This is a genomic window from Litorilinea aerophila, from assembly GCF_006569185.2.
Taxonomy (GTDB): domain Bacteria; phylum Chloroflexota; class Anaerolineae; order Caldilineales; family Caldilineaceae; genus Litorilinea; species Litorilinea aerophila.
The window spans coordinates 1-57,671 of record NZ_VIGC02000005.1 but is presented as its reverse complement, the minus strand read 5'-3'; the positions used below and the strand labels follow the sequence as shown (position 1 = coordinate 57,671).

General features: G+C 64.5%; 46 protein-coding genes, 1 pseudogene and 2 riboswitches (1 of these 49 running past the window's edge). Of the genes and pseudogenes, 21 read left to right on the top strand and 26 right to left on the bottom strand.

The features are described 5' to 3' along the window. From FKZ61_RS04745 to FKZ61_RS04725, 5 genes are all read right to left on the bottom strand, one after another. On the bottom strand, positions 1-391 hold the beginning of the coding sequence (locus FKZ61_RS04745) for a mannonate dehydratase (RefSeq protein WP_141608930.1). The gene continues 593 nt to the left of window position 1, outside the view; 391 of the gene's 984 nt are visible here — the first part of the coding sequence; its start codon is at positions 389-391; its stop codon lies off the left edge, out of view. Between the two features lie 90 nt (positions 392-481). Then, positions 482-1,414 (bottom strand): SAM-dependent methyltransferase, encoded by a 933-nt coding sequence (locus FKZ61_RS04740; RefSeq protein ID WP_141608929.1) that lies wholly within the window; start codon positions 1,412-1,414, stop codon positions 482-484. 9 nt (positions 1,415-1,423) lie between these two features. Continuing rightward, positions 1,424-2,197 carry a sugar phosphate isomerase/epimerase family protein gene (locus FKZ61_RS04735; RefSeq protein WP_141608928.1) on the bottom strand — a complete coding sequence of 258 codons (774 nt, stop codon included), beginning with the start codon at positions 2,195-2,197 and terminating at the stop codon, positions 1,424-1,426. Positions 2,198-2,248: 51 nt separating this feature from the next. Beyond that, positions 2,249-3,433: a mandelate racemase/muconate lactonizing enzyme family protein gene (locus FKZ61_RS04730; protein ID WP_141608927.1), complete on the bottom strand. Its 1,185-nt coding sequence runs from the start codon at positions 3,431-3,433 to the stop codon at positions 2,249-2,251. Between the two features lie 10 nt (positions 3,434-3,443). Beyond that, the gene (locus tag FKZ61_RS04725) at positions 3,444-4,220 is read right to left on the bottom strand and encodes a sugar phosphate isomerase/epimerase family protein (RefSeq protein WP_141608926.1); all 777 of its coding nucleotides are present in this window, start codon (positions 4,218-4,220) and stop codon (positions 3,444-3,446) included. Between the two features lie 321 nt (positions 4,221-4,541). Here FKZ61_RS04725 and FKZ61_RS04720 point away from each other — a divergent pair, with 321 nt between their 5' ends. Together FKZ61_RS04720 and FKZ61_RS04715 are read left to right on the top strand one after the other, a co-directional pair. After that, on the top strand, positions 4,542-5,699 hold the full coding sequence (locus FKZ61_RS04720; protein ID WP_141608925.1) for a mandelate racemase/muconate lactonizing enzyme family protein: 1,158 nt from the start codon (positions 4,542-4,544) through the stop codon (positions 5,697-5,699). Between the two features lie 26 nt (positions 5,700-5,725). Further along, entirely contained in the window at positions 5,726-6,679 is a 954-nt protein-coding gene (locus FKZ61_RS04715; protein WP_141608924.1) for a YihY/virulence factor BrkB family protein, read from the top strand. On the opposite strand, the gene FKZ61_RS04710 is transcribed toward FKZ61_RS04715, so the two are convergent. The 4 genes from FKZ61_RS04710 to FKZ61_RS04695 all read right to left on the bottom strand — a co-directional run bounded on the left by FKZ61_RS04710 (position 6,597) and on the right by FKZ61_RS04695 (position 10,138). Next, positions 6,597-7,451 carry an amino acid ABC transporter permease gene (locus FKZ61_RS04710; RefSeq protein ID WP_229964142.1) on the bottom strand — a complete coding sequence of 285 codons (855 nt, stop codon included), beginning with the start codon at positions 7,449-7,451 and terminating at the stop codon, positions 6,597-6,599. The genes FKZ61_RS04715 and FKZ61_RS04710 overlap by 83 nt on opposite strands. 197 nt (positions 7,452-7,648) lie before the next feature. Further along, positions 7,649-8,503, bottom strand: coding sequence for a substrate-binding periplasmic protein (locus FKZ61_RS04705; protein WP_141608922.1), 855 nt, complete (start codon positions 8,501-8,503; stop codon positions 7,649-7,651). Positions 8,504-8,726: 223 nt separating this feature from the next. Beyond that, complete coding sequence (locus tag FKZ61_RS04700; protein ID WP_229964153.1) at positions 8,727-9,527, bottom strand: copper chaperone PCu(A)C; 801 nt, start codon at positions 9,525-9,527, stop codon at positions 8,727-8,729. Positions 9,528-9,712: 185 nt separating this feature from the next. Then, positions 9,713-10,138: a hypothetical protein gene (locus FKZ61_RS04695; RefSeq protein WP_141608920.1), complete on the bottom strand. Its 426-nt coding sequence runs from the start codon at positions 10,136-10,138 to the stop codon at positions 9,713-9,715. 277 nt (positions 10,139-10,415) lie between these two features. Between FKZ61_RS04695 and FKZ61_RS04690 the strand changes: the two genes are divergently transcribed. Beyond that, the gene (locus tag FKZ61_RS04690; RefSeq protein ID WP_141608919.1) at positions 10,416-11,864 is read left to right on the top strand and encodes a cobyrinate a,c-diamide synthase; all 1,449 of its coding nucleotides are present in this window, start codon (positions 10,416-10,418) and stop codon (positions 11,862-11,864) included. 13 nt (positions 11,865-11,877) lie between these two features. Here FKZ61_RS04690 and FKZ61_RS04685 read toward each other — a convergent pair whose 3' ends face one another. Both FKZ61_RS04685 and crcB read right to left on the bottom strand, forming a co-directional pair. Beyond that, entirely contained in the window at positions 11,878-13,149 is a 1,272-nt protein-coding gene (locus FKZ61_RS04685; protein WP_141608918.1) for a DUF190 domain-containing protein, read from the bottom strand. A gap of 10 nt (positions 13,150-13,159) precedes the next feature. Then, on the bottom strand, positions 13,160-13,537 hold the full coding sequence (gene crcB, locus FKZ61_RS04680) for a fluoride efflux transporter CrcB (RefSeq protein WP_141608917.1): 378 nt from the start codon (positions 13,535-13,537) through the stop codon (positions 13,160-13,162). Between the two features lie 68 nt (positions 13,538-13,605). Then, positions 13,606-13,666, bottom strand: a riboswitch (Fluoride riboswitch). A 216-nt stretch (positions 13,667-13,882) separates the two neighbouring features. Here crcB and FKZ61_RS04675 point away from each other — a divergent pair. Next, positions 13,883-15,220 (top strand): cytochrome ubiquinol oxidase subunit I, encoded by a 1,338-nt coding sequence (locus FKZ61_RS04675; RefSeq protein WP_141608916.1) that lies wholly within the window; start codon positions 13,883-13,885, stop codon positions 15,218-15,220. Then, positions 15,207-16,226, top strand: coding sequence for a cytochrome d ubiquinol oxidase subunit II (locus tag FKZ61_RS04670; protein ID WP_141608915.1), 1,020 nt, complete (start codon positions 15,207-15,209; stop codon positions 16,224-16,226). Before FKZ61_RS04675 ends, FKZ61_RS04670 begins: the two co-directional genes overlap by 14 nt. Before the next feature lie 128 nt (positions 16,227-16,354). On the opposite strand, the gene FKZ61_RS04665 is transcribed toward FKZ61_RS04670, so the two are convergent. Then, positions 16,355-18,016, bottom strand: a complete 1,662-nt coding sequence (locus FKZ61_RS04665; RefSeq protein ID WP_141608914.1) for a sulfatase-like hydrolase/transferase — start codon at positions 18,014-18,016, stop codon at positions 16,355-16,357. A gap of 305 nt (positions 18,017-18,321) precedes the next feature. On the opposite strand from FKZ61_RS04665, the gene FKZ61_RS04660 reads away from it, so the two are divergent. The 15 genes and pseudogenes from FKZ61_RS04660 (at position 18,322) to FKZ61_RS04585 (ending at position 38,611) form a co-directional block, all read left to right on the top strand. After that, complete coding sequence (locus FKZ61_RS04660; RefSeq protein WP_141608913.1) at positions 18,322-18,714, top strand: ArsR/SmtB family transcription factor; 393 nt, start codon at positions 18,322-18,324, stop codon at positions 18,712-18,714. Between the two features lie 16 nt (positions 18,715-18,730). Beyond that, the gene (locus FKZ61_RS04655) at positions 18,731-19,903 is read left to right on the top strand and encodes a cation diffusion facilitator family transporter (protein WP_141608912.1); all 1,173 of its coding nucleotides are present in this window, start codon (positions 18,731-18,733) and stop codon (positions 19,901-19,903) included. Positions 19,904-20,063: 160 nt separating this feature from the next. Next, positions 20,064-20,237, top strand: a riboswitch (cobalamin riboswitch). A 331-nt stretch (positions 20,238-20,568) separates the two neighbouring features. Then, entirely contained in the window at positions 20,569-21,831 is a 1,263-nt protein-coding gene (locus FKZ61_RS04650) for an ABC transporter substrate-binding protein (RefSeq protein WP_141608911.1), read from the top strand. Positions 21,832-22,323: 492 nt separating this feature from the next. Then, a complete protein-coding gene (locus FKZ61_RS04645) occupies positions 22,324-23,427 on the top strand; it encodes an iron ABC transporter permease (protein WP_141608910.1) in 1,104 nt (367 codons plus the stop codon). A 15-nt stretch (positions 23,428-23,442) separates the two neighbouring features. Further along, positions 23,443-24,513, top strand: a complete 1,071-nt coding sequence (locus FKZ61_RS04640; RefSeq protein WP_141608909.1) for an ABC transporter ATP-binding protein — start codon at positions 23,443-23,445, stop codon at positions 24,511-24,513. Positions 24,514-24,515: 2 nt separating this feature from the next. Continuing rightward, on the top strand, positions 24,516-26,030 hold the full coding sequence (locus FKZ61_RS04635) for a cobyric acid synthase (RefSeq protein WP_211358416.1): 1,515 nt from the start codon (positions 24,516-24,518) through the stop codon (positions 26,028-26,030). 31 nt (positions 26,031-26,061) lie between these two features. Beyond that, the gene (gene cobT, locus FKZ61_RS04630; protein WP_141608908.1) at positions 26,062-27,126 is read left to right on the top strand and encodes a nicotinate-nucleotide--dimethylbenzimidazole phosphoribosyltransferase; all 1,065 of its coding nucleotides are present in this window, start codon (positions 26,062-26,064) and stop codon (positions 27,124-27,126) included. Continuing rightward, positions 27,126-27,890, top strand: coding sequence for an adenosylcobinamide-GDP ribazoletransferase (cobS, locus tag FKZ61_RS04625; RefSeq protein WP_141608907.1), 765 nt, complete (start codon positions 27,126-27,128; stop codon positions 27,888-27,890). The genes cobT and cobS overlap by 1 nt, the downstream gene beginning before the upstream one ends. After that, positions 27,887-28,843 (top strand): adenosylcobinamide-phosphate synthase CbiB, encoded by a 957-nt coding sequence (gene cbiB / locus FKZ61_RS04620; RefSeq protein ID WP_211358415.1) that lies wholly within the window; start codon positions 27,887-27,889, stop codon positions 28,841-28,843. Before cobS ends, cbiB begins: the two co-directional genes overlap by 4 nt. Before the next feature lie 9 nt (positions 28,844-28,852). Further along, positions 28,853-29,398, top strand: a complete 546-nt coding sequence (gene cobU / locus FKZ61_RS04615) for a bifunctional adenosylcobinamide kinase/adenosylcobinamide-phosphate guanylyltransferase (protein WP_141608906.1) — start codon at positions 28,853-28,855, stop codon at positions 29,396-29,398. After that, positions 29,398-30,456, top strand: a complete 1,059-nt coding sequence (gene cobO / locus FKZ61_RS04610; protein ID WP_229964141.1) for a cob(I)yrinic acid a,c-diamide adenosyltransferase — start codon at positions 29,398-29,400, stop codon at positions 30,454-30,456. The genes cobU and cobO overlap by 1 nt, the downstream gene beginning before the upstream one ends. 7 nt (positions 30,457-30,463) lie before the next feature. Then, positions 30,464-34,888 carry a cobaltochelatase subunit CobN gene (cobN, locus tag FKZ61_RS04605; RefSeq protein ID WP_141608905.1) on the top strand — a complete coding sequence of 1,475 codons (4,425 nt, stop codon included), beginning with the start codon at positions 30,464-30,466 and terminating at the stop codon, positions 34,886-34,888. 6 nt (positions 34,889-34,894) lie between these two features. Further along, positions 34,895-36,884 (top strand): annotated as a pseudogene (locus FKZ61_RS24415) (magnesium chelatase subunit D family protein). A gap of 109 nt (positions 36,885-36,993) precedes the next feature. After that, the gene (locus FKZ61_RS04590) at positions 36,994-37,932 is read left to right on the top strand and encodes a phosphatidate cytidylyltransferase (protein ID WP_170199263.1); all 939 of its coding nucleotides are present in this window, start codon (positions 36,994-36,996) and stop codon (positions 37,930-37,932) included. A gap of 40 nt (positions 37,933-37,972) precedes the next feature. Next, entirely contained in the window at positions 37,973-38,611 is a 639-nt protein-coding gene (locus FKZ61_RS04585; protein WP_211358412.1) for a lysophospholipid acyltransferase family protein, read from the top strand. A gap of 4 nt (positions 38,612-38,615) precedes the next feature. Here the strand turns inward: FKZ61_RS04585 and argH are convergent, their stop codons facing one another. From argH to FKZ61_RS04550, 7 genes are all read right to left on the bottom strand, one after another. Next, positions 38,616-40,094 carry an argininosuccinate lyase gene (gene argH, locus FKZ61_RS04580; protein ID WP_141608903.1) on the bottom strand — a complete coding sequence of 493 codons (1,479 nt, stop codon included), beginning with the start codon at positions 40,092-40,094 and terminating at the stop codon, positions 38,616-38,618. Between the two features lies 1 nt (position 40,095). Beyond that, positions 40,096-40,902 carry a carbohydrate ABC transporter permease gene (locus FKZ61_RS04575; protein ID WP_141609060.1) on the bottom strand — a complete coding sequence of 269 codons (807 nt, stop codon included), beginning with the start codon at positions 40,900-40,902 and terminating at the stop codon, positions 40,096-40,098. Between the two features lie 145 nt (positions 40,903-41,047). Further along, positions 41,048-41,953 (bottom strand): carbohydrate ABC transporter permease, encoded by a 906-nt coding sequence (locus FKZ61_RS04570; protein ID WP_141608902.1) that lies wholly within the window; start codon positions 41,951-41,953, stop codon positions 41,048-41,050. Between the two features lie 108 nt (positions 41,954-42,061). Further along, positions 42,062-43,426, bottom strand: coding sequence for an extracellular solute-binding protein (locus tag FKZ61_RS04565; protein ID WP_141608901.1), 1,365 nt, complete (start codon positions 43,424-43,426; stop codon positions 42,062-42,064). An 84-nt stretch (positions 43,427-43,510) separates the two neighbouring features. Further along, positions 43,511-44,476 carry an amidohydrolase family protein gene (locus tag FKZ61_RS04560; RefSeq protein ID WP_141608900.1) on the bottom strand — a complete coding sequence of 322 codons (966 nt, stop codon included), beginning with the start codon at positions 44,474-44,476 and terminating at the stop codon, positions 43,511-43,513. A gap of 262 nt (positions 44,477-44,738) precedes the next feature. Next, positions 44,739-45,677, bottom strand: coding sequence for a ribokinase (rbsK, locus tag FKZ61_RS04555; RefSeq protein ID WP_141608899.1), 939 nt, complete (start codon positions 45,675-45,677; stop codon positions 44,739-44,741). A 314-nt stretch (positions 45,678-45,991) separates the two neighbouring features. Continuing rightward, positions 45,992-46,909, bottom strand: a complete 918-nt coding sequence (locus FKZ61_RS04550) for a dihydrodipicolinate synthase family protein (protein ID WP_141608898.1) — start codon at positions 46,907-46,909, stop codon at positions 45,992-45,994. 486 nt (positions 46,910-47,395) lie between these two features. On the opposite strand from FKZ61_RS04550, the gene FKZ61_RS04545 reads away from it, so the two are divergent. After that, positions 47,396-50,134, top strand: coding sequence for a hybrid sensor histidine kinase/response regulator (locus tag FKZ61_RS04545; RefSeq protein WP_141608897.1), 2,739 nt, complete (start codon positions 47,396-47,398; stop codon positions 50,132-50,134). A gap of 154 nt (positions 50,135-50,288) precedes the next feature. Here the strand turns inward: FKZ61_RS04545 and FKZ61_RS04540 are convergent, their stop codons facing one another. The 7 genes from FKZ61_RS04540 to FKZ61_RS04510 all read right to left on the bottom strand — a co-directional run bounded on the left by FKZ61_RS04540 (position 50,289) and on the right by FKZ61_RS04510 (position 57,462). Then, positions 50,289-50,939, bottom strand: coding sequence for an HAD family hydrolase (locus FKZ61_RS04540; protein WP_141608896.1), 651 nt, complete (start codon positions 50,937-50,939; stop codon positions 50,289-50,291). Beyond that, a complete protein-coding gene (locus tag FKZ61_RS04535) occupies positions 50,932-51,828 on the bottom strand; it encodes a hypothetical protein (RefSeq protein ID WP_141608895.1) in 897 nt (298 codons plus the stop codon). Before FKZ61_RS04535 ends, FKZ61_RS04540 begins: the two co-directional genes overlap by 8 nt. Further along, entirely contained in the window at positions 51,819-53,378 is a 1,560-nt protein-coding gene (locus FKZ61_RS04530; RefSeq protein WP_141608894.1) for a prenyltransferase/squalene oxidase repeat-containing protein, read from the bottom strand. The genes FKZ61_RS04535 and FKZ61_RS04530 overlap by 10 nt, the downstream gene beginning before the upstream one ends. A 66-nt stretch (positions 53,379-53,444) precedes the next feature. Next, positions 53,445-54,650: a nucleoside hydrolase gene (locus tag FKZ61_RS04525; RefSeq protein WP_268251884.1), complete on the bottom strand. Its 1,206-nt coding sequence runs from the start codon at positions 54,648-54,650 to the stop codon at positions 53,445-53,447. 559 nt (positions 54,651-55,209) lie between these two features. Next, positions 55,210-55,860: a sensor histidine kinase gene (locus FKZ61_RS04520; RefSeq protein WP_229964140.1), complete on the bottom strand. Its 651-nt coding sequence runs from the start codon at positions 55,858-55,860 to the stop codon at positions 55,210-55,212. A 453-nt stretch (positions 55,861-56,313) separates the two neighbouring features. Next, on the bottom strand, positions 56,314-56,679 hold the full coding sequence (locus FKZ61_RS04515) for a hypothetical protein (RefSeq protein WP_141608891.1): 366 nt from the start codon (positions 56,677-56,679) through the stop codon (positions 56,314-56,316). A 162-nt stretch (positions 56,680-56,841) separates the two neighbouring features. Further along, the gene (locus tag FKZ61_RS04510) at positions 56,842-57,462 is read right to left on the bottom strand and encodes a DUF5317 domain-containing protein (RefSeq protein WP_211358410.1); all 621 of its coding nucleotides are present in this window, start codon (positions 57,460-57,462) and stop codon (positions 56,842-56,844) included. Between the last annotated feature and the right edge of the window lie 209 nt (positions 57,463-57,671).

Genomic DNA, 57,671 nt, shown 5'->3' with positions numbered 1-57,671 from the left:
CGCCCCGCCCGATTTCAGACGTGGTACGGAAGTTGCCCATGGGCTTGAAGTTCCAGCCCAGGTGGGGGATCCCGGCCCGCCCCAGGGACTCCAACATCCGGCACCAGGCCTCGATCTTCTCGTCCATGTCTGGCCTGCCCAGGGTGATCTCCGGCCAGCAGGACATCACCACCGCGTTGAGCTGCATACCGTGGGCCTCGACCCGCTCCCGGGCCTGCTCGAAATCGGCCGTGCAGTCCCGGCCCGCACGCAAGGCCTGGCCCAACGGCGAGTCCACGGTGCTTACGCCGCTGCGGATGTCCAGCTGGATCATGTCCACGCTGAGGGCCCGATAGAAACGGAGCCGGTCATCGTCCAAATCGGTCCAACGCATGGTGTCCTGGATGTACATGGTGCACCTCCCTGGGCAGGTTAAAGATTGAAGATTGAAGATTAGGGGATTGGGGGATTGGGTGAAAGGATCGCCCAATCCCCCAGCCACCTATCCCCCCACCGTAGCCACGTACACGATCCACTCTTCTGCATCGTACAGGGGCAGACCAGCCCAGTCCAGATAATAGCGGACGTGGTCGAAGCCGGCCTGCTGCATCATCGCCACCATGGTCTCGACGGCGTAGGTCTGGTCGCAAAGGTGGATCTCGTTGAGCTCGCCACTTTCCAGGTGGAGGATGTAGTAGCGCTCCATGGAGAGTTCAGCCTGGGCATCCCAGAAGCGCTCGCCCAGGTGCAGGAACGGACCATCCCCCCACAGGCCGGTGTTGTCGGTAAACCACCAGTTGCTGTCGGTTTTGTCCACCCGCTCCTGGTTGAGCAGTTCCACACAGAGGGAAGCGCCCGGCTTGAGGGAGTGGGCGATCTGGGCCAGGAGGTGACGGGCTTCCTCCCGGGGGAAGACAGCCAGCTGGCCGTAGAGAAAGAGGGCCGCGTCGAAGTGTTGGGCCGGCCATGCCACCTGCCGCACGTCCTGTTCAACGAACGTACAGCGGTCGGCCACGCCCTCCCGCTCGGCCAGCTCCCGGGCATAGGCGATGGCCGCGGGACTGAAGTCGTAGCCGGTGACCCGGCAGCCTCGCCGGGCCAACTCCACCGCGTAGAGGCCCGGCCCACAGGTGACGTCGCAGAGGTGCATGCCGGGCTGCAGTCCCAGCGCCTGCCAGAGCCAGTCGATCTGGCGCATACGCTCTGCCGTGACGCGGGATGCCGCGCCGTGGGATTCATCCAGGTGCTCCCGCAGCATTCGCTCCGAAAAGGCCAGGTCATTCCAGGGCAGGTTGCCGCCCTGGGTCCACGGGGACGGGCGTTCGGGCCGCCGGTAGATCTTCCACAGGGCCCGGGCGATTTTGCGCGAAATGATGTCGTCCATCACGGTAGAGGAGGGGGCGCCCCCGTAGTAACGCGCGGGGGCGTCCGTCATGGATATCGGTCAACCAGCCACCCGCCGCCGCTCCAGCGCATCCCGCAGCAGGGCCAGCAACAGGGCTGGCTCGCTGTAGCCGGTGCTGGGATGCTCGATGCTCCAGCAGCCCTGGTAGCCCGCGCCCTCCAGGAGGTCCAGCTTGGCGTCCAGTCGGCTTTCCAGGACACCGCGACCGAAGTGGGTGTGCATGGTCCACGGCGCCACCAGCTCATCGCCCCGCTCCGCCTCCTGGCCCTGCCACCGTTCGCTGTGGAGCAACACGCCGAAGGCTGGATGATCCACGGCCTCACACAGCTGTTTGAGGACCACCGGGTTGGTGGTGGGGCCCCAGTGGTTTTCCGGCCCGATCCGATAGCCGTGATCATGGGCCCGCTGCGCGTACTCCCGGTAGCGCTGGACGATGAAGTCAAACTCCTCGTCGGTGAAGGTCTGGGCGTCCCGGCTGCCGCCGGCGTCGATGCGCAGGGTCTGCGCGCCCAGGGCCTCGGCCACCCGCATGTGGGCCAGGGCATTCTGGTAGTGCTTCTCCCGCACATCGGGGTCCGGATCCCAGATGTGGGCACCGTCCACGGCCAGGTTGGCCACAGTCAATTCCCGCTCGGCCAACCCATCTTTGACCTTGGCCACGTACTCGTCTTCGATACTGGCGAACATGTGGTTCCAGAGGTCGGCATACTGGAGGCCGTAGCGATATCGGCAGCTTTCCAGATAGCCGAAGAGATCCAGGCGGCCATCCCGCCAGAGGGGGTTGAAGGTGTAGGCCATGATGGCAACGTTCATGGGAGATCCTTTCTTGGGTGCCAACAGCACGATGTTGGTAGATGGATTAAATCAGCGCACGCCCGGATAGTGCCCTGGCGGATGCTTGCGCAGCTCCGCCTCGATCAGGTCCGAGCCCAGGCCGGGCCGGTCGCTTAGCTTCAAGAAGCCATCTTCAATCTCCAGGGGGTGGGTCATGATCTCGTCCCGCCAGGGCGGGTCATCCACGTCGAATTCCAGGATGTAAAAGTTGGGGATGGTGGCGCACAGGGCGGCGGAGACCAGGGTGGTGAGGGGACTGTGGCAGTTGTGGGGCGCCACCAGGGTGTCGTAGGCGTGGGCCATGTCCGCGATCTTCTTGCCCATGGTCAACCCGTTCCAGGCCAGGTCGGGCATGATGATGTCCTGGGCGTGGAGCTGCAGATAGGGCTTGTACTGGTGGGTGCCGAAGAGGCTCTCGCCGGTACAGATGGGCGTGCGGGTGGATTCCCGCACCAGCCGCAGCGCCTCCGGGTCCAGGGTCTCGGTCTCCAGCCACATCAGCTCATAGGGCTCCAGGGCCCGGGCCAGCTTGATGGCGCCCCCCAGCCGGTAGGTGAAGGCCACGTCCAGGGCGATGCCCACGTCCGGCCCCAAGGCCTCCCGGAAGGTGCCCACAATGGCCTGAGCATTGCGGATGACCTCCGGCGGCGCGTCGCCCCCGTGGTGGGTCATGCGGCTCATGAGCGCCTGGGTCTCCGGCCGGTCCCGCAAGGGAAAGAGGTTGGTCTTGATGGCGGTGAAGCCCCGGGCCAACACCTCCTCGGCCAGGGCGCGCAGGTCGTCGGTGGTCTCGACCCGGGGCAGGCCCAGCCGGTCGGCGAAACGGGCGCGCACCGTGCCGCAGTGGGACCAGTAGAGGCGCAGTCGATCCCGCATCTTGCCGCCCAGGAGCTGCCAGACGGGCGCACCCAGCGCCTTGCCCCGGATGTCCCACAGGGCGGAGTCGATGCCGGCCATGGCCTTCCAGGCGATGCCGCCCACATGGCGCATGGTGGCTGCGGTGAGGTCCCACCAGATGGCCTCCACCTGCATGGGATCCCGACCGATGACCAGCTCGCTGAGCCGCTCCACGGTGGCGGCCACCGGCCCGGGCGAGCCCCAGTCGGTGCAGTCGCCCCAGCCGATGAGCCCCGGTTCGTCGGTCTCCATCTTGACGAAGGTCCACGGCCGGAAGCCCCCGTCCACGATGAAGGTCTGAATGGCGGTGACCTTCACGGCACCCTCCTCACTTGCCCATGGCCCGTAGCGCCTGGAGGCAACGCTTCACCGCTTCCAGGGGTGGATAGGCGTCGCTCTCGTACTCCACGATGTACCACTGGGTGCCCCCCACGCTCTCGCAGGCCTGGAAGAAAGCTTCCCACGGAATTTCATCTTCGCCGATGAGGGGACGGAAGCCGTGCACCGGGTTGTCCGCGCCCGCGGCCCGGGAGTAGGGTTTGAGATGGACGGTCACCGCGCGGCCGGGGTAACGGCGGATGATCTCCACCACGTCCGCGCCGCCGTAGAGGGCGTTGCCGTTGTCCAGCTGCATGATCACCGCGGGGTCGGTGTGGCTGAAGAAGGTATCCCAGGGCGCCTCCCCTTCCAGGGGCTGGAACTCCACGTGGTGGTTGTGGTAGCCTGTGCGCAGGCCGTGGGGGGCCAGCTTGTCCGCCAGCCGGTTGAAAAAGTCGGCCAGCCGGAGCCAGTCGTCCCGGGTCTGGCGCAGTTCGGCGGGGATGCCCGGCACAATCACCTTGTCGTTGCCCAGGGCCTGGTGAAAGGCGACCGTCTCCGCCAGGCGGTCGTCCTGGACCAGGGCGAAGGGCGTGTGCCAGCCGCAACAGGCCAGGCCGAACTCGTCCAGGAGGGCCCGAAGGTCCCGGGCGTCGTGTTGGGGCGGGCCGGCGAACTCCACACCGGCGTAGCCCATCTCTGCCACGGCCTGGAGGGTGCCGCGCAGATCCTGGGCCAGCTCATGGCGGACGGAGTAGAGCTGGAGAGCAATGGGAATGGATGACATGTGGAAACCCCTTTTGGTGGTGTCTGGGTGGAGATTTGGGCATGGGTGGACAGCGTTCGCGTGCTACTTCAGTCTGGCGTAAATAGCACGGCAGAAATTCCGGGTGCCCTCTGGGCGCGCTACCTCTGGTGGAACCTATCGGCGAATTTCTGTCGGGATTTACTACGTCTATTTTGCGTCAATTGGGCCGATCTGTAAATTCCTGGCGGGGAACGTTGACAACTCCGGGAGAAAGGGGGACAATCTGCCCAAAAACCGCGTCGCCCCGCCGTTTTCCATTTCGGACCGGTTGGGAGCGGCCCATCACAAGGAGACCCCATCATGCGCATCACCGCCATGGAGACCTTTTTGTTGCAAAGCCCCCTGGAGCGCCCCTTCGGCTGGTCCCAGGGGTGGACAGACCATCGCGCCACCGGGCTGCTCAAAATCACGACGGACGCCGGCCTGGTAGGATGGGGCGAGGGCATCAGCGGGCCGGCCGCCGCGATCTTACGGGATTACTTCGCGCCCCACTTGCTGGGCCAGGATCCCATGCAGCGCAACGCCCTCTGGCACCGGATGTACCATACCCTGTACAATGCCAACCTGGCTGGCGGCTTTGGCGGCAGTGCCCTCAGCGCCGTGGACATTGCCCTGTGGGACATCGCGGGCCAGGCCCTGGGGCGCCCCATCTACGAACTGTTGGGCGGCCAGGTGCGGGATCGGGTCGCAGTCTACGCCACGGGCCTTTACTACACCGAAGGCGAGTTCCCCCACCGCCTGCTGGAGGAAGCCCGGGGCTACGTGGCGGCCGGTTTCCGAGGCATGAAGACCAAAGTGGGCGGCCTCAGCCTGGCCGAGGATGTGCGCCGGGTGGCCGCCATCCGGGAGGCCATCGGCCCCGATGTCCATCTGATGGTGGATGCCAACCAGGCCTACAACCCGGCCACGGCCATCCGCATCGGTCAGATGCTGGCGCCCTACGACATCCTCTGGTTCGAGGAGCCGGTGGCCGCGCAGGATGTGGACGGCTACCTGCAGGTCAAGGCGGCGGTCCCCATGGCCATTGCCGGCGGCGAAGGGCTGCGCACCCGCTTCGATTTTCGGGACTTTTTGGCTCGCCGGGCCCTGGACATTGCCCAGCCGGATGTGATCAACGTGGGCGGCATTACGGAACTCCGCAATGTGGCCCTGATGGCCAACGCCTTCGGCGTCCAGGTCAACGCGCATGTGTGGGGCTCGCCGGTGATGATCGCCGCCACCCTCCACGTCATGGCCACCGTGCCACCCTGCCCCACGGCACGCCAGCCCCTTCCCTACCAGCAGGAGCCAGTCATGGAGTTCGACCGCACCCCCAGCATCATCCGGGAGACTGTCTGCCGGGAGCCCATCCAGCAGCAGGACGGTTTTGTGCCAGTGCCGGACGGGCCGGGCCTGGGGATTCAGGTGGACGAGGAAGCGGTGCGGCGCCTCTGTGTGGCCCACCAGCGCATCCCGTAGACCGGCGGGTTGACAGCACCTCAGCCATGCCACGCCGACCGATTCTGGCCAGCGCCGCGGCCGCCTTCCGGGAAGCCCTGGACGGCTGGCGCCGCCACCATGGCGGCATCCTGGCCGCGGCCCTGGCCTATCAGACGGTCCTTTCCCTGGCGCCCCTGGTGCTGGTGGCCCTGGCCCTCGGCAGCCTGCTCCTGGGGACGGCCGGGGCGGAAGGGCAGTTGGTCAGCCGGCTGGGGCCCCTGTTGGGCCCCGAAGGCGCTTCCCTGGTCCAGGGTATCCTCCGCCAGATGCACGCCAGGGGAGGCGCGCCTCTGGCCACGGGGACCGGGCTGCTCTTGCTCTTGTTGGGCGCGTCGGCGGTCTTTCGCCAGCTCCAGACCGCCATGGATATCATCTGGGAAGTGCCCCAGGCCCAGCAGGAAAGCTTCCGGCAGGGGCTACGCCAGCGGCTGATCTCGTTCCTGTCGTCGTTGCTGATGGTGCTGGGTATGGGGCTGATCCTGCCCATCACCCTGGGCCTGGAGGGGCTGGTGGCGGTGGCGGTGCGCTATCTGCCCGGCTGGGTGCCGCTCCTCACCTGGATTCAGGCCATTCTCCAGTTTGCCGTCCTGCCCATCACCATGATGGCCCTGTTCGCGCTGATCTACCGCTTCCTGCCCCGCATCCGGCTGAGCTGGCGCCAGGTCTGGGGTGGCGCGGTGGTGACGGCGCTGCTTTTCACGGTGGGCGAATATGGGGTCCACCTCTACCTGGCCCGCAACACCCTGGCCTCCTACTACGGCGCTGCGGGCTCGCTGGTGGTCTTCCTGCTGTGGGTCAACTACACCGCGTCCATCTTCCTGTGGGGAGCGGAGCTGGTGCGGGCCTACGTGTGGCTGGAGAGGCTGGACGACTCGTCTAGCGGGCGTATCCCCGGTGGAGGCGGTGTTCCATCCAACGCACCAGGCGATTCAAAAAGACCACCAGGCTCAGGTAAATGAAGGCCAGCATGGTCAGCGACTGCATGTAGAGGAAATTGCCGCTGTAGTAGAGGCGGGTCAACTGGGTGATGTCCTGGACGCCCAGGATGGCCACCAGGGAGGAATCCTTGACCATGGAGACAAAATCGTTGCCCAAAGCCGGCAGGATGCGCCGGATGGCCTGGGGCAGCACAATGTAGCGCATGGTCTGGTAGTAATTCATGCCCAGGGCCCGGGCCGCCTCGTATTGGCCCTTTTCGATGGACTGAATGCCGGCCCGGAAGATCTCGGCGGAAAAGGCGCCATAGCCCAGCCCCAGGGCGATGATGGCCCGCATCTCGTTGGGAATGTCCCGGGTGGTGATGGGAATGCCCAGCAGGTTGAGGGCGCTGACCGCCAGCGGCGTGAGCGCGAAGGCCACGTAGAGCAACAGCACCAACATGGGCACGCCCCGCACCAGCTCTACGTAGAACGAGGCCACATTGTAGAGGATGGGGTTGGTGGAGGTGCGCATCAGGCCCAGGGTCAGGCCGATGGCCAGGGACAGGGAATAGGCCACCAGGGTCACGGTCAGGGTGATGGTGATGCCCTTGAACAGAATCTGACCGTTCAGGAGCCCTTCCGGCGTCTGGCCGATGATAAACCAGAAGGTCTTCTGGGTCTGCTGATCGGTCAGGATCAGAAAAACAATGTACAGCCCCAGGAAAATGGCCACCAGCAGCCACCAGGGCCATTCGGCCATCCGATCCAGCGAACCCAGCAGGCGAGACCGGCCAGCAGTCGGCGTCGACACCCTTGATTCAGCTTCCATCGTCTATTCCCTTCACGCTGTTTGAAAAACCGTGCCTGTTGCCCCTTTTTGAATCCCCGGCGTTCACAGCCACCCCAGATGGAAAAGGATCGGGTGGAAAAAGCGACCCTAAAGGTCAACCAGCACCTTTAGGGTCGCTTGTCCGGTCATGTCCAGATGAAACACTGCCCTCCAGGGAGTTACTCTTCCGTCTGGAACCACTTCTGGAACAGGGTGTCCAGGGTGCCATCTTCCTTCATCGATTCCAAAGCCTGGTTGATGGGCTCCACCAGGGGGCTGCCCTTGCTGAAGATGAAGCCCAGCTCTTCGCTCTCCACCGCCTTACCGGTGATCTTGAGCTTGTCGGCGTTGACGCCCACGTAGCCCAGGCCGGCCACGTTGTCGATCATCACCGCGTCCACGTCGCCGTTGATGAGGGCCTGGACCGCGGTGCCGAACTGGTCATAGGCCCGGATGCGATCCTCGCCCACCAGATTTTTGGCCGCCTCGTAGTTGGTGGTGCCCAACTGGGTGCCGATGATCAAGGACGGATCCGCGGCGAATTCCTCAGGCTCGGTGAAGCGATCCTCATCGATGCGGACCAGCAACACCTGCTGGGAGGTGATGTAGGGGATGGAGAAGTCCACGTGCTGGGCCCGCTCCTCGGTGATGGTGATGCCGTCGGCCCCCACGTCGAAGGTGTCGAAACTGCCCTCACCGCCCATGATGGCCACCATGGCTTCCCAACTGGTCTCGATGAAGTTGGGCGTGCAGTTGATGCGGCTGCAGATTTCGTTGAAGATGTCGTAATCGTAGCCGACGGCCTCGCCAGTCTCCGGATCGATGTAGTTGAAGGGCTGGTAGGCGTTCTCCACGGCGATGCGCAGCTCACAGCCGTTGAGATCGGGCAGGCCGTTCTCCTGTTGCGTGATCTGGGCTTCGCTGCACGGCACGGGCTCGTCAGCCGTGGCGCCCGGGCTCTGGACGGGGGCACAGGCAGCCAGGGCCAGCCCCAGCAGCAGGGCCAGGGCAAACAACAGTCGATGGGTTTTCATAAGCTCAGACTCCTCTGGTGCGAAGTAGTACGAAAAAAGGCGCTAGAAATCGCTGCCAGTATGCAATAGATCTTGGAAACGGTCAAACCCCTTTTGAACCTCGTCGGGACGGTTTCCATCCCGCACGGGCGGATGCCAACTTTGAACACGGGGCAACGGTCCCGCTGGGGCCGCCTACCGCGGTGGCCTCCATGGGGCGGGCACGGCGGCCCGCCCCGACAAGCTAGTGCGCCATCCCATCTGAACCGTCCGCCATGTCCCGCACAGGCACCTCCAGGGTCTGAGCGGGCGCAGTGGCGAACTCCAGGGTGATCTCCACCGTGTCTCCGGCCTCCAGCGGCTCGGGCACGTTCAGCAGCATAATGTGTTTGCCGCCGGGCTGCAACACCAGCCCGCCCTCGGCGGGGATGTCAAAACCCTCGGGCCGGGGCTCCATCCGCATGACGTCCCCCTCGTGGATGGATTCATGGAGCTCGGCCACGGCCAGGGGGCTGGAGACCGCCACCAGGCGATCCGCCACCCCGGTGCCGTTGAGAAGGGTCAGGTAGATCGCGGTGTTGCCGTCGGCCACCAACACCGGCCGGGCCCAGGCGTTCATCACCGCCATCTGACCCGCGGCTACCACGTCCCCGGAGACGCCGGCGTCGTTCACCTGGAGGTTCAGTTGCCGCTCCAGGCGGGTGCCGTCGGCCCGCTCCACAACGACGGTCAGGATCCAGTCGCCCATCATGGTGAACTGGAAGGGGATGTGGTAGAAGCCGTCGGCGGCGCCATCGGCCTCGTCTGCCACCGGCTCCCCGATCACCGGTACCATCCCCGCATGGTTCATGTCGCCTTCCACCTGCACCGTGGCGTCGGTGACGGGCATCCCCGCGGCGTCAGCCACGTAGACGGTCAGCCCGGTGCCGTCCATGCCGGCCGCCGGCGGGATGACGTGCAGCTGCAAGGCGTCCTGATGCCCGCCTTCACCCGCGGGTGCAGGTAGCGGCGCACAGGCGCCCAGCAGCCAGGTGGCCAGCAACATCAACACGAGCCCGGCCCTTGCCGTTCCCGGCCGGCTTTCCCCCCGCAGCCCAGAAGTTTTCTGCCATAGGTTCCAATGCCACAAGTTCATAACAGGATGCATAGATTTTCCTCCTACCCCTATGAAAGTTGCAAAATCAAGCTGGCGTCCGACCGGCCACCCCGGGGCAGCCGGGACGCCCCCCTTCAGCGAACGGGAACAGCGATGTCGCCCATGCGGGGTGGAGGTAGAGGAACAGCCGGCACAAATTGGGGACCAGCCAGGGGCTGCCAGTGGCGACACCGCTGGCGGGCATAGGGCGCCGGCAAAACGCTGGCCGCGGCAACCAGGAAAGGCAGCAGTTGCAGGAGCAGGGTGCTGGGCCGGGCCTGTCCGGCCGGCCGCGCCGGATCCCCATCGGCAGGGTCATCGATCTCGTGTGGATGCCCGTGATCGTGCAAGCCTGGGGGCGAGGCGAAGACGAAGTGGGGGCCGCTGTGGGGATGGCCCGGTTCGGCCCAGCTTCCCCAGCAGATGAAAGGAAAGACCAGGCCCAGCAGGGTCGCGTAGCTACCCAGCAGGAGCTGCTTCCAGTGTGACTGCCGGATGAGTGTCTGGAGCCGCAGTGCCATGGCCCCAGTCTAGCATGGGGGCCCCCGGTTGCGAAAACAGCGGCGGGCGAAAATCGAACGCCCCCCTGCCAGATTCGGCGCGAACAGGGCCTCGCGGGTATCCTATCCACCGCCCGGCCGGTTTACGCCGAACCCGGGCACAGATTGAAATCTGCGCCCGGCGGAGACCAAATCGGCTGGAAGCCGGTTCGGCCGGCGCGTGCCAACCTGCTGAAGCAGGTTGGCTGACACGGAGCCTGGGGATCCATCCCCAGGACTGGAAAGAGGGAAACCGGATATGTCGGTGCATCCGTTGCATCCGTTCGACCAGACCCGTGGCGATGGCTGGCCGCCGCGCCTGGTCATCGCAGGTCAATCCTCGGGCGTGGGCAAGACCACCATCACCCTGGGCCTGATCGCGGCCCTGGCTCGCCGGGGAATCCAGGTGCAGCCCTTCAAGTGCGGCCCGGACTACATCGACCCCACCTACCACAGCCTGGCCGCAGGCCGGCCCTGTCGCAACCTGGATACCTGGATGCTCAGCCCAACCCAGATGCAGGAAAGTTTCCGGCGGGCCATGGCCGGGGCCCACCTGGCCGTCATCGAAGGGGTGATGGGGCTCTACGATGGCAGCAGTTACACGTCGGAGGAGGGCGCCACCGCCCACATCGCCAAACTGCTGGACGCGCCCACCCTCCTGATCCTGGATATCGGCAAGCTGGCCCGCAGCGCCGGCGCCCTGGCCCTGGGCTACCAGCGCTTTGACCCGGCCCTGCGCCTGGCCGGCTTCATCCTGAACCGGGCCGGCTCCGCTTCCCACGCCCAGGGCTGTGCCCGGGCCGTGGAAGCGGCCACCGGGCTCCCCTGCCTGGGCTGGCTGCCCAAGGAAAGTGGCCTTCACATCCCGGAGCGCCACCTGGGCCTGATCCCCACCCAGGAACGCGCCAGCCTTCAACCCCTGGTGGAGGCGGCAGCCCAGGCGGTGGAGGCCACCTGCGACCTGGATCGGATCCTGGAGATCGCCGGATTGGCCAGCCGATGGACGCCGTCGGTCGGGCCGTCCACCATGGCCGGGGAAGAGGCCACCACGCTGGCCCCAGGCGACGCCGGTCCGGTGCTGGCCGTGGCCCAGGACGAGGCCTTCTCCTTCTACTATCCGGACAACCTGGAACTGCTGGCCGCGGCCGGGGCCTGCATCCGCTTCTTCAGCCCGTTGCGGGACAGCGAACTGCCCCCCGGCAGCGCCGGCCTCTACCTGGGCGGCGGCTTCCCCGAGCTCTATGCCAGCCAGCTCAGCAGCAACCACAGGCTGCTGGCAGCCATCCGCCATCTCCACGCGCAGGATCGGCCCATCTACGCGGAGTGCGGCGGCTTCATGGTTCTGACTGAAGCCCTGGTGGACCTGGAGGGACGGCGCTGGCCCATGGCCGGCCTGGTGCCGGGCACGGTCCACATGACCCCGCGCCTGGCCGGGCTGGGCTACCGGGTGGCCGAGGCGTCCACGGACAACCTGCTCCTTCGGCGGGGCCAGCGGGTGCGGGGCCACGAATTTCACTACAGCCGCTGGGAGCCGGGCAGCGCTGCCAGCCCCGGCTACCCCGCCTGGCATCTGCGCCGCCGGGAAGAGGATCCGGAGAGCCGGCCCGACGGTTTCGCCCGGGGCAACCTGCTGGCCAGCTATCTCCACGTCCACTTCGGGCAGGATCCTGCCCTGGCGGCACGGCTGGTGGACCGGCTGCGCCAGTGAGCGGGCCTGGGACTCAACCTGTCAGCAGGCCCCGCAGCACACTGGCCCGCCCCAATAGCCCCACCAGCCGCCCTTCTGCATCCACCACGGGGAGCCGCTTGACCCCATACTGCACCATCAGGCGCAGGGCTTCGGCCAGGGGCGTCTCCGGGGTGATGGTGATGACGGGCGCAGTCATGAGCATGGCCGCGGTCTCGTCCCGGCCGGGCAGGGGCGGGGCCGCCCCCTTCTCCCCCGTGACCAGGCGGCGCAGGCGGTCGATCAGCGCCGGATGGGCCGCCTGACGGCTGCGCCGCAGCAGATCGCCGTCGCTGATGATCCCCAACACCCGGCGCTCTTCATCCACCACCACAACCCGCCGGCGCCGGCTGGCCTCCAGGGCGCGCACGATCTCCTCCAGGGTGGCCTGGGGACCGACGGTGGGCACGTCGGTGTACATGAGCTCGGCCACCGTTTTGCCCGCGGGCAGCGGCTCTTCCCCTGGCTCCTGGCCCACCTGGTGATACTCCATCGCCCGCAGCACGTCGATGCGGCTGATGAGCCCCACCAGGCGCGCCTGGTCGTCCACCACCGGCAGCCGCTTCAGCCCCTGCTGGGCCATCAACGCCACGGCCTGGCGCAGGGGATCCTGGGGGTGGACCGTATGCACCGGCCGGGTCATGAGCTGGCCCACCGGTTCGTTGCGTTCTCGCAGCGCGGCCAGCTGGCGCTGTACCTGCTCGGCCGACAGCTCTGGCTGCAGGTCCAGCCGGGCCAGCAGGCCGGCCCGCCGCAGCAGGTCACCGTCGGTGAGGATTCCCACCAGACGCCCCTCCGTGTCCACCACGGGCAGGCTGCGGTAGCCCCGCTGGAGCAACAGGGAGACCACATCCGCGACGGGCGTCTCCGGGCGGACCGTCACCACCTCCCGGCGCATGACGTTCTGCACCGGCTGCTCCAGGGGATCCGGCACCCGGCCGGGGGCGTACTGGATCACCTCCACCTCTTCCACGGTGATGAGGCCGTCGTCCACCATCTGGCGCACCCGGGGCAGCAGCCGGGCCACCGTTTCGGGCGCATCCACCCACTCCACCACGATGGGCAGGTCAACGGAGAGGGTGAGGATGGTGGCGGTGTGGATGCGACTGTGGGCGCCAAAGCCGGCCAGGCCTCGGGTCACCGTCGCGCCGGATGCGCCCTCCTGTTTCAGGAACTCCAGGAGGGCCATGTAGAGGGGTTTGCCCCGATGGCGGTTGCCTTCTCCGATGTAGATACGGACTCGCTTCGCTTTGCCCTGGATCTGCATGCTGCCTCCTTTAGCCCAATGCCCGGGCCAGGTAGACCCCCAGCAGGGCGCCCATCAGCCCGATCAGGTTGTTGCCCAGAATGTTGAAGATGCCGCGCCCCAGGCCGCCGTCCTGAAACAGAAAGATGCTTTCCACCGCAAAAGAGGAGAAGGTGGTATAGGAGCCGAAAAAGCCCACGGCCAGGAACAGGCGCAACTCGGGCGAGAGCTGAAGCCGCCCGGCCGACAGGGTGACCAGAAAGCCCAACAGCAGGCTGCCGGTGATGTTGACCAGCAGCGTGCCGTAGGGAAAGTCGGCGCCAAAGCGGCTGCCGGCCCAGACGCCCACCAGGTAGCGGGCATTGGCGCCCAGGATAGCGCCCAACCCGATCCAGATAAAACGATTCATCGATGATATTCCTTTTCGCTGCGAGATACAACCACAAAAAAAGCCTCTATACGCAGGTTCCTGGGAACCATCGCATAGAGGCTATCAGTCCCGATCTGGACGTAGGCGAGCCTCATCGCCGGTTGGTTCGGACCTCAGGGTCCCGCCAACCTGTTGTAGATAACATTACTCCTTCCATTGTATGCCATCAGAAATGGCTGGCACAAACCGGGCATCGGCGCGAAAACGACTCTCTGGCCCTCGCCCAATTGTTACGCGCTTCACGATCTGCGCCTGAGCGTTGTGGTATGATGAGGGCGCTGTGCCAAAACAATCCTGGAACGATTGCATTTGTGGGAGTGAAGCATGAGTGATTTTCTCTTCGCCCGTTCCCAGATGGCCATGTCCCTGGCCTTCCACATCATCTTCGCCGCGGTGGGCATCGGCATGCCCCTGCTCATGGCCGTGGCCGAGGCCCTCTACCTGCGCACCGGCGACGCCGGCTACCTGGACCTGGCCAAACGCTGGGCCAAGGGGACGGCCATCCTCTTCGCCGTGGGCGCGGTGTCGGGCACGGTGCTCTCCTTCGAGCTGGGCCTGCTCTGGCCCACTTTCATGGCCCACGCCGGCCCCATCATCGGCATGCCCTTCTCCCTGGAGGGCTTCGCCTTCTTCACCGAGGCCATCTTCCTGGGCATCTACCTCTACGGCTGGAAGCGCATCCCGCCCTTCATCCACTGGCTGTCTGGCGTGCTGGTGGCCATCAGCGGTGCCGTCTCCGGCATCTTCGTGGTTACGGCCAACGCCTGGATGAACACCCCCACCGGCTTCGACTTTGTGGATGGCCAGTTCGTGAACATTGACCCCATCGCGGCCATGTTCAACCCGGCCGCGTTCCACCAGGTCCTCCACATGACCCTGGCGGCCTACGTGGCCACGGGCTTCGCGGTCAGCGCGGTCCATGCCTACTTCCTGCGCAAAGATCTGCGCAACATCTTTCACCGCCGGGCCCTGGGCATTGCCCTGGCCGTGGCCTGCATCAGCATTCCTCTCCAGATTCTGAGCGGCGACTTCAGCGCCAAACAGGTGGCCAGGCTCCAGCCCATCAAATTTGCCGCCATGGAAGCCCACTATCGGACCGAAGCCGGGGCGCCCCTGATCGTGGGCGGCATCCCGGACGACCAGGCCATGGTCACCCGTTACGCCCTGGAGATCCCCTACGGCTTGAGCATCCTGGCCTATGGCGATTCCCAGGCCGAGGTAACCGGCCTGGAGGCCTTCCCCCGTTCGGACTGGCCCAACACCCTGCTGGTCCATCTCTCCTTCGACATCATGGTGGCCTCGGGCATGGCCATGCTGGCGGTGGCCCTGTGGGCCGGTTGGCTCTGGTGGCGGCGACGCCGTCTGCCCGACCATCCCCTCCTGCTGCGTGCCCTGGTGGCGGCGGGCCCGCTGGGCTTCGTGGCTATCGAGACGGGCTGGATGGTCACCGAGCTGGGGCGCCAGCCCTGGGTCATCTACGGCTACATGCGCACGGCCGAGGCGGTCACGCCCATGACGGGCCTGGTGGTCCCCTTTGTCACCTTCACCGGCCTCTACCTGGCCCTCTCGGTCATCCTGGTTTTTCTGCTACGACGCCAGTTTTTAGAATCGCCCGAGAGCCCGGCAGAGGAGCGGCAGGAGGAAGGCTATGCTGGCGCTTGAGACCCTGATTGTAGCAGCTCTGTTTTTCTCGTTGTTGCTCTACGCCGTCCTGGGCGGGGCGGACTTTGGCGGCGGCATGTGGGATCTGTTGGCGTGGGGCCCCCGGGCTCGGCTGCAGCGGGAGGCCATCGCCGCGGCCATCGGCCCTGTGTGGGAGGCCAACCATGTCTGGCTGATCCTGGCGGTGGTGATCCTGTTCACCGCCTTTCCGGTGGCCTTTGCCGCCATCATGACCGCGCTCCACATCCCCATCACCCTGATTTTGATCGGCATTGTGCTGCGGGGCTCGGCCTTTGTCTTCCGCAAGTACGACGCCCAGAACGACGCCATCCACCGGCGCTGGAGCACCGTCTTCGGCGTTGCCAGTTTTCTCACCCCTTTCTTCATGGGGTTGACCCTGGGGGGGCTGGCTTCCGGGGAGATCCGGGTGGAGGGCGGGATCGTCACTACGGGCTTCTTTCGGGGCTGGCTGGGTCCCTTCGCCCTAAGTTGTGGCCTCTTTGCCCAGGGGCTCTTTGCCTTCCTGGCCGCGGCCTACCTGGCGGCCGATGCCCGCCGCTATCCGGCCTTGCAGGAGGACTTCCGGCGTCGGGCTCTGGTGTCGGGGGTCCTGCTGGCTCCGGCTGCGGGGCTGGTCTTCCTCTTGGCCCGGGAGGGCGCGCCGATCATCTTCAGCGGACTGACCAGCTGGTGGGCGCCTTTACTCTTGCTGTGGACCAGCGTGTTGGCGGTGGTGGCGCTGGCCGCCCTGTGGTGGCGGCGCTTCGAGTGGGCCCGCTGGAGCGCCGCCGGCCAGGTGGCCTGCATCATCCTGGGCTGGGGCATGGCCCAGTATCCGTACATCCTGGTTCCCGACCTGACCTACCACGAGACCGCGGCACCGGCCATCACCCTGCGCCTGCTGGCCATTGGATTGGGCGTGGGTGCGGTGGTGCTCATTCCCTCGTTGTTGTACCTGCTGTACATCTTCAAGCTGCATGGGGATGGCCTGGCCCTGGAGGAGTGAGCCGCGCCCATCGGCGCCCGGGCTAATCCCCGCGCCAGGCAACCATTTGGTTCGGGAATGTACCGCCAAAGACAGGATTGCAGGCAACTTCACGGAGGTTGCCTGCAATCCGAAAAATCTCTCCCAGCCTACCGGTTTATCACCGGCATAAAGGCTTGATAGGGCAATGCCCCGACAGCCGCCGCTTTGGCGGCCAATTTGCCGGCCATCTCGGCCACCTTGTCCGGATCGTAGTAGTCACCATTCGCCGGATCCGCCATGTTGTGCAGTTCGTCCGGGTCATTGGCCAGATCATAGAGTTCGTATTGGGACGGTTCCTGGCCGCTGGGATCGAAGTAGTGGGCAAACTTCCAGCGGGCCTCCCGGATACAGCGGATGTGGTTGGGTTGGGTGACTACAGTCTGCCCGTTGGGCGCGCCCACGTTCTCATCGTCGAAGGTGAACAGGATGGAATCCTGGACCGTGGCGGTGGGATTGTCCGGGTTCGCCACCGCGTCGTTGATGATGGGGCTCAGATCTTGGCCGGCAAAGGTATAGCTGTCCCGGTTCGGCACGTCCACCAGGGAGGCCAGGGTGGGCATCAGGTCCACCAGAGAGGCCAGGGCGTCGGTGTAGACCGTCTGGGGGAAGAGAAGTGGGTTCGAAAAGACCAAAGGGACCCGCATGGTCTCTTCATAGACGTTGAATGACTTCTGCCGCATGCCGCCATGGGAGAGCCCCATCTCGCCATGGTCCGAAGCACGGATGATCAGGGTCTTCTCCACCAGGCCCGGCCTGGCCTCCAGCGCGTCCAGCACGGCACCGATGTGTTGATCGACCACCTTCTGCAGATAGGCGTAGAAGTTGACGTAACGCTCGGGGTCCAGCGGGCCGGCAAGCGGCCCCAATCCCCCCGCGGCCAGGGCCAGGAATTGAGCCTGGGCCGTGGGCTTGTAATTTTGGAGCAGCCGCTCATCGAATGTACCGGGCAAGCCGATGCCCTGGTTGAAACAGTCCGGCGCCTCGTTCAGGTAGTTGAAACAGGATGGATCCTCGCTACTCGGTTGGTTCCAGGTAAGGGGGTAGGCGAGCACGTCGTGGGGGTTGACAAAGGAGACGATCAGGGCGAAGGGCGTCCCGCTGTCCACGTCCACATTCTGGAGAAAGCTCACCGCCTGATCCGCATAGTGCTGGTCCCAATTTGCACAGCCGCCACCGAAGCCGTCGGGATCGGTGTTCTCGCCCGCCTCGGGCGGTTGCCACCCCTGAAAGCCGTACGCGGCCACATCCGCAGTAGTGGGCTCCCCGCCATCCGCCCCCTTGCTCATATGCCACTTGCCCCGATAGTGGACATTGTAGCCCGCCGAGGCCAACATGTGGGCCATGTTCTGGACCGTCAGGGGCAACGTGGGCTCGGTGGGCGAGAGGGTGCCGCCCGAGGTCAAGGTGTGCTTGACGCCGTGCTGGGATGGGAAGAGCCCGGTGAAAAGGGTGCTGCGGCTGGGTGAACACATGGCTGTGTTGCAGAACGCCCGGCGAAAGACCAATCCATGGTCGTCGATGCGTTTGCGGTTGGGCAAATTGGTTGCGGCCCAATCCGCCGGCCAGTGCATGGGCGCACGCTCCTGGTCGGTCAGGATGATCAGAAGGTTCGGACGATCGGGGAACTGCTCCGCGAGGCGGTTTGCCCCAAGCGCGCTCTGGCTTGCGTACCTGGGCAGGGCCAGGCTAAGGCCAGCTGCGCCCACACCGCGCAGAAACGTGCGCCGGCTGGTTCGCTGCCGGCGGCCAGAGATCGATGGGCTGGGCATGGGATTTCTCCTTCCGTGCGCTTTGATGAAGATGTCGAATAGAATGTGAGTTTCTCCTCGAGAGGAGCCCAACAGGGCATATGATATCACCGGCCACGGGGAAGGAATACCTACGAAAGTATGAAAACCCACTCCTACGAATATCGAGGCCCCACGGCACCGGCAGACAGCGACTGCGTCTCCTCCCACCCATTGAATTCGACAGGCGGACAATCTTGACTTTCATAGCCACCATGGATTACACTTTAAATACCTGAGTATATGTTCATATGCAAAAAGAGACGAATCAAGGAAAGAGGGAGGCCATGCACAATCGGCACGCGGCACTCTTCAACGCGGATGCGCTGCCAGCCGATCTCCTGGCCGATGTTGTTGAGATCTTCAAGGTCCTCAGCGACACCACCCGGGCCCAGCTCATCTATCTGCTCACCCGCCAGGAATATAGCGTCAACGAATTGAGCCAGTACGTATCGGTCTCGCCCTCTGCCGTCTCCCACCATCTGGCCAAGTTGCGGGCTACACGCTTGGTGCGGACCCGCCGGGCAGGCAATCAGATCTACTATTCAATTGATGATGTACACGTAGGCGCCCTCTTCCGCGAGGCCCTCTCCCACCTCGATCACGTCCGCCGCAATCTGTCCCCCGCCGGGGAGTGGACGGAAGCAACAGAACCGCCGCCATCCACAACACACCCTTAGAAACGCGAGTACAATCATGGCAATCAAAAACAGCGGGCACACGCATCCCCATGAAGGTGAAGAGCATGCCCACGGCCACGATCATCCGCATCCCCACAGCCACCATGGCGAATCTGGCCACCATCACGCCCACGCCCATCCCCACAGCCATGATGGACATCACCACCATCACGGCGGCGGCCCATGGGGCTGGATTCGCACCATCTTTCACCTCCACGGCCACAGCCACCAGCACGATGCCCTCGTCACCGATAGCGCCTTTGCCGCGCATGAAGAGGGCATCCGCACGGTCTGGATTGCCCTCGGGGCATTGGCCTTTACGTCCCTCCTGCAGGTGATCATCGTTTGGCTCAGTGGCAGCGTGGCCCTCTTCGCCGATACGGTGCACAACATCGGCGACGGCCTCAACTCGGTCCCCCTGCTCATCGCCTTTTACCTGGCGCGGCGGGCGGCGACACGCTGCTACACCTATGGCTTTGGCCGTGCCGAAGATGTAGCGGGCATTTTCATCGTGCTCTCCATCGCCTTCAGCGCCGGCGTCATCTTCTGGGAATCCTTGCAGAAGCTCCTTCACCCTGAACCCCTGACAAACCTAGGCTGGGTGGCCCTGGCCGCGCTGGTGGGCTTTGCCGGCAACGAAACCGTGGCATGGCTTCAGATCCGGGTGGGGCGCAAGATTGGCTCCGCCGCCATGGTGGCGGACGGGATGCACGCCCGCACCGACGGCCTGACGTCCCTGGCAGTGCTACTCGCCGTTGCCGGTTCCTGGCTCGGCTATCCCATGGTGGATCCCATCATCGGCATCTTGATCGGCGTTGCCATCCTCTTCATCACCTGGGATGCCACCAAAACCATGTGGTACCGGCTCATGGATGCCATTGAACCGGAACACCTGGAGCGGGCGGAGGCGGTCATCCGCCAGCAGCCCGGGATCCAGGAATTGGAGTGGCTGCGCATGCGCTGGATGGGCCATCGCCTGCACGCCGACATCGGCATCGCGGTTGACCCGCACCTGAGCACCGCGGCCAGCCATCACATCGCCGAGCAGCTTCGCCACGACCTCTTCCACGCGCTGCCCTACCTGTCCGAGATCTTGGTGCATGTCGATCCCTGGAGCACCCAACCCGAAGAACACCACGCCTTGACCATCCACCACGAGATCCGGCCCGCGCCGGCACGGGCCGGATGATCGGCCCATTGGTGCACTTTCCATGTCCCAGGGATGCGCTCTCCCGGTGTAGGCCCCTCGCTTCTCCGCGCCTTGGCGTCTCTGTGAGCGTCCAAATCCCCCGATCCAAAATTGACAGGCGGTCCGCGCCTCTGCTACACTAGCACCCAGATCACAACCGAATATCAAGACCAGCCAGGGTGCACCAGATGGCCCGGATGCATGGTGCACAATGGGGGAAGACCGGTGACGTCTCGCTGAGACCAGTCCGGCGCTGGCCCGCAACGGTAGGTCGACCCGCTCCCACGGGAGTGAATCGACAAGCCCGAATACCCGCCCTGGCTGTTGCTTGAGTCCACCTTCGTGGAAAAAGGGGGCGAGCGTTCACGAATCCAAGCGCACGACCCGCCAATCCGGCGGGTTTTTCATGTGCGCACGACGAGACTTGAGCGGCCCCGGCGAGGGCCGCTTTTTTTTCTGTCACTTTCCCCCCTTCTCCCGGTGGGGGTTATACCGATTGTCTTACGTAGTGGCGCTCATGATTCCGTAGGTCCGGTTTCCATACCGGACAAGCGGTCACGTATGGAAACGTGACCTACGATGCCTCTTGGCCAGACAATCGGTATCAGGGAGATGGGGGCTGTATAGTTACCATGAGACGGACATTCATGAAAGGAGTCATGAACATGCGCAAAAATCTCCGAACCTTCTGGCCAGCCCTTCTACTGCTGGCAGCCCTGGTCAGCGCCTGTGTCGCGCCTGTGGCCACACCGACTGCCCCCGAAGCACCCGCGGCTACGCCGGCCGAAGCACCGCCCCAGGCCGCCGCACCGGTGGAAGCCAACCTGACCGATGGCTGCGTGGAGGAGTACGATCCCGCCGTCGACTACTTCCCGGAGAAGATCGAGCTCACCTACGCCACCGGCTTTACCGTGGAATATGCCAACCACTACAAGGTCGTCACCGTGCTGACCCCCTGGCAAGGCGCGGAGCAGAGCTTCCAGTACGTGCTGGTCCAGTGCGGCACCCCGGCCCCAGAGGGCTATGACCCATCCCAGATCATCGAGGTGCCTGTGGGGCGCCTCATCACCCTCTCTACCACCGTGTTGCCCCACCTGGAGGCCCTGGGCGTGCTGGACAGCCTGGTGGCGGTGGAGGAGTTCGACTACGTGAACACGCCCGCGGTGCGGGAACGCATCGATGCCGGCACGGTGCAGGAGATCGGCGCCAGCGCGGAAATCAACACCGAGCGGGTGCTGGAACTGGAGCCGGACCTGGTGCTGACCTTCGCCTACGGCGATCCCCGCTACGACACCCATCCCAAGCTGCTGGAAGCCGGCCTGAAGGTGGGCCTGATCGCGGACTACATGGAAACTTCCCCCCTCGGCCGGGCCGAATGGCTCAAGTACGTGGCCCTCTTCTTTAACCGGGAGGCCCAGGCAACCACCCATTTCCAGGAGATCGCGGAACGCTACCAGGCCATCGCCGACAAGGTCGCCCAGGTGGAAGAGCGCCCCACGGTCTTCACCGGCATCAACCGGGGCGACTCCTGGCGGGTCTCCGGCGGCAAGAGCTACTTCGCCCGCTTCCTGGCCGACGCCGGTGCCGACTACCTCTGGGCGGACACCGACGCCACCGGCAGCATCCCCCTGGACTTCGAGGCGGTCTACGCCCGGGCCGCGGATGCCGACTACTGGCTGCCCAACGCCGGCCGCTGGCAGACCCTGGAGGACGTGCGCAATGAGGATCCCCGCTACGCCGACTTTGCCGCCTTCCAGAACGGCCGCATCTACGATAACAACGCCCGGGTGAACCAGTGGGGCGGCAACGACTACTGGGAAGGTGGCGTGGCCAACCCGGACATCATCCTGGCCGACCTGGTCAAGATCTTCCATCCGGAGCTGTTGCCAGATCACGAGCTGACCTTCTTCCGGCAGGTGGAGCCGTAGATTCAAGCCAATCCACAGAGGATGCCGACTTCGCGTCGTGGTGGTGACCCTCTCGTGGGGTGCGCATCCTCAGGTCCGTAGGTCACGCATCCCTGCGTGACATGGGTTCCCGTCCCGTTGGGTGCGGATGTCCGGCCAGGAGACCGGACCTACCAAGCCGTGTTCATCCGTGTCCCATCGTGGAGTGCGCATCCTCAGGTCCGTAGGTCACACATCCCTGCGTGACATGGGTTCCCGTCCCGTTGGGTGCGGATGTCCGGCCAGGAGACCGGACCTACCAAGCCGTGTTCATCCGTGTCCCATCGTGGAGTGCGCATCCTCAGGTCCGTAGGTCACACATCCCTGCGTGACACGGGTCCCCATCCCGTTGGGTGCGGATGTCCGGCCAGGAGACCGGACCTACCAATCTGTGACTCTGGGGCCTAGAACGTGGCTCAAAACAACGTGTAAAGAGAGTGCGGGGCGCCCGAGCTTTCAGGGAGAGATTTTTCCATGGCACAAACAACGCTCTACCAGGTCCAGCCCACACCGGCCACAAAAGTGGCGACCCGGGCCAGCCGATGGCGCCTGGGGCTGCTGGGACTGTCAGTCCTGTTGGTCGTCATGTTTCTGCTCAGCATCGGGGTAGGCTCCGTCTACATCCCACCGGGTGAAGTGCTGAAGATCCTGCTGGGCGCGGAGCCGGAGCGGGCGGCATGGGCCAACATCGTGCTCAAATTCCGCCTGCCCAAGGCCATCACCGCCAGCCTGGCCGGCGCCAGCCTGGCCATCGCCGGCCTCCAGATGCAGACCCTCTTCCGCAACCCGCTGGCCGGCCCCTTCATCCTGGGCATCAGCTCGGGGGCCAGCCTGGGCGTGGCCCTGGTGGTGCTGGGGGCAGGCGCCGGCGGCGGCGTGACCCTCCTGGCCGGCCTGGGGCTGCTGGGCGAGTTCAGCCTGGCCGTGGCCGCCAGCCTGGGCGCTGCGCTGGTCCTGCTCCTGGTCATGCTGGTGGCCCGCCGGGTGAACAGCACCATGACCCTGCTCCTCCTGGGGCTCATGTTCGGCTACGCCACCAGCGCCCTGGTCAGCGTGCTCCTCTACTTCAGCATCGCCGAACGCATCCAGGCCTACATCACCTGGACCTTCGGCACCTTCGGCGATGTCACCTGGGATCAGCTCCGGGTGATGGCCCCGTCCCTCCTGCTGGCCATGGCCGTGGCCCACGCCGGGGCCAAACCCCTGAACGCCCTGCTCCTGGGTGAGACCTACGCCCGCAGCATGGGCCTCACCGTGGGCCGCGCCCGCCTCTTCATCATCGGCAGTGCTTCCATCCTGGCCGGCGTGGTGACCGCCTTCTGCGGCCCCATCACCTTCCTGGGTGTCGCGGTGCCCCACCTGGGCCGCAGCCTCTTCAACACCTCGGACCACCGCATCCTGCTGCCGGCCACCACGTTGCTGGGCGCGGTGCTGGCCCTGGGCGCGGACCTCATCGCCCACCTGCCGGGCAGCCAGATCTCCCTGCCCCTCAACGCCATCACCGCCCTGATCGGGGCGCCGGTGGTGGTCTGGGTTATCCTGCGCCGGGGAAACCTGGGCAAGACCTTTGCCGCCTGAGGAGCCGGGAAAAACATGGCTGGAAAACTGCAGGCAAACGGATTGACCATCGGCTATGAACGGGGACGCCGCGCGCCGGTGGTGGTGGCCCGGGACCTCAACCTCTCCCTGGAGCCGGGTGAACTGGTCTGCCTGCTGGGGCCCAACGGCGCGGGCAAGACCACCCTCATGCGCACCCTGGCCGGCATGCAGCCACCCCTGGCCGGCCGGGTCCTGCTGGCGGGGGTGGACATTCACACCCTCCCACCCCAGGCCCTGGCCCAGCGCCTGAGCGTAGTCCTGACCGACCGGGTGGACGTGGGCCATCTGCACGCCTACGACCTGGTGGCCCTGGGGCGCTATCCCTACACCGACTGGATGGGCCGCCTGACCCGGGAGGATCACCGGGCGGTCCAGTGGGCGCTGGAGGCAGTAGGCGCGACGGCCCTGGCCCATCGTCCGGTCCACGAGCTCAGCGACGGCGAGCGCCAAAAGGTGATGATCGCCCGGGCCCTGGCCCAGGAGCCAGAAGTCATCCTGCTGGACGAACCCACCGCCTTCCTGGACCTGCCCCGTCGGGTGGAGATCATGGGCGTACTCCGGGGGCTGGCTCGACGCACCAACCGGGCCATCCTCCTCTCCACCCACGACCTGGACCTGGCCCTGCGCAGCGCGGATCGCCTGTGGCTCCTGCCCATGGGAGGCCCCCTGGCGGTGGGCGCCCCCGAGGATCTGGTCCTGAATGGCGCGTTTACCGCTGCCTTTCGCAGCGACGGCGTGACCTTCGACCCCTACAGCGGCTCCTTCCACATCAGCCGCCAGAACGCGGGCGTGGTCAGCCTGCAGGGCGAAGGGCTGCCCGCGCTGTGGGCTGCCCGGGCGCTAGAGCGGGAAGGCTTCTGCGTGGCGCGCAACGGGTCGGCCCAGGCGCCGGACACCATTCACGTGGCGGTGGACGGCGACGCCTCGTCCCCCCGCTGGATCGTCACCCGCGGTCAGGGGGCTCCCGGGCACAGGCAGGTGTGCACCTCGGTGATGGCCATGCTCCGGGCCGTGAAGGGCCTGCAGCCGGAGGCCTCGCCCTCCGGAGAAGAGAACGGGAGGTGACCATGGCCCGTGCCATCATGCTGCTGGGCACCCACTCCAACGCTGGCAAGAGCCTGCTGGCCACGGCCTTCTGCCGCATCCTGGCCCGCCGGGGCGTGCGGGTGGCCCCCTTCAAGGCCCAAAACATGAGCAACAATGCGGGCGTCACGCCCGAGGGCGGCGAGATGGGCCGGGCCCAGATCGTCCAGGCCGAGGCCGCGGGCATCCCACCCCACACGGACATGAATCCCGTGCTGCTCAAGCCCGAGGGCAACCGCCGCAGCCAGATCGTGCTCAACGGCCGGGCCGTAGGCCACATCGAAGCGGCCAACTGGTTCGAGCTCAAGCGCATGCTGTGGGACGAAGTGCGGGCTGCCTACGACCGGCTGGCTGCCCGCTTCGACGTCATCGTGCTGGAGGGCGCGGGCAGCCCGGCAGAGATCAACCTGAAGCAGGGGGACATCGTCAATCTGCGCATGGCCCGCCACGCCCAGGCCCCCTGCCTGCTGGTGGGCGACATCGACCGGGGCGGCGTCTTCGCCGCGCTGGCCGGCACCCTCTTCCTGCTGGAGCCCCACGAGCGGGCCCAGATCCGGGGCTTCCTCATCAACAAGTTCCGGGGCGATCCGGCCCTGCTGGGCGACGCCACAGAACGGCTCCGGGAGCGGGCCTTCGGTGTGCCCACCCTGGGCATCATCCCCTACCTGCCGGACCTCCAGATCCCGGATGAGGACGCGGTGGCCCTGGAGGAGCCCGAGCCTGCTGCCGCCGCTGCGCCTGGGGTGGAGATCGCGGTGATCCACCTGCCCCACATCGCCAACTTCGACGAGTTTGACGAACTGGCCGCGGAGCCGGGAGTCCACCTGCGCTACGTCCGCCACCCGGCCGGGCTGGGCCGGCCCCACGCCATCATCCTGCCGGGCACCAAGGTCACCCTGGCCGACCTGGCCTGGCTGCGGGAACGAGGGCTGGACCAGGCCATCCTGACCGCGCATCGGGAAGGAGCCACGGTGGTGGGCATCTGCGGGGGCTACCAGATGCTGGGTCAAACGCTGGCCGATCCCCTGGGCATCGAAGCGCCGGCCGGCACCGTGGCGCCGGGGCTGGGCCTGCTGCCCGTGACCACCGAATTCTGCCCGGTGAAACAGACCCACCAGGCCGAGCTGCGCCTGGAAGATGGCCAGCTGCTCCAGGGCTACGAGATCCACGCCGGGGAGACCACCCTGCACCAGGCCCAGCCCCTGGGCACCCTGGTCCGGCGTAGCGGGCGGCCGGTATCCATCCCCGACGGCGCACGCAGCCCGGATGGCCGGGTGTGGGGGACCTACCTCCACGGCATCTTCGAGAACGAATCTTTCCGCCGGGAGTGGCTGCGCAGCCTGGGCTGGCCGGGACCGGAGTCCATGGAGCACACCGGCGTGGAAGAGGCGTCCGCCACAACGGCCCGGCGCCTGCGGGAGCAGGAGTACGACCGGCTGGCCGATGCGGTGGAGACGGCGGTGAACTGGCAGGCGATTGAGGCGCTGATTGAAGGTTGAAGATTGAAGATTGAGGGTTAAAGAGGAAATCATGGATCTGGAGGAGTTGATTCGTCGAATTCCGCCGCTGGATGAGGCGGCCATGGCCGCGGCGCGCGCCCGCCAGAACCGGCTCACCAAACCCCCGGGCAGCCTGGGCCGCCTGGAGGAGCTGGCCGTGCAGCTGGCGGGCATCACCGGCCAGGCGTTGCCCCGCATCCAGCACAAGGTGATCGCGGTGATGGCTGGCGATCACGGCGTGGTGGCCGAGGGGGTCAGTGCCTATCCCCAGGCGGTCACCGCCCAGATGGTGGCCAATTTCCTGCGGGGTGGCGCGGCCATCAACGTGCTGGCCCGCCACGTGGACGCCCGGGTGGTGGTGGCCGACCTGGGCGTGGCCACCGAGCTGCCCGACCAGGACCCCCTGGCACGCGCCCTGGTCCGGGTTAAGGTCGCGCCCGGCACGGGCAACATCGCCCAGGGCCCGGCCATGAGCCGGGAGCAGGCGGTGCAGGCTCTCCTGGCCGGTGCGCAGGTGGTGGAACAGGAGCTGGCCCGGGGGCTGGACATCCTGGCCACGGGCGACATGGGCATCGGCAACACCACGCCCTCCGCCGCCATCGCCGCGGCGTTCACCGGCCGCCCACCCCAGGAGATCGTGGGGCGGGGCACCGGGCTGGACGAGGCCGGCCTGGCCCACAAGGCGGAGGTGGTGCGCCGGGCCCTGGCCGTGAACCGCCCCTCTGCCGAGGACGGCCTGGATGTGCTGGCCAAGGTGGGTGGCTTCGAAATCGGCGGAATCGCCGGCGCCATGCTGGCCGCGGCAGGCCACCGCCGCCCGGTGATGGTGGACGGCTTCATCTCCACTGCCGCGGCCATGGTGGCCGTGGCCCTGGCGCCCCAGGTGCGCCCCTACCTGATCGCGGCCCACCACTCGGTGGAACAGGGGCACGGCATCATGCTGGAGTGGCTGCGGCTGCAGCCCCTGCTCAAGCTGGAGATGCGCCTGGGCGAAGGCACCGGCGCCGCGCTGGGCATCTCCCTGGCCGAGGCCGCGTGCAAGCTCATGGCCGAGATGGCCACCTTCGACGAAGCCGGCGTTTCGGAGCGGGCCTGATGGCTCAGAAAGCCGTGGGATGGCTGGCGCCCCTGGCGGTGGCGCTCCAGTTCCTCACCCGGGCGCCGGCCATCCTGCACCGCCCCTTCACCCCGCCGGAGCTGGGCCGCGCTGTGGGCTTCTTCCCCCTGGTGGGCCTGCTGCTGGGCGCAGTCCTGGCCCTGCTGGATTGGGGACTGACTCGCCTCTTCCCGCCGGCGGTCACGGCAGCCCTCCTGCTGGCGGCCTGGATCTTGCTGACCGGCGCGCTGCATCTGGATGGTCTGCTGGACGCCTGCGACGGGCTGTTGGGCGGCTGGACCCCCGAGCAGCGCCTGGAGATCCTACGGGACGAACGGGTGGGCGCGTTTGCCGTGGCCGGCGGGGTGTTGGTGCTCCTGGCCATGTTCGCCGCCCTGGAAAGCCTGTCCATCCGTACCACGCCCCTCCTGTTGGCCGCGGTGCTGGGACGTTGGGCCATGGGCCTGGCGCTGGTCCACTTCCCCTATGTGCGCCCCCAGGGCCTGGGGCGGGCCATGAAAGATCACGCCGGGCGCCGGGAGCTCTTCCTCGGCAGCGTCACGGCCGGGGTGATCAGCCTCGGGGTGGGCGGCTGGTGGGGAGCGGGCGCGCTGGTGCTGGCGCTGCTGGTCACCTGGTTGGCAGGCCGCTTTGCCGTGGCGCGCATCGGCGGCCTGACCGGCGACCTCTACGGGGCGACCTGTGTGCTGGTGGAAACAGCGGTGCTGCTCTGGTTCACAGCCGGCAGCGGAGGGATACGGTGAGGCCGGCGGGGGAGCGGGCCTGGGTGACGGGCCTGGCCCTGCTGCTGGACCTGGCCCTGGGCGACCCGCCCAACCGGCTGCACCCGGTGGCGTGGATGGGGCAGGCCATTGCCGCAGCCCAGCGCCGGGCCCAGGGATCCGGCAGAAGTCCCCTGGCGTATCTGCTCATGGGCGCCGGGATTGCCCTGGGGGGCGGAGCCGCGGTGGCCGTCCTGGCCCGAGCCGCGGAATGGCTGGCCGCCCGTCTGCCCCGCCCCTGGGGCTGGTTGCTCCAGGCCCTCCTGCTCAAGAGCACCTTTTCGCTGCGGGGGCTGATGGGGGCCGCCCGGGCCGTCCACGAGCCCCTGGCCGCCGGCGATCTGCCCACGGCGCGCCGGCTGCTGGGCTGGCACCTGGTCAGCCGGGACACCCGGGCACTGGACGCCGGGCAGGTGGCAGCCGCGACCATCGAGTCCCTGGCCGAAAACTGCTCCGACGGCGTTCTGGCGCCCCTCTTCTACTACGGGCTGGGGGGCTTACCGGCGGCCATGGCCTACCGCTTCGTGAACACCGGGGACGCCATGCTGGGCTACCGGGATCCAGCCCGGGAGTGGCTGGGTAAGGCCCCGGCCCGCCTGGACGACCTGGCCAACCTGGTGCCGGCCCGCCTGACCGCCGGGCTGTTGGTCCTGGCCGCGTGGCTGGCTGGGGAGAATCCCCGGCGGGCCTGGCGGGTCTGGCGGCGGGATCACGGCTGCACGGCCAGCCCCAACGCTGGCCACCCCATGGCCGCCATGGCCGGCGCCCTGGGGGTAGCCCTGGCCAAGGAAGGCCACTACGTCCTGGGCGAGGGGCAGCCCACTCCCACCCCGGCGGAGATCCCCCGGGCCGTGAAGATGGTCTGGCTGGCGTCGCTGTTGGGCGTGGGATTGTTGGTGGCGGGGTTGAAGATTAAAAGATTGAAGATTGGGTGAGGGAGTGGGATGGGAGCGTTGACGTTGATTTTGGGCGGTGTGCGCAGCGGCAAGACCGCCTACGCCGAGGAGATGGCCCGGCGGCTGGCCGGGGATGACGTGCTCTATGTGGCCACCGCCGCGGCCCACGATGAGGAGATGCAGGCGCGCATTGCCCGCCACCGGGCCCAGCGTCCCCCCGCCTGGCAGACCCTGGAAGCCACCCACCAGGTGGGCGCGGCCATCCTGGCCCGCCCTGCGCCACCGGTGATCCTGGTAGACTGCCTGACGGTGCTGGTCGCCAATGTGCTGCTCCCCTTTGAGGATCCCTTTGTCCAGGCGGCCAGCACAGCGGTGGCCGAAGAGGTGGAGGGCTTACTCCGCTGCGTGGACCAGGTAGATGCCCATTTCCTCGTGGTCTCCAACGAAGTGGGCATGGGGGTGGTGCCGCCCTATCCCCTGGGCCGGGCCTACCGGGATTTGTTGGGGTGGGCCAACCAGGCTGTGGCCCGCCGGGCCGAGACGGTGTTGCTGTTGGTGGCGGGTATCCCGCTGACGGTGAAAGGAGCCAGATGATGGACAAACCCACCGCGCCTTCCATGCGCGCCTACGGACGACACATATTGATCTGCAACCACGGCGACTGCGCGGCGCCCGAACTGGGCGAGGCGCTCCAGCGCCGGGTGGCCGAGCTCAACCGGCAGTCCGGCCTCAACAAGCTGCGCAACCCCCACCGGGTGAAATGCAGCCTGGTGGACTGCCTGGGCGTCTGCCAGAAAGGTCCCATCGTGGTCGTCTACCCGGAGGGCATCTGGTACCACAGCGTGGACGAGGCCACCCTGGAACGGATCTACCGGGAGCATATCCTGGAGGGGCGGCCGGTGGCGGATCGGATCTTCCACCGCCTCTACCCGCCGGGCCAGGAGCCAGCCTACCCGCCGCACGTTCGGGGAGATGGTCCGCTGGAGGCCCGGCTGGAAGAGGATGCCCAGGCGGCCGACGAGCCCACCACGTCTGCCGAGACGCCGGATGAAGCACCCAATGAGATGCCGGACGAGCAGGAAGCCACCGCCGCCGCGGTGAGGGCGGCCGTACGCCGGGCCCGCAAGAAAAAGGGGCTGGTGATCGTCAACACGGGCACCGGCAAGGGCAAGACCACGGCCGCGCTGGGCGTCATGACCCGGGCCTGGGGGCGCAACATGAAGGTCGGCGTCATCCAGTTCCTCAAGAACGAGCATGCCCGCTTCGGTGAGATCAAGGCGGCCGAACGCATGGGCGGCATCGACTGGATCAACACCGGCGACGGCTGGACCTGGACCAGCGACGACATGGACGAGACCGAGGCCCGGGCGCGCCATGGCTGGGCCGTGGCCCAGGAGCGCATCCTCCACGGGGGCTACGACCTGCTGATCCTGGACGAGTTCACCTATCCCCTCCACTACGGCTGGCTGGACGTCAACGAGGTGCTGGCCTGGCTGGAGGCCCACAAGCCACCCATGTTGCATCTCATCATCACCGGCCGCTACGCGCCCCAGAACCTCATCGACTTCGCCGACCTGGTGACCGAGATGCGGGAGATCAAACACCCCTTCCACGAACAAGGGATCCGGGCCCAGGCGGGGATTGAATATTGAGTGAACAATGGCAAAGAAGACTCGAAACTACGTCATCCGGCCGGACGGCAAGCCCATCAACGTGCCCCGGCAGCGAGGGCAGCTCTTCGTCTGTGAAAACGGCTGCTGCTGTGGACACACGGAACGGGGCTTCGCACCTGTGCCCCACGACCTCTACTATCGGGAGTGGGAGCGGCGCAAGCTGCGCAACAAGGTGCACCTCAACCATGCCGGCTGCCTGGGTCCCTGCGCCCTGGCCAACGTCGCCCTGCTCCTCTTCGACGGCCACCCCATCTGGTTTCACTCCATCAACGACGAGCGGCTCATCCTGGCCATCTTCGACTACATCGACACCATGCTGGCCGCGGACCGCTACCTGCCGCCGCCGCCCGGGCTGGTGAAGCATGCCTTCAACGGCTTCGGCTGGACCGGAAGCGTCTCCACCGGGGATGGCAGATCCACAGAGGAGGCAGAGACGGCTTTGTCTGTGGAACCTGTGGATCCCGGCCAGTCGGTGGATGCGCTGCTGCGCTCCCGCATCCTGCTGTTGACCCACGCGGATACGGACCTGCTGGCCCTGGAACGGGCCACAGCCGATCTGCCGGCCGACTTCCCGCCGGTGACCGGCCTCAACCTGCTGAGCCTCCCCACCGAGGCCCATGTCCAGGAGCTAATCCGCACCGGCCTGGACGACGTCCAGGTGGTGGTTATGCGAACCCACGGCGGGCGCTCGGGCTTTCGTCACGGCTTCGACCTCCTGGCCGAAGCCGCCCGTCAACGGCACATAGACCTGATCTGCGTGCCGGGCACGGAAGGGCTGGACCCCGAATCCCTGGCCTACAGCACCGTGCCCGCGCCGGTGGTTCACGATGTCTACCGATACCTCCAGTTCGGCGGCGTGGACAACCTGCGTCAGATGCTCCACTTCCTGGCCGACCATCTGCTGGCCGGCGGCTGGGGCTACGAGTTGCCCGTGGAGCAGCCCCGTCACGGCATCTACCGCCCGCCCGGCATCCGGGCCGAACCACCCGACGACAGGCCTGTGGTGGGCATCCTCTTCTACCGCAGCCACTACCTGAGCGGCAACACCGACTTCGTCGATGCCCTGGCCGCCGCGGTGGAAGAAGCAGGCGGTTTCCCCCTGCCTGTCTTCACCACCACCCTCAAGGAGCAGTCCCCGGCCGCCCACGGCAGCGACCGACCCCGGCCTGCGGCCTTCGACTTCTTCTACGACGAAGAGGGCCAACGGCGGGTGGACGCGGTGATCTGCACCATCTCCTTTGCCATGGGCGGCCTGGACGACGGCGGAGTTCCGGCGCCCGGTTGGAATGTGGACGCGCTCCAGGCCCTGGACGTCCCCATCCTCCAGGCCATCACCAGCGGCATGGACGAGGAGGAGTGGCGCCTCAGCCTGCGGGGCCTGCAGCCCCTGGATGGGGCCATGAACGTGGCCATGCCTGAATTCGACGGGCGCATCATTACCGTGCCGGTGAGTTTCAAAGCCAACCGGGACCCCCAGCAGCCGGACGATGGCGCGGGCGTCCGGCTCAAGTACCGCGTCGTCCCGGACCGGGTGCAGGCGGTGGCTCGGCTGGCCCTCCGCCTGGCCACCCTGCGCCGCAAGCCCAATGCCCAAAAGCGGGTCGCCTTCGTCCTCACCAATTCCCCCGGCAAGGCCGACCGCATCGGCAACGCGGTGGGGCTGGATGCCCCGGCGTCCCTCATGCGCCTCTTCGCCCGGATGCAGGCCGCCGGCTATCGTCTGGAGAACCTGCCGCCCGACGGCGACACCCTCCTCCATGAGCTCATCGACCGCTGCTCCTACGACGAGACCGTGCTCACCGAGAGCCAGCTAGCCCGGGCAGCCGGGCGGGTACCCATCGACCGCTACGCCGCCTGGTTCGACCAGCTCACCCCCTCCCAGCGGGCGCGGATGCAGGAACGCTGGCACGAGCCGCCCGGCGAGGCCTACGTCCATCGGGAGCCGGGCAGCCGCGGGGGACACATCGCCCTGGCCGGCCTGGAGCTGGGCAACGTCTTCGTGGCCATCCAGCCGCCCCGGGGCTACGGCATGGACCCGGACGCCATCTACCACACGCCGGACCTGCCGCCCCCCCACAACTACTACGCCCTCTACAAGTGGCTGGCCACGCCCCAGGCGGAAGGCGGCTGGGGCGCGGATGCCATCGTCCACATGGGCAAACACGGCACCCTGGAATGGCTGCCAGGCAAGGGGATCGGCCTGAGCCAGGAGTGCTTCCCCGACGCCTTCCTGGCCGACCTGCCCCTGATCTACCCCTTCATCATCAACAACCCGGGCGAAGGGGCCCAGGCCAAGCGCCGGGCCCACGCGGTCATCGTGGACCACATGATCCCGCCCATGACCAGCGCCGACGTCTACGGCGAGCTGGCCCTGCTCACCCAGCTGGTGGACGAGTACTACCAGGTGGAGCAGATGGACCCCGCCAAGCTTCCCCTGGTGCAACAGCAGATCTGGGAACTCATGCAGCGCACCCACCTGGACCGGGATATCGCCACCCTGCTGCGCACGGTGGACCACGGCGACCACACCCACGAGTGGGACGGCAGCTACACCGATGACGGCACGCCCCTCACCCTGGCCGAGATGAACGCCACCGACTTCGCCCACCTGCTGGAGGATATCGACGGCTACCTCTGCGAGCTGGGCAGCCTCCAGATCCGGGACGGGCTCCACGTGTTGGGCCACGTGCCCGAGGGCGATCAGCTCTGCCACCTCCTGCGCGCGCTCACCCGCCTCCCCAATGGCGACGTGCCCAGCCTGCGGGCCGGCGTGGCGGCGGCGCTGGGCTGGGATTTGGACCAGCTGTTACAAAAACCTGGGCAGCGATTGCCCAGTGCCTGGCATGTGGCACAGAAAGGCCAGGGCGAGGCCCGGGTCTGCGCTACCCATGCCGATGTGGTGGAAGTGGTGGATGGCCTCTGCCTGGCCTTGATCCAGGGGTTGGCGCGCGCCCACTTCGACCCGGCGCAAATCCCTGGGGTGGTGGATGAGGCGTTTGCCAGCTTCGAAAATGGACCCGACGCCTCTGCCCCGTTCCGCGCCATCCAGGCGGCACTCCACTTCATCTGCGACACCCTGGTTCCCCTGATCCGCCAGAGCGACGCCGAGATCGAGCACATCCTGGCTGCGCTGGATGGCCGCTACGTCCCCGCGGGGCCGGCCGGCGCGCCCACCCGGGGCATGGCCCACATCCTCCCCACCGGCCGCAACTTCTACGCGGTGGATCCCCGGGCCATCCCCAGCCAGGCGGCCTGGCGGGTGGGCCAGCAGCTGGCCGATGAACTCCTGGAGCGCTACCGCCAGGAGGAAGGCGCCTTGCCCGAGCGGGTGGGCATCAGCATCTGGGGCACCAGCGCCATGCGCACCCAGGGCGACGACATCGCCCAATGCTTCGCCCTGCTGGGCGTGCGCCCCGTCTGGCAGCCGGAGAGCCGCCGCATTACCGACATCCAGGTCATCCCCCTGGCGGAGCTGGGCCGCCCCCGCGTCGACGTGCTCATGCGGGTGAGCGGCTTCTTCCGGGACGCCTTCCCCCACCTCATCGCGCTGATGGACAAGGCCGTCCGCCTGGTGGCCGAGCTGGATGAGCCCACCGACCAGAACTTCGTGCGCAAGCACTTTCTCCACGACCTGGCCCGCCAGATTGCCGCGGGCCGGGACGACGGCGAGGCAGCCCGCCGGGCCAGTTACCGGGTCTTTGGCAGCAAGCCGGGCGCGTACGGCGCGGGCATCCTGCCCTTGATCCACGAACAGAACTGGCAGGACGTCGGTGACTTCGCCCGGGCCTACATCCACTGGGGCGGCTATGCCTACGGCCAGGATGTCTACGGCGACGACGCGCGGGATGAATTCACGACCCTGCTCAAGGGCGTACAGGTGGCGGTCAAGAACCAGGACAACCGGGAGCACGACATCTTCGACAGCGACGACTATCTCCAGTACCACGGCGGCATGATTGCGGCCATCCGCGCCCTCAATGGCCGCAACCCCAAGAGCTACTTCGGCGACAACAGCGACCCGGCCCGGGCCCGGGTGCGCAGCCTGCAGGAGGAGGCCTACCGGGTCTTCCGCAGCCGGGTGGTCAACCCCAAGTGGATCGAAAGCATCCGTCGCCACGGCTACAAGGGTGCGCTGGAACTCTCCGCCACGGTGGAATATCTCTTCGGCTACGACGCCACGGCCCAGGTGGTGGACGACTGGATGTACCAGCAGACGGCCCAGACCTATGCCCTGGATCCCCGGATGCAAGAATTCTTCCGCCAGAGCAACCCATGGGCGCTGAAGAGCATCAGCGAGCGCCTGCTAGAAGCCGCGCAGCGGGGCATGTGGGCCGAGCCGGATCCGGAGACCCTGGCCCGGCTGCGGGAGCTCTACCTGGAGATGGATGGTGTATTGGAAGGACGATCTTAGACACCCATGGAACTGAACGGACGACAGAGAACCCACTACCCCTTTTCCGCCCTGGTCGGCCAGGAGGAGATGCAACTGGCCCTGCTGCTGAACGCGGTCAACCCGGCCATCGGCGGCGTGCTCATCCGCGGGGAGAAGGGCACGGCCAAGTCCACCGCGGCCCGGGCCCTGGCCGCGCTCCTACCGCCGGCCAGCCAGGATGGCTTCCAGATCGAGCTGCGCAGCGAGCAGGGCGTGGAAATCCTGGCCGGGCCAACCGTCGCAAACGGGGCCGCGCCCTTCGTGGAGCTGCCCCTGGGTGCCAGCGACGACCGGGTGGTGGGCACGCTGGACATCGAGGCCGCGCTGCAGCATGGTCGCCGACGCTTCGAACCGGGCCTGCTGGCCCGAGCCCACGGCGGCGTCCTCTACGTGGATGAGGTCAACCTGTTGCCCGACCACCTGGTGGACCTTCTGCTGGACGCGGCGGCCTCCGGCGTCAACACCGTGGAGCGGGAGGGGATCAGCGCCTGCCACCCGGCCCGCTTCGTCCTCATTGGCACCATGAACCCGGAGGAAGGGGAGCTTCGGCCCCAACTGCTGGATCGCTTCGGACTGGCCGTGGAAGTGGCCGGCCCGACAGACCCTGCCGTCCGGGCCCAGGTGGTGCGCCGGCGCATCGCCTACGAAGCCGACCCGGCCGCGTTCGTCGCGCAATTCGCCGCGGAGGAAGAAGCCCTGGCCCAAAAGATCGTCCACGCCCGGGCCCTGTTGCCCCAGGTCGCCCTCTCGGACGGCCTGCTGGAGCTGATCACCCACATCTGCGCGGGCAGCGGGGTGGACGGCCTGCGCGCCGACATCACCCTCTACAAGACGGCCCAAACCCTGGCTGCGTGGGAAGGCCGCACCCAGGTGACGGTGGACGACGTGCGCCGGGCGGCACGGCTGGTGTTGCCCCACCGGCGCCGGCGCCAACCCTTTGAAGAGCCTGGCCTGGATCAGCAGGAGTTGGAAGAGCTCATCCAGCAGCACCAGGAACGCTCCAGCCGCCCCCGCAACCGGGAGCAGGAGAGCGGGGACAACGCCGATCAGGAGGATGAGTGAGGCGCCGGAAAATGCCGAAAATCCGGAAAGCTCCGGCAATCGGGAGCAGATCTTTACCCCTTCCCCACCCTTTACCATCCGGCAGGACAGACAGCTCTGGGCGACGGCGCCCTTAGCCCACCGGAGCACCCAGGTGGCCAGTGGGCGCCGCAGCCATGTCCGCGGGTTTAGCGAAGGTGGACGGTGGGTGGGGGCCGCGCGCCCCCGGGGAGCCATCCGGGACCTGGCTTTGGGGGCCACCCTGCGGGCTGCAGCCCTGCGCCAGATGGGCCGGACACCCCATGTGGCCGGCGGGTGGCCTTCCGTCCACCCTGGAGATCTGCGGGTCAAGGTGCGTCAGACCCGACATAACACCCTCCTGCTCTTCGTGGTGGATGCGTCCGGCTCCATGGCGGCCCGCCGGCGGATGATGGCCGTCAAAGGGGCGGTGCTCGGCCTGCTGATGGATGCCTACCAGAAGCGGGATCGGGTGGGTCTGATTGCCTTCCGGGGTTCGGGGGCGGAGCTGCTGGTCCCGCCCACCCACGCGCCGGAGCTGGCCGAACGGCGGCTGCGCACCTTGCCCACCGGCGGCCGGACGCCGTTGACTGCCGGCCTGACCCTGGCGGCGGACGTGCTGGACCGCTACCTGCGGCGGCAGGTTGCCCTCCGCCCCCTGCTGGTGCTGGTCACCGACGGGCGGGCCAACGTGGGGGCACCGCCCCAGGACGCGGCCCGCATGCTGGCCCGGCTACCCGTGCAGACGGTGGTGCTGGACTGTGAGCAGGGCTTCGTGAAGGTGGGCGCCGCCCGGGAGCTGGCCCGCCTGCTGGGGGCGCGCTATCTGCCCCTGGAGGAGCTCAGCGCCGACGCCATCCGGCGCGCGGTGGCCTCCATCCACCACGCGCCAGGGCTGGATGGACGATTTGGCTAAATGGGTCTCTTGCGTCACAATACCCCTACATCATCGGTCTACATTTCCGATCTTCACAGCAACTTCGACGTTCATACTTTCAACATTCACGGCAAAGGTGGTGGGGTTGATGAATGGCGCCGACCTCTCCGATCTGGCGGTGGCCACCGGGATAGTGATGGGGATCCTGGCGTTAACGACCGTGATCTATGGGGCATTGTTGCAGTTCCGGCCGAATCAGAACCTGCCCAAAATCGGCTCGCGGATCCGGTTTCTCTGGGGTATGGCCCTCTTCTATCTGCTGGCCCTGCTCTACAGCCCGAAGATCTTGCTTTTCTACGTGGCCTTTATTGCCTTCCTGGGCCTCAAGGAATATCTGTCCATCACCCCCACCCGGCGCGCCGATCGGCGAATCCTCTTTTGGGCCTACCTCTCCATTCCCATCCAGTTTTTTTTAATTGGGATGGATTGGCAGCGGCTCTTTACCCTGTTTGTGCCTGTGCATGTCTTTCTCGTGCTGCCGGTGCTCATGGTCATCGTGGGGGAGACGCGGGGATTTCTCAGGGCGTGGAGCATGTTAGGGTGGGGCATTTTGACCACGGTGTTCAGCCTGGGGTATTTGGGTTACCTGGCTGTGCTTCGACCCGATACCCACGGCAATGGCCACGGCTTGGGCTTGTTTCTATTTCTGGTCTCCCTGGCCCAGCTCAACTATGCGGCCCAATACTTCTTCGGCAAGCGTTTTCGCCACCCCCGGCTGAGTCTGAAGGTCACCCAAACCCGCAACTGGGCCAGCCTGGTGGGCAGCATCCTGGTCAGCATCCCTGTGGCCTGGCTAGTGGCCCCCTGGATGACCCCATTCACCGCCGGGCAGGCGGTGCTCAGCGGCGTGCTCATCGCCGTGGGCGCGTTCATCGGCTATCTGATCCTCTCGGCCATCAAGGCTGACCTCCAGCTCAAAGATCGGAGTACCATGACGCCGGGCAGTGGCGGCGTCATGAACCGCATCGACGCCTTCGTCTACACGGCGCCGCTCTTTTTCTACATCGTCACCCAGTGGTTCGGCTAACACGCGCCAGGGGATCCCACCCGGGAAGGAAGGTCTGGCAGTGCGACTCTTACAAGCCCTCTTTTTTCTCCTGATCGTACGGCCGCTGATCATGGTGATCATCGGGCTCAACGTACGCAACAAGGAGCGGCTTCCCCTCCAGGGGCCGGCCATTGTCGCGCCCAATCACAACAGCCACCTGGACACCCTGACCTTGCTCTCGCTTTGGCCCCTGTCGGTCCTGCACCGGGTGCGGCCGGTGGCGGCGGCCGACTATTTCTTGCGTAACAAGGCCCTGGCCTGGTTCAGCCTGAACATCATGCGCATCCTGCCCATTGACCGCCAGCGACGGGATCATCGCAGCGATCCCCTGGCGCCCCTCTGCCAGGCGCTGGAGAATCAGGAGATCTTGCTCATCTTCCCGGAGGGTTCCCGGGGCATGCCGGAACAGTTGAGCCGCTTCAAAACCGGCATCGCCCGCCTGGTGGAGCGCAACCCGTCCGTCCCCATCATACCGGTCTTCATGCACGGGCTGGGCAAGGCCCTGCCCCGGGGTGACTTCCTCCTCGTTCCCTTCTTCGCCGATGTGATCATTGGCGAGCCCATCTACTGGCAGGGATCGGTGCAGGCCACCATGGAAGCGTACCAGGAGGCCATGTTGGCACTATCCCGGCAGCTGGAGATCCCGGCGTGGGAATAGTCGCCTAGCCCATCAGCGCCTGCACCCCGGCCTGGCGACGGCGATCTGCCTCTGCCAGGCGGTGGCGGGCCGTGAAAAGCCAGCCCCTGTCCCGCTCCAGCCCCTGGGCCAGCCCATCCAGCAGGGTCCCCGTCGCCTGGGGCGCGGCGCCGCCCAAGCCGTTGCGAACTTCCACGAAGTGAACTGAATCCAGAGCCTGCTGGAACTGCTCCTGGGAGAGAGCCACCTCCCGGCCCAACACCTCCCGGGCAGCCTCTTGCAGCCGGTCGAGGGAGAGATCCGTGGCAGCGACCCCATCCTGGACAGCCCGCTGCACCAGGGTGGCCACCACGTGGTGGGCCAGGCGGAAGGGCAGGCCGGCCTCCCGCACCAGGGTGTCGGCCAGTTCGGTGGCGGTGGTGAAACCTTCCCCGGCCCGCCGGCGCAGATGCTCCTGGTGAAGCGTCAGGGTGGCGAAGACGTCGGTGTAGAGGCTCACACAGTCCCGGGCGGTCTGCAGGGCCTCCTGGAGGGGCGGCAGGATCTCGTCCTCGATGTCCTGGGTATCGCCGTAGGGAATGTTGTGACACTGGATGGCCACCGTTTGGGCGGCGCCGATGGCCCGGCTGAGGCGGGCGCGCAAATGCTCCAACACCACCGGGTTGCGTTTCTGGGGCATGATGGAGCTGATCTGGATGAAACTGTCGTGGATGTGCAGCCCGCCGGCCTCCTGGGTGGCCAGGAAGAGCAGGTCGCGGGTGACCCGGCTCAGGCCGATGGCCAGGGACTGGACGGCAAAGGCCATGTCGGTCAGGTGATCGCCGGCGCCGATGCTGTGGTGGGTGCTGGCGATGACATCGTCGAAGCCCAGCAGCGAGGCCACCTCCAGCCGGTCGATGGGGAAGCCGGTGCCGGTGAAGGCGGCAGCGCCCAGGGGGGACCGGTTGACGCTGGCGTAGGCGGCGGCCAGGCGTCGCTGGTCGTCGGCCAGAAAGCTCAGGACGCCGGCCAGGTAGTGGGCGAAGGTGGTGGGCTGGGCGGGCTGGGTGTGGGTGTAGCCCGGCATGAGGGTATGCAGGTGGCGCCGGGCCAGGTGGAGCACCGTTTCCCGCAGGCGCAGGGTGTCGTCGTAGAGGGCCAGCAGCTGTTCCCGGAAGGCCATCCGGAAGAGGGCCTGCCCCAGGTCATTGCGGCTGCGGGCCAGTTGCAAGTTGCCGCCAAAGTCCGCGCCGGCCTCCTGGATGATAGCCTGCTCCACCCGGAAGAAGAGGTCCTCCACGCCGGGCTGATACCCCAGCTCTTCGGCCGGCTGCTCTCGGAGGTGGGCCACAGCCCGGAGGATGGCCCGGGCGTTGTCCTGACTGATGATCTGGCAGTGGGCCAGCATCAATGCGTGGGCTTCGTGGGCGGCCAGCATGGGGCCGTACAGGTACGCCTGGGCGTCCCGGTAGGCCGGCTGCAGGACCGTCCGGCTGTAGGTGGGGTGGGGAAAACGAAACGACATCTCAACCCTTCAGCCCGGTGAGGGCAATCCCTTTGATGATCTGGCGCTGGAAGATGATGAAGACGATCAGCAGGGGCACGGTCGCCAGGCTGGCGCCGGTCATGATCTTTTCCCATTGGGTGGTGGATTCGCCCCGGAAGAAGCTGAGGCCCACCGGCAGGGTGTAGTAGGCTCGGGCGCTGGCGATGATCAGGGGCCAGAGGTAGGCGTTCCAGTTGCCGATGAAATTGAAGATGCAGAGCGCGGCCAGGGCCGGCTTGACCAGGGGCATGGCCACCCGCCACCAGATGCCGAACTCGTGCAGGCCGTCCATGCGGGCCGCGTCCAGCAGCTCATTGGGGACGCCGTCGAAAAACTGGCGCATGAGAAAGATGCCCACCGCGGTGATCACGCCGGGGAAGACGATGCCCCAGTACTGCATGGCGCCCTGGTGCCAGCCCCACTGGACGCTCATGGTGTACCAGGGGATGATGAGCATCTCCGTGGGCACCATCAGCGTGGCCAGGATGCCCAGGAAGATGATGTTCTTGCCGGGAAACTCAAACTTGTTCAGGGTGTAGCCCACCAGCGAATCGAAGAAGGCCACGCTCAGGGTGCTGATGGTGGCGATCAGGAGACTGTTGAAGTACCAGCGGCCAAAGCTGCTGGTGGTCAGCACCAGGCGATAATTTTCCAGGGTGGGCTGCTTGGGCAGGAAGCTGAACTGGACCAACTCCGTGGCCGGCTTCAGGCTGGTGAGAAGCATCCAGAGGAAGGGGACGATCATCACCGCCGCGCCCAGGCTCAAGAGCACGTAGGCCATCAGCATGGTCCATGAAAACTGCTTTCGCGCCCGAACAGGGGTACCCACCACCTGTTCGGCGAGCTGCAGGGTCCGTTCTGGACTGGATTCCAACGAAGTTGTCATGGCATTCTTTCCGCTCTACCCATCTGCATAAAGCTGAGCCCGCGCGTTAGTACTCTACCCGGCGGGAGAGGACGCGCAGCTGGAAGATGGTGATCAGCAAGATCACAAAAAACAGGATAACCGTCAGCGCGGCGGCATAGCCCATGTTGTAGCTGGAAAAGCCCTCCCGGTAGACTTCCAGCACCACGGTGGTGGTGCTCTTCAAGGGGCCTCCCTGTCCCTGTTCACTCATGTTCTGGACCAGGTCGAACATGCGCAGGAAGGAAATGGTCTGCAGGACCGACAGGTAGACGATGACCGGGTTGAGGAGGGGGAGGGTCACCCGCCAGAAGATCTGCCAGCGGTTGGCGCCGTCGATGCGGGCTGCCTCGTAGTAGATGTCCGGAATCTGTTGGAGGCCGGCCAGGAAGATGATGACCGTGAAGCCCAGGCTGCGCCACACGGCCACCGCGGTGATGGCCGGCAGGGCCTGGTTCGGGCTCTTGGTGAAAGGCTGGGGCGGCAGCCCGAAGGCTTGCAGGATCTGGTTGATGAGGCCGCTCTGGGGCGCGTAAAGCCAGTTCCACACAAAGGCCACAGCCACAAAGGAGGTCACGTAGGGGATGAAGTAGGCGGCCCGAAAGAAGCCCACAAAACGCCGGATCTGCCCCAGGAGCATGGCGATGCCCAGGCCCAGGGCCATCTGCGTAGGCACGCCCAGCACCACGTAGCGGACGGTGTTCCAGAAGGCGGCCCGCACTGCGCTGCGGGGCTTGAAGAAATCGGCCCAGATCTCCTGGTAGTTCTGCAGGCCGACCCAGGGACCGCCCGCCTCGAAGACGTTCCAGTCCCGGAAGCTGATGTTGAAGGCCAGGATCGTGGGATACCAGCGGATCACCACAAAGAAGACCAGGCTGACGCTGAGGAAGATGTAGGCCCAGACGACCTGGCGTTGGCGCAGAGTCAGTCTCATGATGTGGCTACTTTCTACCATCAAGGGCGCCCCATCTGGGGAGGCCCAAGGGAAGCCAGAAGGCCCCCTTCAGGCGCTTCTCCAGATGGGGCAACCCAGGCTACGACCCTAGCGGCTCGCCCAGAACTCGTCCAACAGCTCCTGGACGGTCTGCACGGCGAAGTCCAGCTCCTGGTCCGGGTCGGCGCCGGTCAGGACCACCGCGTCGTAGGCGTCGATGAGGGCCTGGCGATCCTTGCTCTCGTCCACGAAGAAGGTGGCGTGGGCGTAGGGCAGGCCAGCGGCGAAGGCGCCCAGCTTGGGATCGGCCAGCAGCTCGGGATCGTTGGCGGCGGAGAGCTGGGCCGGCAGCTCACCCACGATCTTCACCCACAGCGAGCCGGCCTCCGGGCTGGTGATGAACTGCAGGAACTTGACGGCCGCCTCCATGCGCCGGGGATCCGCAGCGGCTTTCTTGGTGATGCCGTGGGTCCAGTAGCTGCCGAAGGTGCTCTTGACGCCGTTGTACTCCGGCAACTCGATCACGCCGAAGTTGAGGTCGGGGGCCTGGCTGGCGATGGTGCCCAGGCGGAAGGAGCCATCGATGTGGAAGCAGGCCCGGCCGTTCAGGAAGAAGTTGGGATCGCCGTCGAAGAGGGTCGCGTCCCCGGTCTTCAGCTCGGTCTGGAACTTGAGCAGCTCATGCCAGGCGGCATAGCCGGCATCGCTGGCATTCCAAAGCACCTTGCGGTAGTCGTCGCTGTAGGGCTGTTGGCCGAACTGGCGCAGCAGCACTTCCCGGAACCAGTGGTGGGCCTGGCCACCCATGGAGACGGGGAAGCCCATGATCTCGTAGTTGCCGTTGGCGTCCATCTTGGTGCACTGGACCGCCTGCTCTTCCAGCTCGGCCAGGGTCTTGGGCGGGTTTTCCGGATCCAGGCCAGCCTGCTCCATCAGGTCCTTGTTGTAGAAGAGGGCCAGGGTGCGCACCGCGGTGGGCAGGGTGAAGAGGGTCCCGTCCACGAAGCTGGCCTGGACCATGGGGCTGAACTCTTCCGCCACCATGGAGGGGGGGAAGGCGTCTTCGGGCAGGGGCACCAGGTAGCCGGCGTCAATCCAGGCCACCTGCCAGCCGTAGAAGAGGGTCACCACATCCGGCCCCACGCCCGCGGGCACGCTGGCCGCGATCTTGTCCCGGAAGTCGTCGTAGGGGATGTCTGCGTTGTGGATGACCTTGATGTCCGGGTTTTCCGCCTCGAAGAGCTCGATGAGCTGATTCATGGCGTCCACCCGGGCGGCGAAGTTGTACTGCCAGTATTCAATTTCGATGGGGCCTTCGGACGGTGCCTCCGCGGCGGGCTGTTCGGCGCCCGTCTGGGCACCGGTCTGGGCCGGTGCTTCGCCGGCTGGCGCGGCCGGCGCCGGGCAGGCGGCCAGCAGGACGGCGACCACCGTCAACAGGCTCAGCAGAAGGGTGATGCGTTTAGACGGCATTTCTGACTCCTTTTTGGTGAATGGTAAAACCGATACCACAGTTCATCCGATGGCCAGGGCCACCGGTCGGGCCTGTGGGCCCGCTCAACCCGCAACGGAATCCAGCTTGAGCAGCCGTGCGGCGTTGCCGGCGAAAATCATCTGGATGTGTTCCTCTGGCATGTTGAGGTCCAGGCAATCCCGCAGCTGATCCTGGAGGTAGCGGAAAGCAAACCCCCGGGGAAACCAGCTGGAATCCGAGCCGAAGATGATGCGGCTGGGGCCGATGGTTTCGTAGAACTTCCGGAAGAGGTACTTAACCGTCAGCTCCCCAGGCACCCACCGGATCCACTGGAGGCTGCCGCTGGTGTCGACGCTGACATTGGGACAGGACCAACAGAGCTGCAACGTCTCCCGCTCCCAGGCACAGCCGAAATGGGGCACCACGAAGTCCACCTCCGGAAAGAACTTGGCCACGTTGTGCAGCTTCAGGGGATTGATGTTCTCGTGCCAGGCGATCCCGCCGGAACTGCCCTGGATGCCGAAGTGGATGAGGACGGGGATGCCCAGTTCCGCACATTTTTCCCACACGGGAAAGGCCGCGGGATCTTCGATGGGCTCTTCGATCATGGGGGCCAGCAACTTGTACCCGCGCAGGCCCAGTTCTTTGACGGCACGCTCCAGGCGCTCCACCGCGTCCGGCAAGAAGGGGCTGTGGTGGGCGAAGCCGATGAAGCGGTCCGGATACCAGCTGCAGATTTCGGCCAGGTGTTCGTTGCCGCCGCCGGTGACGAAGACGATCTTGCTGATGCCGTACTTGTCCAGCTCTTCCACCCAACGGCGGGCCTGCTCCCGATCGCCGGGATGGGCTTCCCGGGGCTCGGCCTTGGGGAAGCCCCACATGCGCCGCCAGTGTTCGCTGTAGGGTCGCCCCTTCTCCTGGATCAGTCGATAGCGCCGTTCGCCAACCCGGTCGATGTAATTTTTCATGGTGTCGCCCATGTCTGGGAACCAGGGGCGATCGGTGGGGAAGTGGGCGTGAAAGTCGATGATCTCAAAGCCTTCGTACATGATGATGCCTCAATCTGTGAAAGGTTGCGTCATTGATCAGGGCACGATGATCACACGCTGGTCAAACGTGTGTTTTTTGATAAACGCCGGCCTACGGCGGGTACAGCCGGATGGAGTCGGGCCGATAGGCGCTGGCGCAGTGCGTGGACCAGTCTACACAACACCTGAACTCGGTGTCAGCAAATCCCGGCGGAAATTCACCGATGGTTTCCAGCAGGGGGAATGGAGCCGAGCTTCCGCCGTGGACTTGCGCCAGGCTGCACTAGCCACCTTCCGCGGCCAGGAGTTCAGGTGGAAGGTCCGCAGCCGAGGGGAAACTACTCTGGGTGCCAGGGGACTGAACACTGATGGCGGCGATCTGGTTGGCCCGGGCCATGGCTGCGGTCAGGGAAAAGCCCCGGGCGATGAAGTAGGCCAGGCTCCCCACAAAAGCGTCACCGGCGCCGGTGGTGTCCACCGCTTTCACGGCCGGCGCCGGCTCATGGTGGACCTGGTCTGGTGTGACCAGCAGGCTACCCCGCTCCCCCAGGGTGAGGATAACCCGGGCCGCCCCGCGGCCGAGGAGGACCCGGGCTGCCGTTTCGGCCTGCTCCAAGGTCGAAACGGGTAAGCCGGTCAGGGTTTCCGTCTCGCTTTCATTGGGGCAAAAGATATCGCTGAGCCGGTAGGCTTCGTCCGGCAGGTGTTCCCGGGCAGGCGCCGGGTTGAAGATGGTGCGGATGCCGGCCTGGGATGCCAGGCGGAGGGCGGCCAGGTTGGTTTCCAGCGGACATTCCCACTGACAGACCAACACATCGGCAGCCTCGATCACTTCCTGGGCCGCGGCCACATCCTGGGGCGAGAGCAGCTCGTTGGCCCCCAGCGCCACGATGATGGCGTTGTTGCCGGTGCTTTCATCCACCCAGATGGGCGCCACGCCGGTGAAGGATTCGTCTGTGACCTGGATGAAGCGGGTATCGATGCCATTGGCGCGCAGATTGGCCAGGGTGTTCTCACCGAAAAGGTCCTGTCCCAGTTTGGCCACCAGGGAGACCTGGGCGCCCAACCTGGCAGCCATGACCGCCTGGTTGGCCCCCTTGCCACCAAATCCCATCTGAAAACGGGTGCCTGGCAGCGTCTCGCCCAGTTTGGGCAGGCGAGGGGCGTAGCTGATCAGATCCATGTTGCAGGCGCCGATGACGCAGATCTTGGGTACCGCCATGGTGGTTGCTTCGTCCAGGATTGAGGCTCATCTCCTAAATGTGTGCGAACCCGTTCGGTTCCCTGCGAAACCGGGGTAGGTAGCGCACATTTGTGGTAGATGAGCCCAGGCTTGATTGTTGTGGCCAATGGCCGGCAAAGGGTGGGCTGTAGCGTGGGAGAGGGACGCCATCGGCCCACGGGCTCGAAATGGAGGGGACTGTCATGTGCGCTCAGAGAGCCTCTACATGGCCAGTCCAGAAAGTGCCTGAAAGTATATCAATTCGTCAGGCAGGAGGCAAGTATGGCCGGGCGCGACTGCAGTCCAGGGTACTTCTACAGTGCCTCCCGGGCAGGAAGGATGGGCGAACCTGCCAGCGCGGCTTGCATTTCCGCTACTTCCGCCTCGGTCAGGCCGACCAGGGGAGGCCGCACCGTGAGCCAGGTGGGATCCCCGCGGTGGTCGGCCAGGATCTGCTTCAGGGCCGGGATCGGTGGCAGGGTCCGAAACGCCTGGCGGAAGGCGACGATCTGCTGCTGCAGCTCCGCTGCTTTGGCAGACTGCCAGTCGTCGTACAGAGCACGTTCCGCGGCGGCGATCACATTGGCCACCGCATTGATGGCACCTGCGCCGCCGGCCTGCAAGGTCTGGAGCAGGAAGCGCTCGGAGCCGGTGAAGGTGCCGAAGCCGGGGAAGTGTGTCAACAGAGCGTGCAGGTTGTTCCAATCGCCAGAGCTGTCCTTGATGCCGACCACAGTGGAGGGGTAGTGTTTCAGCAGTCGCTCGATCAGGGACAGGCTAAAGCCGACCTGCGCCACCGGCGGAATGTGGTAGAGGTAGATGCGCAGCCGGCTATCCCCCACCCGCTCGATGATTTCGGCAAAAGTGCGGAAGAGCCCCTCATCGCTGACGCCCTTGTAATAGAAGGGCGGCAAGACCAGAACGCCTGCACAACCCAGCTCCACCGCGTGGCGGGTCAGGCGCACCGTGTCTGGGATGGCGCAACAGCCTGTGCCGGGCATCAGCACATCGGGGGACACGCCGGCGTCCACCAGTTGCGCCAACATCTCCATTCGCTCCTCTACGGAGAGGGAGTTGGCTTCGCTGGTGGTCCCAAAGGGACAGAGCCCGTGGCATCCCTGTTCCAGGAGCCACTGGCAGTGGGCAATCCAGCGAGGGATGTCCGGACTCAGGTCGGGCTGGAAGGGAGTCAGCGTGGGGGCGAAGATCCCGCGTAAAGTTGGAGTGGTCATCGGGTCACCTCAATTCAGAAAGGAGCACGCTCGGGTGGTTGTATGGATGGGCCATGGATGGACGTGGCCATTCCGGCAGTGTCTGTCATCAGTATGATACCATTATTACGATGGAAACGACGACTTGCAGTCAGACCCACATTTCTGGCGCGGGGTTCGGTTCTCGGCAGTTCGTGGGAAACCAACAATCCGGCGGTGTGTGTATCCAGAGGCAACAGACAAAGAACGCTGACAGGGAACTACGTCAAATATCGGGGCAAAGGTCCGAACATTGGAGGATGCCGTCAGCGCCAGAGGCGGTAAAATAGAAGATGGCATCCAAGTGCTGTCCGCTCGCCGTGTCTCACGCCACTCCGGCCGGGATGGATACCAGGATCCGGCGCTGCCGGTCGCACGGGTGACCATCCGGATGGATCCACATGGCGGGATGGGACACCCCGCCTGGACTGGATCAAATTGACAGAGGCCTCTTCCGAAGGAATCGACATGCTGAAACAACTGGGGCGCCTGCTCGCTGCACCGAAATTTCCAGAGGATCCACAGAAGACGCATACGGCCTATTGGCTGAATGTGATCAATCTGATATCTCTCCTCTTTCTGTCCATTCTTATAGGACTACTTCCGATTTCTAAAATGGACGCGCAGGCGAAAGAAAGTCTGTTCTGGATCGATCTTGCTTTGATTAGTACCTTACTCGCCAGTAGTTATCTGCTGCGTATCGGGTTTGTCATGCAGGCGGCATTACTGGTGATTAGCTTATTTTTTGCGCTCGTGACTTATGTAAACACATTTGTTTTTCAAAGCCTGCGTAATCCCCATATCATCGATTATTTGATTTTAATCCCCCTTGCTGGACTATTGCTGGGAAGAAAAGCGCTGTCTATTGTGGTAGTAATGTCCCTAATCGTCATCGGTGTGATATTTGGTTTAGAATCCACCCAAAGGCTCCATGCCAACTTACCGCCCGAGACTACATTAAATGAGTTAACCATCATTGCAATTGGCATTGCAATGAATACCCTCCTACTCCGCTGGACCATCCGCGCCACGGAAGAAAGCGAGAAGGCGGCCAGAGAGACCGTCAAGGCGCTTACCAAGGCCAACGCAGAAATTTTACTCGGACAGGCTGAGCTGGAGGAGTCCCGGGCCGCATTGGAGAAGCGGGTTCGGGAACGCACCACCGAGTTGGCAGAGGTTAACCGACGCCTCCAGATTGAGTTTGAAGAACGGCAGCAGAGCGAGATACGTTTTCGCAGCCTTGCTGAAAACTCGCCGGACTTCATTTATATCTGGAATCCTCGAGAGCCGAAATGGGAGTACAGCAACCGTGAAGTCTTTCTCGGCTGCCCGGTCAGCCAGATCAACAGCCCCCAGGCCTTTCTCGAACGGGTGCATCCGGACGACCAGGCCCTGGTCCGGGAATATTGCCATTCCCTCAGTGAAATGCCCGCCAATGGCAAACAGTGTGAATTCCGATTTCGTCCGGCCAACCAGGCAGAATGGGAATGGGTACAGAGTCGGGCCACAGCCCTCAACGTGGACGAAGGAGGCAGGCCCGGTCAGCTCCTGGTCAATCTGACGGTCATCACCGAACGCAAGACCCATGAAGAAAATCTGCGCCGGGCCAAAGAAGCCGCCGAAGCGGCCTCCCGTGCTAAAAGCGCCTTCCTTGCCAATATGAGCCATGAAATCCGCACCCCAATGAACGGGGTGATCGGAATGACAAGTCTGTTGCTGGCCAGCGACCTCTCCCCTGAACAGCGGGATTTTGTCGAGACCATTCGCCAGAGCAGCGACAGCCTGTTGACCATCCTGAACGATATCCTCGATCTGTCCAAGGCGGAATCGGGCAAGTTGGAGCTGGAGCAGAAGCCTTTTGACGTTCGGCAATGTCTGGAGGAAACCATCGATTTGATGGCCCTCAAGGCAGCGGAGAAGGATCTAGAACTGCTCTACTGGGTGGAGCCCGATGTGCCAGTCCAGATACTGGGAGACCCCACCCGGCTGCGCCAGGTGCTTCTCAACCTCCTGGCCAACGCCATCAAATTTACCGAGACCGGGGAGATCCTGATCCGTCTGAGTGCCCGCCCCCTATGCGAGGGAGAATACGAGTTGCAATTTTCGGTTCAGGATACGGGCATCGGCATTCCTGCCGACCGGCTGGCCGAGCTCTTCCAGCCCTTCAACCAGATTGATGTCTCCAACACGCGGAAATATGGCGGGACGGGCCTGGGCCTGGCCATCAGCAAGCATCTCTGCGAGCTGATGGGCGGCCAGATCTGGGTGGAGAGCCAGGAGGGTGTAGGCTCGACATTCTTTTTCACCATTCGAACCCAATCCTTCGGTGAAGGGGGGAACGGCGACGCCGGGCACCTGGCACCTACCGCCGCGCTCCATCGCCGACGTGTTCTCATTATAGAACCCCATGCCAGAAGCCGGGAACTCCTGGCCCAATACTGCAGCCTCTGGGGAATGGAGCCCACCGCTGTCTCCTCCCTCGCCGCTGCCCAGGCCGCAGCGGACAGATGCCCGGAACGGTTTGATGCCTGCCTCCTGGCCTACGAACCGGCATGGAATGGCACCCATGCCGGCCAGGAACGGCCATCCTGGCTCCGGTCGACCCCCACCATCTGGCTCATCTCCCCCATCCATCGCCTGAAAGGGGGGCCTGCGGTGCCAAACGGGGATATCCTGCTCATCAAACCCATCAAGGCATCAGGCCTCCACCAGGCCCTGACCCGCTGCCTGATGGCGCCTTCCCAGCAAGGGCTCCCCACGGTGACCGCGCCACAGGCCCCAGGGGCCAACGAAGCCGGAGGTAGTGGTTCCACCATCCGCATTCTGCTAGCGGAGGACAACCTGGTCAACCGCAAAGTGGCACTTCAGATGCTCAAACGGCTGGGTTTCGAGGCTGATGTGGCCGCCAATGGCATCGAAGCCGTTGAAGCGGCCATCCACAGGCCGTATGACGTGATTTTGATGGATGTGCAAATGCCGGAAATGGATGGCCTGGAGGCCACACGGCAGATCCGCCAGAAGTTGGGAGCAACGGGCCCTTACATCATTGCCATGACGGCCGCGGCCATGCAGTTGGATAAGGAGAAATGTCTGGCTGCCGGCATGGATGATTTTGTGCCTAAACCCACCCGAATCGACGATCTCCGGGCAGCCCTGGAACGCTATAGCCAGCGCGCGACCATGCCGGGCTCTGCAAAACCGGCCTGATGTCCCGTCCTGTACGTCTAATCAGGCCTAATGTCAAGAGGCATCACAGGTCTGGTTTCCATACCGGACCTGCAGTCACCTATGGAAACCGGACCTACGAAATCAAGGGTGCTGCTCCGCAAGACAACTGGTATGAGACGGAATCTGGGGGAGTTTAGTGGCCGGTCAGATGGGGCAGGGGCGTCAAGTCGCGCAAGATGTGGGCGGCCAGATCATGGTCTGGCCGCTGGCGATCCATCAGGTAGGCACGCATGCCCACAGCCCTGGCCCCTTCCACACAGATTTCTTCATCATCCACAAACAGGCAGTCTGTCGGATCCACCCCTAGTCGTTCCATGACGGTCAAATAGGCAGCGGGAGCGGGTTTCGCCGCTCCGATCACGGGTGCAGCACAGGCCACGTCGATATACCGGGCAAGGCCTGCCGCCTCCAGGGAAGCCTCCAGGCTGGCCAGGGCGAAATTGGAAAGCACCCCGATTCGTACCGGCTGTTTGTCCAACGCGGCCAGCACCTGGGTTACCTCCGGATAGGGCCGCACGCAGACGGTGTAGTCAAACGCCACCAATTGCTGTCGGATAGCCTCTGGCAGGCCCAATTCCTGGCAGATTTCCAGCCAGAATTCCTGGAAAAATTGCTGCTCCTGGGCCAAATTCTGGGGAGCGCCATGGTGAGATCCCCAGGCAAACCACCGTTCTGCCAGTTGATGAAGGGGCATGGGAATCAACTGGGCCAGATGGACGGCCGCTACCTCCAGGTCAAAATAGGTGAGAACCCCATCCCGGTCCAGGATGACAGCCTCAACCATGGGGATGGCCTTCGTTCAATGGGTCTGGAACAGGGGAGATGGGCGCAGGGTACCAGAAGGGCCCCAGGCGAGTCCCCAGGCCGACGACGGGGGGATTTTCCCAGGCCTGGCGGTAGTGAAGAGCTCGCTCAGCACGGCCTGTTTTATCTCGCATACTTGTGTTACGAATATAGGCGTAATCGTACAATATGTGCCGCAACGTTGCTTTATCCAGGGCAAACCCCAGATGCTGGCGCCAGTAACATTCCAGTTTGCCGATGAGCACTGGGGGAACCAGCGAGATCAACAGCTGAGGTTTGCCAGAGCCCAGATACAAAGTTGCCGGAGGAACATCCTGCCCTAAAATAGCCCGTATCACCTGGGAACGGGAAAATTTCCCATGTTCGATAATCTTGCCAGCCACAAGATGCCAGTAGTCATCCGGGTCGGTGGCAATAGTAAACCATACTGCCGGACCATTCCTCCGAGCAGGAATCTCCTGCTCTAATCGTCTCGCGACAGGCGCCAGTTCTGGCCACGCATGGGCGCCAAGGAGTCTGACCTGCCAATTGAGCTGTCGATATTGTTGCAAGGCCTGGCTGCTCGCCAGTCCCTCTTCCGTCCACCGGACAAGGTTTTCTCGATAATTCGGTGTAATTTCGTGATAATTGGCTTCGGTCATGATCCCTGCAAAGATGTATCGAATGCCATGGTCGAACAGTAGCTGCAGGCATGACAGCATCTGGGCCATCGTAAAAGTTGCATACTCATCCGTAGTGGGCGAAATGCCTGCCAGGGCCGCTGCCCGTCGGGTTCCCCCGGTAGTCAGAATGATGGTTTGGGGAGCCACTTTGGCCACTTCTGAAGCAGGAGCCTGCAGGAAGTCATGTAAACTAAGGACTACGTCCATGACTGTACACCTTTTTCTTGCAATGTCATTTCCTGTTGCATAACTATCGCGAATATAGCCCCTAGTTCATAAATGCGATCCACCCGATATGGCGAATATAACTCTTTACCCATCCAGTAATCATGCTGAAGAAAGGTGTGAGGACGATATCGCTTCAACAGCCATTGTTGCCCTGCGTACATGGCATCCATTGGTATCGTCTGTGTCTTTTTCAGAGCGCGGTTGATTTGGTACAAAGCAGTGGTACTGAAAACTGTCTCAACGGTTGAAGATTCCTCGCCCATGCCCCACCCACCATCAGGATGTTGATCAAGGGCGAAGTAGTGGGCAGTCTTATCCAAGACAGCTACGTGACCGTGTTCAATAAGAGCTACTGCCACCTCCAAAGTGGTATAGCGCCAGGAGCTATGCCATTTATCCGCCAGCCAATGGCCTTCAGGCTGCTGTTGTTTCAGGAGAAATTGAACAGTAGGTGTGGCAGAGTGACCGCTACAGGCCAGAGCATAAACTGCATGGGCATTTGACAGCACAGAAGGGTTTAATTCATTAACAAAGGTATAATAATGGTCATCTACACAGAACTGACTAAGAGCGTCACAAGACACTTGCCCCTTCATATGTGCAATTGCAGCTAATCCAGCAGCTGTCAAATCCACGTCGACAACGAATGCCGGGCTAATACCAACACCGTTACGCGCTTGCAATCCATCTTTTAGTCGCTCAACTTGCATCAGAACTCCATCAAAACGCTCGAGATGTGGTAGAGCGCCAGTGATTTCGAGGGACATCAACCCATAAGATAACTCAAAGGTTGATATAGGCCATACCGTCGGCATCACACCTGGGATGTCGCATAATGTCGCCCGATTGGCTTGGTGCAAATACCCCTCGGCAATTCTACAAATTTCTTGCGAAATGCCCTCCCGAGTTGCCTCCCGTAACCATGCCGCCGTAGCGGCTGGGCTGTGCCCCACTCCGCCTGTACTATCCAACAGCTCCACCGAGAAGCCCGTCTGCAGGGCCTCCCACGAGTAGAGGGGGGCATCCCCTGCCCGTAGCCGGCGCCCCTGGAGCCGCTGCAGTTTCATTTGGCGCAAAGGCTGCAGGGAGCGGTACCAGTCGGCAGAGACGGGAAGACCGGCGTGCCGGGCTTCATCCAAGAGGCGGGGAAGGACCAACTCGGTCGCCACGGCCAGGGCGTCTATGGGCGGGTCCTGCCAATAAACCTGCTGATGTTCCAGGAAGGTCAGGGCCGCCTCGATCCGTTCCTGGGTCGAACGCTCCTGCCCTCGATATTGATGCAGTGCCAGCACCGCGGCCAGGGTCGGCACATCCCGGGTCAGGGGAACAGCCGGATCGCCCCAGCCACCATCGGCCCGTTGGCGGCTGATGATCCAGTCCAGCGCCGGATCGACGCCTTCCTTGGGCGGATAAAAACGCAAGACCTGGGCCGTATCGTAGACCGACGGGCTGACCAATCCCCCATCCTTGCCCAAATCCCGAATCAGTGCATAAAGCTCGCTGCGGATCTCATCCACGGTGTGTCCCATGAATTCTCCCTCCCTTTGACTCTCCGAATTCAGCCGCCATCTATTTCCTGTCTTGCCCAGCGGCCTTTAACGACTTTGCACCGACGGCAGGAAAAGCTGAATTGGCGACGGTTCGTGTTCAGCTGCGCCAGAGGCAGATACAGACTGGCTCAAGTCATCCATGAACATCTGGTAGAGCGCCGCCGCGTCCACGTCCATGGCCACCAGGGCGTTGTCCGGCTCTCGCTGCAAAATAGCCCCCACGGCAGCCAGATAATCAAAGCCTGGATCGCTGAAAACCTGGTCGGCGATCTGGCTCAACTCCCGATCATCTGCAATCAAGGTGATGCGCTCTGCGAAGGACAGGGCAATCAGGCTCTGGCCGCGGGCCACCTCCGGCCGATCCAGCACCTTGACCAGGGCTGAGTGCAACGTGGCCAGGCTGGGATCCAGGGCCACCATGGCCGCAACCGGATCGGGCACTACCGCAGCCGATCCGCTCTGGAGCTGGACGCCCAGATAGGCCTGGAGCGCCGGCGCCAAGAATTGAATGGCTGGAACACCGTCCTGCTGCAACGAAGCGACATCTGCCATGCTCAAGCTGAACTGGCCAAACGCGTCCATAGGCACCAGGGTGATGGGCAATCCCGACTGGAGAACTTCGGCGGCAGCGGCCGGATCCTGCCAGAAGTTGTATTCGCTCACCGGCGTCGTGTTGCCGCCGAACTTGGCACCGCCTAACACCACCAGGCGGCCCAGGTTGGCCATATCAGCCGGACAACGCCGCAGGGCCTGGGCCAGATTTGTCAAAGGCCCCAGGGCCAGGACCACAGCGCCAGGTTCTGTACGGGCCATATCACAGTAAAACCGGGCTGCTTTGCGATCAACCGCATCAACCTCTTGCGGATTCTGGGCACCCAGAAACCAGAGCCCATCCGGCCCGTGGATGAGCTTTCCGGTGCTGCTCAGGAGCACGTTGGACGGTTTATGCGCACCCATGACCACCGGAATGTCATTCCGTTCGAGCAAGGAAAGAAGCAGAAGCACATTATTGGTAGCGTTTTCCACCGTGGTGTTGCCAGCGACCGTGACCACGCCCAAGAGCTCCAAAGGATACCGGTGCTGGCTCAGCAGCCAGATCAGGGCAGCCGCATCGTCCACACCCAAGTCGGTATCCACCAGCAAACGAAGTGCCGACTGATCGGACGTCTGAACAACAGGCGAGGCGCCAGCCTCATGCCCTGGCCAGGGGGGGATCCGGAAGGACTCCGGCACGTCCGCCCAGGCAACCATCGGGGTACCCACCAGAAGTATCAGGCTCAGAAAAAACGCCAGGATACGCCCGAAAACGGTACGACGGCTGACCGCCTGATTCCCTATCCACGCCTTCATGATCCGCTCCTCTCTGAATGTATGCCCATGTAGTAAATCCCGGCAGAAATTCGCCGAGGGTTTCTCCCAGAGATAGCGCGCCCAGAGGACACCCGGAATTTCTGCCGTGGTATTTACGCCAGACTGTAGTAGTCCGGGATCAAGTCACGAAAATTGCGCCTGATGGACCATGCCATTGGTCCAACCTGGGAAATACATCACAAAAAAGAAACCCACCGCGCCAGCAGTGGGTTGTATCCAGTCTGAATAAAACGATCACAGCATGGGAGATGGATAGTTAATCCCGGCAGGAATTCGCCGGGGGTTTCTGCCAGAGGCAGTGCCGCCGAATTTCCGCCATGGTATTGACGCCAGGCTGTACTCGTCATCGATGAGCGTCCCAAGTTCAGCGTTGAAAGAGCAATGAGATACCACGATGTGCGGTTATGGACGAGCCCGGGACAGAAGCCGCCTATTGCTTTCAGTCCACATCGGCCAGGGCGGGCAGATACACCCGGAAGGTAGTGCCAACGCCAGGTGCACTTTCGACCCGTACCCCACCCAGGTGGGCGTAAATGATGCCCAGGGTCGCGGTCAGCCCAATGCCACGGCCGGTGGATTTGGTGGTGAAATAGGGCTCGAAGATGTGGGCCAGCGTCTCCGGTGTCATGCCGACGCCAGAATCCTGCACCTCCAGACAAACGTACGGCCCGCTAGCCAACCCACCACCACCCTGGAAAGTCCGGGTTTCCTGGGTGGTTAAGACTTCTTCGTACGTTCGGACCACAATCTCGCCTGGCGGCTGCGCAATGGCATCGGCCGCGTTGCGGAGCAGATTCATGACCACCTGCCGCATCTGCAACGGTGTCGCCCATACCAGGCTCAATTCTTGGGTCAGGGCTAAGTGAAGTCGGGCCCGAGAAGCCAGCTCCGGCTCCAGCAATTCCACCACTTCGACCACGATCTGGTTCAGATCCACGTAGGTGGAGTGGGTACGCTCCCGATCCATGTCCGCCAGAAGCTGATAGGTGAGATCAGCAGCGTGGCGGGTCGCCTGGATGGCGCGCTCCAGGTGTCGCCGGGCTGGGCTATCCGCAGGCACCTTGTTCAAGGCCATGCGGGCATGGCTCATGATGATCACGAGCAAATTGTTAAAATCGTGGACGGTGCCTGCAACCAACCAATCGACACTGGCAGGTACGGGGGCCTGGGGACCTGGCTCCGAATGGATTTGCGGGGGATCGGGCTGTCGCCCCATTTCATTCAAACGGCTTGCCGGCAACCATGTATGCTTCTGCGAAGAAGGATCCGACGGATGGTTCATTGCGATTTTGGTTTCCTTATCCAAACTCAGCGCAACTCAATTTTTTTGATAATTCTGGAGATTAGTCCAACCATTGTCCCCTCTTGAAAATCAATTCTGGACGCAGGCAATACCCCTCATTGACCTCCCTGCCTTAAAGGCAAAGGAGCAGGGTATCCCTGCACCCAGAATTACAAGAAATCGCCCCCCAAAAAAGGATGCGAGAGGAGACGCTCTACCGCCTTACACAGCTTCCTATGCCATCCAAGGACGCCCCCTGTCTTAGCCGAGCCAGGGACGGCGTCCAATCCTGGCCGCCATGCCGCTGTGGGAATACACCAGGTCCGGCCCGGCGATTTCATCAGCCGCCTGCTCGGCCACGAGATCTAACAGCTGGGCCGCAAAGTCCTGTAGCGACTTTGCCTGGATGGCCAAAATTCGTGCCCGTTCTTCTGGCGTCAGATCAAAGTGCTCGCCGTTATAGCCGGCGGCCAGGGCAGCGGCAGGATCGGTGAGCAGCAGGTGGCAGAAACGCCGACTGACCAGCGCGGCACTGAGCAGGCGGTTCACCTCAGAGCTTGAGGCACCTTGCCTGCTCTGGCTTAGTGCTGTGGGCTGATTCACGAGAGACTTGATTGGCATCGCCATGTGATTTTCCTATACCCTTTCGTCCCAACCGTTTCAACGAGATACTTCGATGGAGGACCAAGCCTTTTACTGCAATGGCTGCTGTAACGTCTTGCTAACACGACAAAAACTGGGCGTAACAAAAATGGCGGACCCAGTTCTTGTCTTGTCTTTTCGCTCACTCTATTTTTCTGAGCGGTGCTCCGCCATGACCGGGGCCTGGGACTCGGCCGGGGAGGAGTATCCCCCTCCCGCCTGCCAGAAGAAGACCAAAACCCCCAGGGCGATAAGGACGTCACCAAGGCTAAATGCCACTCGGTACGGCACCCAGGATGGCAACAGAAAGCGGTCGGCCAGCCATTCCAGATGGGTTTCTGTGGTCGGGAGCAACACATCTTTGGACGTACCCACCCGGCTTCCAACCGGGATCTCCAGCGCCGAAACATCTACACCGTGGAGTCGGGCTACGGTTTCGGGACTGACCGGCATCAGGCCGCCGTTCGCCCCGATCACCAGTAAATTCAAAAGTAACCCAGCTCCCAGTAGCCAGAAGCCCTTGTGTTCCCGATTCCGCCAAGCGAACAGTAGAAGTAACACCTGGGAGCTGACAAGCGCCACTGCTGCGCCTGTCCTGCTAATATGATTGCGGGTGTAGGGTAGGAAGAAGGCTACCCACTGTGGGATAAAGGCCAATCCGGCCAACCACAGGTACTGCAATTCGGGAACGGTGTATGGGCGTCTTGCAACCCAGGCCCTGACTGCACCTGCGACAAACCCTAAGATGAGTGCGTATACCAGTATCACTGGACCGGCATCACCGTGCTAGGAAGGTACAGTCAGCATCATCCACAACGACGCATCCAACCTGGCCCCTCGGGAAAGGAATGGCGGCTCAGCCACCCGAGGCCAGCGGTGCACCGGCGCTCAACACGTACAGGGCCAACGCACCCAACGTCACCAGCAGGCGGGCGCATCGGGGATTCAGGCTCAGGCGCTTCATGGTCTCTCTCCTT

Excerpts from the sequence above, each read along its gene's own strand:
- FKZ61_RS04740 (WP_141608929.1), bottom strand. The coding sequence starts at position 1,414 with ATGACGGACGCCCCCGCGCGTTACTACGGGGGCGCCCCCTCCTCTACC.
- FKZ61_RS04735 (WP_141608928.1), bottom strand. The coding sequence starts at position 2,197 with ATGAACGTTGCCATCATGGCCTACACCTTCAACCCCCTCTGGCGGGAT.
- FKZ61_RS04725 (WP_141608926.1), bottom strand. The coding sequence starts at position 4,220 with ATGTCATCCATTCCCATTGCTCTCCAGCTCTACTCCGTCCGCCATGAG.
- FKZ61_RS04720 (WP_141608925.1), top strand. The coding sequence starts at position 4,542 with ATGCGCATCACCGCCATGGAGACCTTTTTGTTGCAAAGCCCCCTGGAG.
- FKZ61_RS04715 (WP_141608924.1), top strand. The coding sequence starts at position 5,726 with ATGCCACGCCGACCGATTCTGGCCAGCGCCGCGGCCGCCTTCCGGGAA.
- FKZ61_RS04705 (WP_141608922.1), bottom strand. The coding sequence starts at position 8,503 with ATGAAAACCCATCGACTGTTGTTTGCCCTGGCCCTGCTGCTGGGGCTG.
- FKZ61_RS04700 (WP_229964153.1), bottom strand. The coding sequence starts at position 9,527 with ATGTTGCTGGCCACCTGGCTGCTGGGCGCCTGTGCGCCGCTACCTGCA.
- FKZ61_RS04695 (WP_141608920.1), bottom strand. The coding sequence starts at position 10,138 with ATGGCACTGCGGCTCCAGACACTCATCCGGCAGTCACACTGGAAGCAG.
- FKZ61_RS04690 (WP_141608919.1), top strand. The coding sequence starts at position 10,416 with ATGTCGGTGCATCCGTTGCATCCGTTCGACCAGACCCGTGGCGATGGC.
- FKZ61_RS04685 (WP_141608918.1), bottom strand. The coding sequence starts at position 13,149 with ATGCAGATCCAGGGCAAAGCGAAGCGAGTCCGTATCTACATCGGAGAA.
- crcB (WP_141608917.1), bottom strand. The coding sequence starts at position 13,537 with ATGAATCGTTTTATCTGGATCGGGTTGGGCGCTATCCTGGGCGCCAAT.
- FKZ61_RS04675 (WP_141608916.1), top strand. The coding sequence starts at position 13,883 with ATGAGTGATTTTCTCTTCGCCCGTTCCCAGATGGCCATGTCCCTGGCC.
- FKZ61_RS04670 (WP_141608915.1), top strand. The coding sequence starts at position 15,207 with ATGCTGGCGCTTGAGACCCTGATTGTAGCAGCTCTGTTTTTCTCGTTG.
- FKZ61_RS04665 (WP_141608914.1), bottom strand. The coding sequence starts at position 18,016 with ATGCCCAGCCCATCGATCTCTGGCCGCCGGCAGCGAACCAGCCGGCGC.
- FKZ61_RS04660 (WP_141608913.1), top strand. The coding sequence starts at position 18,322 with ATGCACAATCGGCACGCGGCACTCTTCAACGCGGATGCGCTGCCAGCC.
- FKZ61_RS04655 (WP_141608912.1), top strand. The coding sequence starts at position 18,731 with ATGGCAATCAAAAACAGCGGGCACACGCATCCCCATGAAGGTGAAGAG.
- FKZ61_RS04650 (WP_141608911.1), top strand. The coding sequence starts at position 20,569 with ATGCGCAAAAATCTCCGAACCTTCTGGCCAGCCCTTCTACTGCTGGCA.
- FKZ61_RS04645 (WP_141608910.1), top strand. The coding sequence starts at position 22,324 with ATGGCACAAACAACGCTCTACCAGGTCCAGCCCACACCGGCCACAAAA.
- FKZ61_RS04640 (WP_141608909.1), top strand. The coding sequence starts at position 23,443 with ATGGCTGGAAAACTGCAGGCAAACGGATTGACCATCGGCTATGAACGG.
- FKZ61_RS04635 (WP_211358416.1), top strand. The coding sequence starts at position 24,516 with ATGGCCCGTGCCATCATGCTGCTGGGCACCCACTCCAACGCTGGCAAG.
- cobT (WP_141608908.1), top strand. The coding sequence starts at position 26,062 with ATGGATCTGGAGGAGTTGATTCGTCGAATTCCGCCGCTGGATGAGGCG.
- cobS (WP_141608907.1), top strand. The coding sequence starts at position 27,126 with ATGGCTCAGAAAGCCGTGGGATGGCTGGCGCCCCTGGCGGTGGCGCTC.
- cobU (WP_141608906.1), top strand. The coding sequence starts at position 28,853 with ATGGGAGCGTTGACGTTGATTTTGGGCGGTGTGCGCAGCGGCAAGACC.
- cobO (WP_229964141.1), top strand. The coding sequence starts at position 29,398 with ATGGACAAACCCACCGCGCCTTCCATGCGCGCCTACGGACGACACATA.
- cobN (WP_141608905.1), top strand. The coding sequence starts at position 30,464 with ATGGCAAAGAAGACTCGAAACTACGTCATCCGGCCGGACGGCAAGCCC.
- FKZ61_RS04590 (WP_170199263.1), top strand. The coding sequence starts at position 36,994 with ATGAATGGCGCCGACCTCTCCGATCTGGCGGTGGCCACCGGGATAGTG.
- argH (WP_141608903.1), bottom strand. The coding sequence starts at position 40,094 with ATGTCGTTTCGTTTTCCCCACCCCACCTACAGCCGGACGGTCCTGCAG.
- FKZ61_RS04575 (WP_141609060.1), bottom strand. The coding sequence starts at position 40,902 with ATGCTGATGGCCTACGTGCTCTTGAGCCTGGGCGCGGCGGTGATGATC.
- FKZ61_RS04570 (WP_141608902.1), bottom strand. The coding sequence starts at position 41,953 with ATGAGACTGACTCTGCGCCAACGCCAGGTCGTCTGGGCCTACATCTTC.
- FKZ61_RS04565 (WP_141608901.1), bottom strand. The coding sequence starts at position 43,426 with ATGCCGTCTAAACGCATCACCCTTCTGCTGAGCCTGTTGACGGTGGTC.
- FKZ61_RS04560 (WP_141608900.1), bottom strand. The coding sequence starts at position 44,476 with ATGTACGAAGGCTTTGAGATCATCGACTTTCACGCCCACTTCCCCACC.
- rbsK (WP_141608899.1), bottom strand. The coding sequence starts at position 45,677 with ATGGCGGTACCCAAGATCTGCGTCATCGGCGCCTGCAACATGGATCTG.
- FKZ61_RS04550 (WP_141608898.1), bottom strand. The coding sequence starts at position 46,909 with ATGACCACTCCAACTTTACGCGGGATCTTCGCCCCCACGCTGACTCCC.
- FKZ61_RS04545 (WP_141608897.1), top strand. The coding sequence starts at position 47,396 with ATGCTGAAACAACTGGGGCGCCTGCTCGCTGCACCGAAATTTCCAGAG.
- FKZ61_RS04540 (WP_141608896.1), bottom strand. The coding sequence starts at position 50,939 with ATGGTTGAGGCTGTCATCCTGGACCGGGATGGGGTTCTCACCTATTTT.
- FKZ61_RS04535 (WP_141608895.1), bottom strand. The coding sequence starts at position 51,828 with ATGGACGTAGTCCTTAGTTTACATGACTTCCTGCAGGCTCCTGCTTCA.
- FKZ61_RS04530 (WP_141608894.1), bottom strand. The coding sequence starts at position 53,378 with ATGGGACACACCGTGGATGAGATCCGCAGCGAGCTTTATGCACTGATT.
- FKZ61_RS04525 (WP_268251884.1), bottom strand. The coding sequence starts at position 54,650 with ATGGTTGCCTGGGCGGACGTGCCGGAGTCCTTCCGGATCCCCCCCTGG.
- FKZ61_RS04520 (WP_229964140.1), bottom strand. The coding sequence starts at position 55,860 with ATGAGCCATGCCCGCATGGCCTTGAACAAGGTGCCTGCGGATAGCCCA.
- FKZ61_RS04515 (WP_141608891.1), bottom strand. The coding sequence starts at position 56,679 with ATGGCGATGCCAATCAAGTCTCTCGTGAATCAGCCCACAGCACTAAGC.